A 55841-nucleotide genomic window follows, 5' to 3' on the forward strand; every position below is an offset into this window, starting at 1 on the left:
GTGAAACGGGGGAGGGGGACCATGCGAAGCATGGTGGAGGGGGCGCCCCGCGACATCCGCGAATGAGCGGAACGTTACGTCCCGCTCAGTTCCGTCACGTCCTCGAAGCTTCGCAGGCCGGGTTTCTGCGCGTTGACCAGCACCGCCATGTTGCCGGGCAGGTGCTGGTTCTTCCACATCTTGGTGTGCGCGAGCGGGATCTCCTTCCAGGGCAGGACCTCGCTCATGCAGGGATCGATGCGCCGGTCGAGGACGAAGCGGTTCGCCATGGTCGCCTGTTTGAGATGCGCGAAATGCGAGCCCTGGATGCGCTTCTGCCGCATCCAGACGTAGCGGGCGTCGAAGGTGATGTTGAAGCCGGAGGTGCCGGCGCAGAACACCACCATGCCGCCGCGCTTGGCGACGAGGCAGGAGACCGGGAAGGTCGCCTCGCCCGGGTGCTCGAAGACGATGTCGACGTCCTTCTTGCCGGTGATGTCCCAGATCGCCTTGCCGAACTTGCGGGCTTCCTTGGTCCATTCGGCATATTCCGGCGAGTTGACCTTCGGGAGCTGGCCCCAGCAGTTGAAGTCCTTGCGGTTGATGACGCCCTTGGCGCCGAGGCCGAGCACGTAGTCCTTCTTGGTCGGGTCCGAGATGACGCCGATGGCGTTGGCCCCGGCCGCCGCGCAGATCTGCACGCCGAAGACGCCGAGCCCGCCCGAGGCACCCCAGACGAGGACGTTCTGGCCCGGCTGGAGGCGGTGGCCCTGGTGGCCGTAGAGCATGCGGAAGGCGGTCGCGAGGGTCAGCGTGTAGCAGGCGCTCTCCTCCCAGGTGAGATGCTTCGGGCGCTCCAGGAGCTGGCGCGACTGCACCCGGCAGAACTGGCCGAAGGAGCCGTCCGGCGTCTCGTAGCCCCAGATGCGCTGGGACGGCGACAGCATCGGGTCGCCCCCGTTGCATTCCTCGTCGTCGCCGTCGTCCTGGTTGCAATGGACGACCACCTGGTCGCCGACCTTCCAGCGCTTCACCTTGGAGCCGACCGCCCAGACGATGCCGGAGGCGTCCGAGCCGGCCACGTGATAGGGCGCCTTGTGCACGTCGAAGGGGGAGATGGGCTCGCCGAGCCCGGCCCAGACGCCGTTATAGTTCACGCCAGCCGCCATCACGAGGAGCAGGACCTCGTCGTCGCCGATGGTCCAGGTGGGGACCACTTCGAGCTGCATCGACTGCTCCGGCGGCCCGTGCCGTTCCCGGCGGATGGCCCAGGCATGCATCTTCTCGGGGACATGGCCGAGGGGCGGAATCTCGCCGATCGCGTAGAGATCCTTCGGTTCGCTCGTCTTCGCCTTGCTGGACACTGGTCGATCCCCCGGGATTTGTCTTGGATGCGGCGATACCTAGCCTGTTTTCTCGCGATGCAGCAATGCGCCGAAAGATGACGGGCCGGACTTCCTTGTCACGCGCGTTTTCCGCTCGACCTTCCGGCTCCCGCAATGCACAATGGCATTGCCCCCATCCGACCGGAGCCCCTGATGGACCCCGTTCAGCGCGAGCGTGACAAGCCCTGGCTGTTCCGCACCTATGCCGGCCACTCGACGGCGGCGGAATCGAACGCCCTCTACCGCTCGAACCTCGCGCGGGGGCAGACGGGCCTGTCGGTCGCCTTCGACCTGCCGACCCAGACGGGCTACGACCCGGACCACGAGCTGGCGCGCGGGGAGGTCGGCAAGGTGGGCGTGTCGATCGCGCATCTGGGCGACATGCGGACCCTGTTCGACAAGATCCCGCTCGCCACTATGAACACCTCGATGACGATCAACGCGCCGGCGGCCTGGCTGCTTGCGCTCTACGTCGCGACGGCGGAGGAGCAGGGGGCCGACCGGCGCGTCCTCCAGGGCACGACGCAGAACGACATCATCAAGGAATATCTCTCGCGCGGCACCTACGTCTTCCCGCCCGCGCCCTCGATGCGGCTCATCAAGGACACGATTCTCTTCACGACGGCCGAGATGCCGAAGTGGAACCCGATGAACGTCTGCTCCTACCACCTCCAGGAGGCGGGAGCGACGCCGGTCCAGGAACTGGCCTTCGCCCTCGCGACGGCGGTCGCGGTGCTCGACACGGTGAAGGCGTCGGGCGAAGTGGACGAGAAGGTCTTCGCGGATGCGGTCTCGCGCATCTCGTTCTTCGTCAATGCGGGGCTGCGCTTCGTCACCGAGATCGCCAAGATGCGCGCCTTCAGCGAGCTGTGGGACGAGATCACGCGCGAGCGCTACGGGGTCGCCGACCCGAAGAAGCGCCTCTTCCGCTACGGCGTGCAGGTGAACTCGCTCGGCCTGACCGAGCAGCAGCCCGAAAACAACGTCCATCGCATCCTGATCGAGATGCTGGCCGTGACGCTCTCGAAGAAGGCCCGCGCCCGCGCCGTGCAGCTTCCGGCCTGGAACGAGGCGCTCGGCCTGCCGCGCTCCTGGGACCAGCAATGGTCGCTGCGCATGCAGCAGATCCTCGCCTACGAGACCGATCTCCTCGAGAATGACGACCTCTTCGACGGCTCGGTCGTGATGGAGAGGAAGGTCGAGGCGCTGAAGGACGCCGCGCGCGCGGAACTCGACCGGATCGGGCGCGAGGGCGGGGCGATCGCGGCGGTGGAATCGGGCAGCCTCAAGCGCGCCCTCGTGGAGTCCAACGCCCGGCGCATCTCCAAGGTCGAGACGGGCGAGCAGATCGTCGTCGGCGTGAACCGCTTCACCGAGGCGGAAGCCTCGCCGCTGACGGCGGGGGAGGGCATCTTCCTCTCCGTCCCCGAGACGGTCGAGATGGAGGCGGTGGCCCGGATCAAGGCGTGGCGCTCGGGGCGCGATTCGAAGGCGGTCGAGGCGGCCCTGTCCGATCTCGCCGCGGCCGCCCGCGAGGATCGCAACGTCATGCCCGCCTCGATCGCGGCCGCGAAGGCGGGCGTCACGACCGGCGAATGGGGCGAGACCCTGCGCGAGGTCTTCGGGCAGTACCGGGCGCCGACCGGCGTCACGATCGAGACCCTGACCGCGCCGGGTACCGAGGAGGTCCGCCTCATGGTGGCCGAGCTTGCGGACAAGCTGGAGGCGACGCCCCGCGTCCTGGTCGGCAAGCCCGGTCTCGATGGTCATTCCAACGGCGCCGAGCAGATCGCGCTCCGGGCCCGCGACGTCGGCATGGAGGTCACCTATGACGGCATCCGCCAAACGCCCTCCGAGATCGTCGCCAAGGCGCGCGCCACTGACACGCACCTGATCGGCCTCTCGATCCTGTCGGGCTCGCATGTGCCGCTGGTGCGCGAGGTGATGTCGCGCCTGCGCGTCGAGGGGCTCGACCACATCCCGGTCGTCGTCGGCGGCATCATCTCGGTCGAGGATGAGAACGTGCTGAAGCAGCTCGGCGTGACGGCCGTCTACACGCCGAAGGACTACGTGCTCGACGACATCATGAAAGGCATGGTCGGGGTGATCGACAGGTCGCTCGCGAGACGTCGCGAGGCCGTGCCCCCGGCCCGGCTGGAGGCGCCGATGCGCGCCGCGAGCAACGCGCGCTGAGGCTTGCCGCCGACTCCACCCTCCCCGCCGCTTCGTGGGAGGAGGGTGAGCCCGAGGAGACCTGCTTCATGCGATCGCTGCTTGTCCTGTCCGGCTTCGTGGCCGCATTCTGCCTCGCCGCCGCGACCCTCTCCCCGACTCCCGCGAGCGCGGGACCCGGCGTGGGCGGCGGCTACAAGGATCAGGTCAAGTCCGGGAAGAAGCGCAGGAAGTCGAGCGAGGCGGTCTCCGCCGTGGCCGCGGGCTGAGAAGCGCCCCTGTCGGCGAAGCATGGCTGCCGCGGATGCGTGCACGGTGACGCGGTCCCGCGGCTCCCCTATGGCTCGGACATGATCCAGCCGCTCTCCGCCGGGATTCTCGCCGCCGTCGTCGGCTTCGCCTCGACCTTCGCGGTCGTCCTGAAGGGACTCGAGACCGTCGGCGCGACGCAGGCGCAGGCGGCATCCGGGCTGCTCGCGGTGCTCGTCGTGAAGGGTGGCCTGGCGGTCTGGCTCGGCTGGCGCAGCCGCATCCCGATCTCGATCGCCTGGTCAACCCCCGGCGCTGCTCTCCTCGCGGCGAGTTCCCTGCCCGTGGGCGGCTTCTCCGTGGCCGTGGGCGCCTTCCTGACTTCCGCGGCGCTGATCGTGCTGGCCGGCATCTGGCGGCCCTTCGGCCGGGCGGTCGAGGCGATCCCCACAAGCCTCGCGGCGGCGATGCTGGCGGGCATTCTCTTCTCCCTCTGCACCGCGCCTGTCCGGGCCGCCGCCGCCCTGCCGGCGCTCGCCTTGCCGGTCATCTTCGCCTGGGCATTCGCGCTCCGCTTCGCGCGCCCCTATGCCGTGCCCCTGGCTGTCCTGCTGACGGCGATCGTGGTCGCCCTCGCGACGCCGCTCCCGCCCGGCGCGATGGCGAGCATCGCACCGCATCCGGTCTTCGTCGCCCCGGCCTTCTCCCTCGACGCCACGATCGGAATCGCGCTGCCGCTCTTCATCGTGACCATGGCCTCGCAGAACGTGCCGGGCCTCGCGGTGCTGGCCGCGAACGGCTACCGGCCGGCCGTGGGCGCCACCTTCGTCTGGACGGGCCTCGGCTCCGCGCTCGCCGCCCTGTTCGGGGCGCATGCGATGAACCTCGCCGCGATCACCGCCGCCCTCTGCGCGGGGCCGGAGGCGCATCCGAATCCCGCCCGGCGCTGGATCGCCTCGGTGGCCTGCGGGGCGACCTATATCCTGCTCGGCCTGACCGCGGCGGCGGCGGCGGCCTTCGTCGCGGCCTCGCCGCCGCTCCTCATCGAATCGGTGGCGGGCCTTGCGCTCCTGGGCAGCCTCGCGGGGGCGCTCCAGGGAGCCATGGCGCAGGAGCGGGACCGCATCCCGGCCATCGTCACCTTCGTGACCGCGGCCTCGGGAACCTCGTTCCTGGGCATCGGCGCGGCCTTCTGGGGCCTCGTCGCCGGCGGGGTCCTGCTCGCGATCCTGCGTTTCCCTGCAGCCGGCACGGTCCTTTCCAGTACCGGAACGAACCCCGGCACCCGGCCTTGACGCTCCGAGGGCCCGCCGCGGCCGGAAAACAGGAGCTTCCCTTGAGAAAATTCGTCTTTTCAGCCTTCGCAGCCGGCCTCCTCTTCACGGCGGTGCCCGTCCTGGCGGCTCCGACGGGGGCCGGGCCGATCGCGGCGCCGGCGAGCGGCATCGAGACGATCCGCCATGTCCGCCATCATCACGCCCGGCATTATGATCGGCATCACCGCCGGTCCTATCGGCACGGAAGGCGCTATCACGCGGCGCCGCGGCGCGCCTACGCTCCCTCCCAAGCGGGCAATGCCCGCAACCCGGAGCGGCCCGTCTACCAGCAGAACCAAGGGCAGACCACGGGTGGCCCGCGCTACTGATCCTCAGGCATGCGTAGCGCGGAGCGCTTGGTCGAGGTCGCGATAGAGATCTTCGGCGCTCTCGATCCCGGTCGAGAGGCGCAGCAGGTCTGGGGGGCAGGGCGTGTCCGGTCCCTCGATCGAGGCCCGGTGCTCGATGAGGCTTTCGACTCCTCCGAGCGAGGTGGCGCGCTTCCACAGCCCGACGCGGGCGGCGGTGCCGATCGCCGCCGCCTCGCCGCCCCGGACCTGGACCGAGAGCATGAAGCCGAAGCCGTTCTCCATCTGGCGCGCGGCGACGGCGTGGCCCGGATGCTGGGGCAGGCCCGGATAGAGCACGCGCACGACGTCGGGATGGCGCGAGAGACGCTCGGCGAGGTCTTGCGCGGCTCGGGCCTGGGCGGGCGCGCGCACGTAGAGCGTCTTCAGGCCGCGCTGGAGCAGATAGGCTTCGAAGGGCCCGATGATCCCGCCCTGGCCCGAGCGGATGGTGAGGAGGCGTTGCCAGAACTCGTCCACTTTCGCGCCCGCGAGGACGCCCCCGATCACGTCCGAATGGCCGTTCAGGATCTTGGTGGCCGAATGCATCACGATGTCGGCCCCGAGCGCGAGGGGCCGCGTATGGTAGGGGGAGGCGCAGGTCGAATCGACCGCGAGGCGGGCGCCCGCGCGATGGGCGATTCCGGCCCCCGCGGCGATGTCCGTGATCGTCCAGAGGGGGTTCGAGGGCGTCTCCAGCCAGACGAGCTTCGTGCGGCCCGGCCTGACGGCGGCTTCGAGCCGGTCGAGCCGGTCCGTCTCGACGAAATCGACCTCGAGCCCGCGCCGCTTTCCCTCCGTCAGGAGCCATTTGCGGAGCGCCCAGTACATCACCGCCGGGGCGACCAGATGGTCGCCGGGATCGAGCGCCAGGAAGCAGGCTGTCGCGGCCGCCGTCCCCGAGGCGAAGAGCAGCGCGCCGGCCGGCGCCTCCTCCAAGGCCGCGATGACCGCCTCGGTGTCGCGCACGGTCGCATTGTCGGGGCGGCCGTAGACGTAGCCGGAGGAATAGGCGTTGTCCGGGTCACGCAGATAGGTGGTGGCGAGATGGAGGGGTGGCACGACCGCCTTCGTGACCGGGTCCGTGCGCCCCAGCGCCTGGGCGGCGAGGGTCGCCTTGGAAAGGCCCGCCGTGGAACTCTCGCTCATGTCCCGATCCGTCAGAAGGAAATTTCGAGGGCGCGCCGGACCGCCGCGCGCAACTCGGCGAGCGAGAAGGGCTTCGTCAGCACGTCGGTCACGACCGCTTCGAGGTCCTTGGCGCGCTCGCGCTGCTCGGCATAGCCGGTCATCAGCACGATGGTGAGGCCGGGATGGTCGCGCTTGGCGGCGAGCGCGAGGGCGATCCCGTCCATGATCGGCATGCGGATATCGGTGAGCATCAGCTCGAAGGCGCCGCCGGCCTCGCTCAGCCGGTCGAGCGCATCCGCGCCGTCGATGGCCGTCGTCACGCCGTGTCCGTCGAGTTCGAGGCCGCGCTTGAGGAAGCCCCGCACGGGCTCCTCGTCGTCGACCAGCAGGATACGCGCCATCAGGAATTGCGATCGAAGAGGTCGGGTTCCGAATCGCCGTGCGCCACCACGCCGACGAAGGGAAGCTGCCGGTAATTATGCGCCACATCCATCCCGTATCCTACCACGAACAGGTCCGGGCAGGGAAAGCCGACGAAATCGGCCTGGATCGAGACGGCGCGCTTGTTGGCCTTCTCCAGCAGGACGACGACGAAGACGCGCCGCGCGCCGCGCGCCATGAGAAGATCCTTGGCGAAGGACAGGGTGCGGCCCGATTCGAGGATGTCGTCGACGAGCAGCACGTCGCGGCCGGCGACGCTGCTCTCGATGTCGCGCAGGATCGCGACCGAGCCGCGCGAGACCGTCCCGGTGCCGTAGCTCGACAGATGGATGAACTCCACCTGCGGGCTGGCATGCTGGCGGTGCAGCGCCCGGAGGAGATCCGCCGCGAACATGAAGGAGCCCTTGAGCACGGCGACGACGAGCAGGTCGGGGGCGGTGGCGGCGACGATGGCCTTGGCGAGTTCCTCGTTGCGGCGCGCGATCGCGGCCTCGTCGAAGAGGGTGCGGACGTGGAGGGATCGATCCATGGCGCGAAACTGGCAGAAGCGTCGCGTAACGCAACCCTGCGCGGCGCCTGTCCAAAGCTCCCTCAACGGCTGGCCGAGCGGATCGCCTTGTCCTCGCGGAACATGACCTCGACCTTCCGGGCCGCGGTCGGCGGCGCCGTCAGCCGGAGACGGAAGGGCGCCGTCTCGCCGGCCTTCAGCTTGCCCTCGGCCGCCTGGGCGGACCATTTGTAGAGCGTCTCGCCGCCCTCGCCCGTGAGGGCGATCTGGAGCCAGGGGACGCTGCGGGCGAGGCGGCCGTCATTGACGATCTCGCCCGTGACTTCGAGGATCGGCGTCGTGTTCTCCAGCGTCAGGGTGGAGCGCACCTGCGCGAAGCTGAGCCCGACGAGGTTCACCGGCAGGCCGATGCCGCGATAGAGCGAGGCGGTGCCCGGCATCGCCGCGACGACGCTCTCGCGGAAGGCGAGGAGCGCCGGCGGCCCGGCGCAGATCGCCGCGAGCGCGGCGGCGCGCGCGAGCGTTCCGGGCCAGCGCCGCCGCGCCGTCCCGTGCGGGCGGCTTTCCGGCCTGCGCCGGGGAGGGGGCGTCCCGATCTTCGGCGCGGAGGGCGGCGGGGCCGGGCGGGTCTCGATCTCGATGGCGCCGGCTTCCGCCCCGCTTTCGGGGCCCGGAGGCCGGTCGAGGGAGGATTCCTCCCCGGGCGAGGCGATGAACCAGCTTTCCCGGCAGGATGCGCAGCGTACCTTACGGCCGGCCGCGCCGATTCGCCCGGCCGGGAGGTCGTAGGTGCTCGAGCAGGACGGACAGGTGATCAGCATGAGGCATTCGGCTCCCGGCGCCCATCGGAAGCCTTGGCGAGTTATGGTTAAGTCGCCGTGAATGATGTTCACTCAACCCCGCCGGTGGTCGAGCTGGAGGGGGTCGGGTTCCAGTACGGCGAAGGCGCTCCGATCCTCTCCGAGGTCTCGGTGTCGCTCGATCCGGGATCCTTTCATTTCCTGTCCGGTCCCTCGGGAGCGGGCAAGACCACGCTGATCCGCCTCGTTCTCCTCGCGGTGAAGCCGACGCGCGGCCGGCTGAGGCTCTTCGGCGAGGAGACCGATTCGCTCGGGGGCGGCGCGCTGACGCGGCTGCGCCGCCGCATGGGGGTCGTGTTCCAGGATTTCCGGCTTCTCGACCACCTGACCACCTACCAGAACGTGGCGCTGCCGCTGGTCGTGCAGGGCTACGAGGAGGCGAGCTTCCGCGGCGAGGTCGTCGAATTGCTGCAATGGGTGGGGCTCGGCGATCGCGTCGGCGTCTATCCGCCGACGCTTTCGGGAGGGGAGAAGCAGCGGGCGGCGATCGCGCGCGCGCTCATCGCGCGTCCCGAGCTGATCCTGGCCGACGAGCCGACGGGCAATGTCGACCCGCCCCTCGCGCGGCGCCTGCTGCATCTCTTCGTCGAGCTGAACCGCCTCGGCACCTCGGTCGTGCTCGCGACGCACGACGTCGCGCTGATGGACCAGGTCGATGCGGGCCGCCTCATCCTCCTCGACGGCCGTCTCTACCGCGATCCATGAGCCCGGTTCTTCCCCCCCGTCCCCCGCCCGACGCCCTGGCGCCGCTCGGCGCGCGCTTTCCGATCGTGCCGCGCGGCGCCGGCGGCGGGGCGCTGGTCGCGGTGATCGCCGCGCTCGCCTTCCTCGCCGCGCTCGCGGCGGGCACGGCCGCGCTCGTCGCGACCGGCTCGGCGCAATGGCGGGCGGCGCTCCTCGGCGAGGCGACCGTCCAGATCCGCCCGATCGGCGGACGAGACATGGAGGCCGATGTCGAGCGGGCCACGGCTCTCGCCCGGGCGACGCCGGGGATCCTGTCCGCCGAGCCCCTGTCCCGGGCCGATGCCGAGCGCCTGCTGGAGCCCTGGCTCGGCGCCGGCCTCGACCTTTCCGAACTGCCGGTGCCGCGCCTCGTGATCCTCAAGCTGGATCCCGAGGCGCGGCCGGATTTGCCCCGCCTCGCCTTGCGCCTGAAGATCGACGTGCCGGGTGCTTCCCTCGACGATCACGCCGCTTGGCTCGCGCGGCTGTCGCAGGTGACGGCCAGCATCGTCGTCCTCGCGCTTCTCGCCGTCGCGCTCGTGCTCGCGGCCTCGGCCGGCGCGATCGCCTTCGCGACGCGTGGCGCCCTTGCCGGCCATCGCGATGTGATCGAAGTGCTGCATTTCGTCGGGGCCGAGCCCGGCTTCGTCGCACGCCTTTATGCGTGGCGTTATGCGCGGATCGGGCTGGCCGGGGGCCTCGTCGGCTCTCTCGCGGCGGCGCTGCTCCTCGCCCTCGCCGTCCGCTTCTCCCTCGGCTCGGCGGGGGAGGGGGCGCTCGGCGAGGCCGATGCGCTGGCCGGCGCCCTGTCGATGGGGCCCGCGACCTATGCGGCCATCGCCGTGATCGCGCTGGCGGATGGGGCCGTCGCGGGCTTCGTGACGGCGCTCACGGTGAAACGCTTTCTCAAGACGGCAGGCTGACCTTGGCGCCCCGTGCCTTTCCGGCGCCTGATTCGCGTGTAAGCTGACGCTCATGAATTCGGGCCACGAGCTACAATGCTCGCCGGCCGGCCAGGAGGGGTCCTCGTCCGGCCGGCGCCGGCGCGTCGGCGTGGTCCTCGCGACGGCCGCCGCCGCGGCCTGCATGCTCTTTCTTTTCGGTTTCGGCGCCTTCCTCCTGTCGCTCGACCGCAAGGAGAGGGATCCCGCGGTCGTCGCGGACGCGATCGTGGCGCTGACGGGCGGGCAGGGGCGCGTCGAGGATGCGCTCGAATTGCTGGCCAAGGGCTACGGACAGCGCCTTCTGATCACCGGCGTCAATGAGCGGACGAGCCTCGAGGCCATCAAGCGGCTGAGCCCGACCTTGCGTGATCTCGTCGAATGCTGCGTCGATCTCGACTACCGGGCCCGCAACACGGTGGGCAATGCGGCGGAGATCAGCCGCTGGGCCCAGGCGAGGGGCTTCCGGTCCCTGATCGTGGTGACCTCGAACTACCACCTGCCGCGCACGCTCGCCGAACTCGACGAGGCCCTCCCGAGCGTCGTCAAGATTCCCTATGCCGTGATCGCAAGCAGGTCCGGCGAGGATTGGGAGACGCGGCTCGCGCGGGGCCGCGTGATCCTGTCCGAATATGTGAAGTTCCTCGCAGTCTCGGTGCGGACGCGGCTCGCGGGCTGGTTCGTGTCAGGCTGGGAATCGGCGAGGATGCGCCGCGACGGGGCGGCGGTGGCGGAGCGGCGGCGCGCAGGCTAAACCGCTTTCGCCTCCCTCCAGCCTCGCATCGTCAATGGTCGCCTTCCGCTCGCATCTCTTCAACGCGCTCTTCTATCTGAATCTGGTTCTCTGGCTGATCCCGGCCATCGTGACCTTCGTCCTGCCGCGCAAGGCCATCATCCGCTATGCCCAGGCATGGGGGCGGTTCAGCCTGTGGCTGCTGCGCCTGGTGGTCGGCACCCGGGTCGAGCTGCGCGGGCTCGACCGCATTCCGCCCGGCGGCCTTCTGATCGCCTCCAAGCACCAGTCGTTCCTGGAAACCTTCACGCTCGTCTTCCTGGTCGACGATCCGGTCTTCATCCTCAAGCGCGAGCTGCAATGGATTCCCATCTTCGGCTGGCTGACGGTGAAGGCGGGGATGATTCCCGTCCGCCGCGGCGGCGCGACCGCCTTCGCCGACATGAACCGCCGGGCCCGCGAGGAGGCTCGCCACGGGCGGCAGTTCATCATCTTCCCGGAAGGGACGCGCCGGGCGCCGGGCGCCCCCCCCGACTACAAGAAGGGCGTGGCCCATCTCTACCGCAATCTCGGCCTTCCCTGCCTGCCGGTCGGGCTGAATTCGGGCGTCTTCTGGCCGCGGCGGCAATATATCCGCCGCCCCGGCACGGTCGTGATCGAGTTCGGCGAGGTCATTCCCGCCGGGCTCGGCCGCGAGGAGTTCCTGGAGGCCATGACGGGCCAGATCGAGTCGATCTCCGACCGCCTCCTGGCCGAGGCGGGAGGGCTTCCGGCGAGCGCGCGGAATCTCGGCGGCGACGGGATCTGAGCAAGGCGACCGGGCGAAGCTCCCTCCCTGTCATCCCCGGCAAGGATCGCCCTGGGAATCTATCTGAGCGCACCGTTGACAAGGCGGGGGCGGATCGCCATGTTGAGAACAAATGGCGAACAGACGTACTTTATCGTGGTCGAATGCGATGCGCGAGGCAAGAGGCGAGCGGATGGCTCGCGGCTCTGTGCGCGAGGAAAGGCTGCGCTCCACCACGGGGTTGCGGCACGCCTCGCCGATGACGAGCTGGCGCGGGATATCGGGCCGGCGCTACGTGGTGGGCGTGCAGCCGCGGATCGATCCCGGCCTCGTCGATATGGACGGGGCCGTCCTGATCGCGGTGCGACGCATGGGGGACGGCACTGCGAGCGTGGTCGACGTCGCCGCGCCGGGCCCCGGGGCGACCCGGCGCTCGCGCCTGCGCTGGCTCGCCCTGATGCGCACGCGCGGCGCCACCGAGATGCATGTCCATCTCCTCGCCGAAGGCGAGGCCGAGCGCGAGGCGGTCCGCCGCGATCTCGTCGAGGGGAGGGGCGCCGGGCCGTGAAGGCGATGCGGATGGTCTCACTCAGCTCAGCTTCGTGGCAATCCCGGCGAGGACCGGGTCGCTGACGCCCAGTTCGATGAGCTGGGCATGGGTCGAGCGGACGTAGTCGGGATTGGCGCCCGAGATGCCGACGCCCTGGTGGACGAGCCGCAGCAACTCCTCCGCGGGCAGGCGGCCGGCATATTGGGGATGGGCCCGGTCGGCCACGTAGGTCACGGCCCGGACGTCGCGTCCGTCGTCGAGCCGCACGCGCAGATGGCGCTCGAGATAGACCGAGGTCGCCTGCTCGCGCTCGCGCAGATAGGCCATGGTGGCCTCGGCCCTGTCCGGTTCGACCCGGAAGGCGAGGCCCCGGCAGCGCCCGCCCCGGTCGAGCCCCAGCACCAGCCCCGGCGCCTCGGGCGTGCCCCGGTGGACATGCGAGAAGATGCAGAGCGAGCGATGATAGCCGTGGAGATTCGCCCGGTGGCTTTCGACGAAGTCGAATCCGGGCCGCCACATCAAAGACCCGTAGCCGAACACCCAAAGATCGCCGTACTCTGCGGCCATCGCACGCCTCATCGTCATGATGTCCGGCCGTCCCGGCGGCTGCGCCGCTAGCAGCCCCGGACGCCGGACTCAACACAAACGCGACAGGATATTTCGTGTCGGCAGACGCTTCCCCCCCACCTCGCCGCGCCAGCCGGCTCGGCCTCTATCTTCCCGTGGGGCTGCTTGCGCTCCTCGTGATCGGCTGGAGCGGCGCCTGGTTCGTCATCCGCGGCAGGGTGGCGTCCGGGCTCGACGAATGGATCGCGCAGGAGGCGGGCGCCGGCCGCCGCTGGACCTGCGCGGACCGGACGATTGGCGGCTATCCGTTCCGAATCGAGATCCGCTGCTCGGACTTCACGGTCGACAAGCCGGACGGGAGGACGTCGCTGGGCCGGCTGCTGGTGGTGTCGCAGGTCTATCGCCCGCGCCACGTCATCGCGGAGGCGTCGGGTCCCCTGCGGGTCACGGGCGGAGACCTGGAGGCGGAAGGAAGCTGGAAGCTTCTCCAGGCGAGCGTCATCATGGCTCCGGGCGGGTTCGACCTCGCATCGCTCGTCGCCGAGGAGCCCGTCGTGAAGATTCGCGACCCCTGGGGAATCACCGTCGACCTGTCGTCGCGCCATTTCGAGGGCCATGTCCGGCCGCAGCCCGGGGACCGCACGGCCGTCGATGTCGCGACAAGCTCGGAGGGCGCGGTGATCCCGGGCCTGGGCGAATTGATCGGCGGCTCGGAGCGGGCCGACATCATCCTGGAGATGTCGGTCACGAAGGCCCACGAGCTTCCGACGCAGCCGCTCCTCAGGAAGCTGGAAGGCTGGCGCGAAGCGGGCGGGAGCGTCGCCCTGACGAAGCTCTCGGTGAAGAAGGGCACGGCCCGCCTCGAAGGGACCGGCACCTTCGCGATCGATGCGGGGCACCGGCCCGAAGGCCAGCTCGACCTGCGGGCCGAGGGGCTCGGCGGGTTCCTCGGGCAGTTCGCGGCCGGGACCGGCGGGCTGCTCGGCGCCATTCTCGGGGGAGGGCGGGCGGAGCCCGCCGCCTCCGAGGGCGCGCTCAGGCGGCTGCCTCCGCTCCGGATGCAGGACGGCCGGGTGCTGGTCGGTCCGGTGCCGGTTCCTGGCCTTCGGCTTCCGCCTCTCTACTGACCGGCGGGCGGCTCGCGAGGAGCCGCTCGACCACCCGCGCCAGGAGTTGCATGCCGCCGTCGCCCCGTGCCGACAGGATCGATTCGGGGTGGAACTGGACGGCCGCGACCGGCAGGCTCGCATGCTCGATGGCCATGACGACGCCGTCGTCGCTGCGGCCGACCACCCGGATTGCCTCGGGAACGGTGGCGTTGCGAGCGTGGAGCGAGTGGTAGCGGCCGACGAGCAGGCGGTCGGGCAGCCCATCGAAGAAGCGGCCGCCGGCGAGCGAGATCTCCGACGCCTTCCCGTGCATCGGGATGGCGAGCTGGTCCAATTCGCCCCCGAAATGCTCGACGAGCCCCTGGAGCCCGAGGCAGACGCCGAAGATCGGCAGGTCCCGCGCGCGCGCTGCGGCGATGACCTTGGACAGGTCGAAATCGCGCGGGCAGCCCGGCCCCGGCGAGAGCACGACGAGATCGGGTGACACGCGGTCGAAGGCCGCGAGGGCTTCCGTGTGCCGGTAGGTCCGCACCTCCGCTCCGGTCTGGCGCAGGTAATCGGCGAGGTTGTGGACGAAGCTGTCCTCGAAATCGACCAGCAGCACGCGCCGGCCTTCGGCCACGCGGCGCGTCTCGGCGGCCATGTGGCCCGGCCGCGCATTCGCCCGCCCGGTGATGCTGGAGAGAAGGGCGGACGCCTTGAGGGCGCATTCCTGGTTCTCGGCCTCCGGGTCGCTGTCGAAAAGCAGCGTCGCGCCCGCCCGCACCTCCGCCGCCCCGTCCTTGAGCCGGGCCGTGCGGATGGTGATGCCGGTATCGAGATTGCCGTCGAAGGTCAGGCGTCCGATCGCCCCCGCATACCAGCGGCGGGAGGATTTTTCGTGGCTTTCGATGAAGTCCATCGCCCACATCTTCGGCGCGCCGGTCACGGTCACGGCCCAGGCATGGGTGAGGAAGGCGTCGAGCGCGTCCATCTCCGGCCGCAGCAGGCCCTCGACATGGTCGACCGTGTGGAAGAGGCGCGAATAGGTCTCGATCTGCCGCCGCGCCAGCACCCGCACCGAGCCCGGCTCGCAGATGCGCGCCTTGTCGTTGCGGTCGACATCGGTGCACATGGTCAGCTCCGCCTCGTCCTTGGCCGAGGCGAGGAGCGTCCTGATCTGGTCGGCATCCTCGAAGGCGTCGCGTCCGCGCGCAATGGTGCCGGAGATCGGGCAGGTCTCGACGCGCGAGCCGCGCACGCGCACGAACATTTCCGGCGAGGCGCCGACTAGGAACTCGCCGTCGCCGAGATTGATGAGGCAGCCATAGGGGGCGGGATTCGCCGCCGTCAGGCGCTCGAACACCGCCGAGGGCTGGTCGGGGCAGGGGGCGCGGAAGACCTGGCCCGGCACGACCTCGAAGAGATCGCCGCGCTTGAAGGCTTCCTTGGCGAGCCTCACCGTCTGCGCATATTCGCCCGGCGCGTGGTCGCAGCCCGATTCGACGCCCCCGCGCACCGTATAGGGCGCCTCGGGCGTCTCGCGCGGCAGGCCGGCCGTCGAGGCGCCGCCATGGGCGAAGTCGTAGGAGCGCCGCTCGGCCGCGCGGCGGGCATGGTCGACGAGGAGAAGCTCGTCGGGCAGGTAGAGCACCAGCTCGCGCGCATCGGCCGGCCGCGCGATCCGGCGCGTCACCGGCTCGAACTGGAAGGCGAGATCGTAGGCGAAGGCGCCGTAGAGGCCCAGATGCTCGTCCTCGCGCGCGCCGAAGAGATCGCGCAAGGCCCGCACGACGGAGAAGATCGAGGGCTGGCGGCTGCGCTCCTCCTCGCTGAATCCTCCCGGAGAGGGACGCACGCTGCCGCGCGCCAGCCTCGCATCGCTTTCGAGGCCGAGGATGTCCGGGGCTTGGCCCAGCGCCTGAGCGATCGCGGGCAGGAGGACTTCGCCGCGTCCGTTCAGCGCCTCGATCGTGAAGTCGCGCCCGATGGCGGTGAAGACGACGGCGGGGTCCGAGAAGCCCATGTCCCAGCGGGTATAGCGGCCGGGCGCCTCCATGCCGGAGGAGAAGAGCACGCCGCGGCGCGTATCGAGGCGGGGGATCAGCTCGTCGCAGGCATGGCCATAGGGCAGGGCGGTCTGCGTCACCGTGACCGTGATGCCGCCCGCGGTTTCATAAAGGTGGGTCTGGGGAGAAGGAAGAGGAGCCATGGAAGCCTCGTGAACGTGCTGCGCTCAGGAGGCGGGCCAGGGGATTCGCGCATGACCTCGACCGCCTCCGCGAGGGGCAGCCGGGTTGCAATGGTCCGGCGCGCCCCTAGACGGGGCGCCACCACCTCGATGCGAATGTGATCTCGCTGCGCATGGCCGACAGATGGCAGGCGGGAGGCGCGGCGTCAATCGGGGCTAGGCTTCCGCCTTTCCACCGCCGGGCTGCTCCGCGTGCCGGCGGCCGAAATCGGGCTCGGCCGCGTCCTGGCCCTGGTCGATGATGCCGCGGCGGATGGCGCGGGTGCGGGTGAAGAGCCGGAACAGCGTCTCCCCGTCGCCCCAGCGAATGGCGCGGGCGAGGATCGCGACGTCCTCGTTGAGGCGGCCGAGCATCTCCAGCACCGCCTCCCTGTTGTGCAGGAAGATGTCGCGCCACATCGTCGGGTCGGAGGCCGCGATGCGCGTGAAGTCCCGGAAGCCGCCGGCCGAGAACTTGATGACCTCCGACTCCGTCACCGTCTCGAGATCGGCCGCGGTGCCGACGATGTTGTAGGCGATCAGATGCGGCACGTGGCTCGTGATGGCGAGGACGCGGTCGTGATGCTCTGCCGTCATGACCTCCACATCCGCGCCCATCGCATGCCAGAAGCGATCGACGAGGCCGGTCGCCGCCGCGTCGGTCCCCTCGGGCGGCGTCAGGATGCACCAGCGGCGCTGGAACAGGGTCGCGAAGCCCGCGTCGGGCCCGGAATATTCGGTCCCCGCGACGGGATGGGCGGGCACGAGATGCACCCCGGCTGGCAGGTGCGGGCTGATCTGGGCGATGATCGAGCCCTTCACCGAGCCGACATCGGAGACGATCGCGCCCGGCTTCAGATGCGGCGCCATGGCGGCGGCCACCTCGGCGAAGGCGCCGACCGGGATGCACAGGACCACGAGATCGCAGCCGGCGATCCCGGCGATGTCGGTCGTCTGCTCGTCCCCCAGGCCGAGGGCGCGGCAGCGCCCGACCACCGCGGGATCGCGGTCGATGGCGACGACGTGGCCGGCGATGCGCCGCGCCCGGCAGGCATGGATGATGGAGGAGCCGATCAGCCCGATTCCGACCACGGCGAGACGCCGCACGATCGGCGCCTCCAGGGGAGGCCCGAGAGGGCCGCTGGCCTCGTTATCCTGGATCACCGTGAACTCCGTTGGCCGGCCCCGGAATGACGAGGCCGGCCTCAGCCTTCCATGAACTCGCGCAAAGCCGCGATGACGAGCAGGTTGGCCTCGGCCGGGCCGACCGTCATGCGCAGGCAGCGGGGCAACTCGTAGGCTTTCACCGCGCGCAGGACGAGGCCGCGCTTCGTGAGGAAGGAATCCGCATCCTGCGCCGTCTTTCCGGGCGTGTCCGGGAAATGGATCAGGAGGAAATTGCCGACGCTCGGCGTGACCTTCAGCCCCGCGGCCTCGATCTCGCGCGTGAGCCTCGGCAGCCACTCGTCGTTATGGGCGAGGGCGGCGGCGAGATGGGCGTCGTCGGCGATGGCCGCCGCGCCCGCCGCGATGGCCGGCGCGCTCACGTTGAAGGGGCCGCGGATGCGGTTCAGGGCGTCGACCACATGGGCCGGCCCCACCATCCAGCCGAGCCGCAGCCCGGCGAGCCCGTAGATCTTCGAGAAGGTGCGGGTCATCACGACGTTCGGCGACGTCAGGGCCAGCTCCAGCCCCGCGGCGTAGTCGTTGGCCCGCACATATTCCGCATAGGCCGCGTCGAGGACGAGCAGGACATGCGGCGGCAGGGCGGCATGCAGCCGCTTCACCTCGTCGAAGGGAAGATAGGTGCCCGTCGGGTTGTTGGGATTGGCCAGGAAGACGATCTTCGTCCGCGGCGAAACCTTGGCGAGGATCTTGTCGACATCGGCCGTGAGGTCCGTCTCGTCGGCGACGACGGGCGTGCCCCCGTTCGCCATGATGCCGATCTTGTAGACCAGGAAGCCGTGGCGGCTGTAGAGCCCCTCGTCGCCGGGGCCGAGATAGGCATGGGTGATCAGCGCCAGCAGCTCGTCCGAGCCCGTGCCGCAGACGATGCGGGCCGGGTCGATCCCGTAGCGCTTGCCGATCGCCGCGCGCAGCCGCGTCGCCCCGCCGTCCGGGTAGATTTCGAGCGAGGCGGCTCCCGCCTCGTAGGCTTCGATCGCCTTCGGGCTCGGGCCGAGCGGCGTCTCGTTGGAGGAGAGCTTGTAGACCTTCTCGACCCCCTCCACATGGTCGCGGCCGGGAACATAGGCGGCGATGTCGAGGATGCCGGGGCGCGGCGTCGGGATGGCTGGGGAGGCTGAGGTCGGCATGGCGTGTCGCGGAAGGAAGGCGCGCCTCCTACCCCAAAGCGCGGCCCGTGACGAGACGTCGGCCCGACTTTGCTTGACCGCCCCGGACGCGCATGCGAGCGCCCCCCGCCGGGGAGAAAGCGATTCTCCCGCGCCGGGAGGGCCGAGGTGAGCATCGCAGTGCCGAGGGGGACGGCAGGCCCCCGGGCTCTCGGGATCGCCGTCGCGGCGCTGACCGTCACGCAGGTCGCCGGCTGGGGCACGAGCTTCCACGTGGCGGCGGTCCTGTCGGACCGCCTCTCCCAGGGGTTCGGTTTCCCGCCCTCCGTCATCTTCGGTGCCGTCACCGCGATGCTCGTCGTGGCGGCCATCGCTTCGCCCCTGGCCGGGCGGCTGATGGACCGGGACGGCGCCCGGCGCTGGATGACGACCGGCTCGCTCCTCGGGGCGGGAGGGCTCCTGGCGCTCGGCTCCGCGCATGGCGCCCTTCTGTTCGGCCTCGCCTGGATCCTGTTCGGCCTCGCCATGCCGCTCGCGCTGACGCAGGGCGCCTCGATCGCCCTGGTGCAGATCGCCCCCGACCGGGCGCGGCGGGCGCTGGGGCTGCTCTACGTGCTGATCGGCTTCTCGCCGGCGATCTCCTGGCCGATCCTGATCGCGCTCGACGCCTGGCTGGGATGGCGCGGGACGCTGCTCGTCCTGGCGGGCTTCCAGGCTTTCGTCACGGCAGGGCTGCACTTCTTCTGCCTGCCGAAGGGGGGCGTGCTGGCCGATCACCCCGTCTCGCAGGGCGGCAACGCGCAGGCGCGGCCCGAGGCGCCCGCCGTTCCGGTCCGAGGGGCCTTCGCGCTGGCTGCGACCTGCTTCTCCGCCGCGGGAGTGCTCAGCTTCGGGCTTCCGCTGCACATGATCGGCATCCTGCAAGCCTATGGCCACAGCGCCACGACGGCCGTCGCCATCGGTTCGCTGATCGGCCCGGGGCAGGTCCTGGCGAGGGCCTTCGACATCCTCGGCGGCTCGCGCTTTCCGATCCTCAATGTCGGGGTCGCGTCAGCCCTCCTGATGCCGCTCGCCCTGATCGTACTTCTCCTTACCGGCGCCTCGCCGAAAGGCGCGATGGTCTTCGTCTTCGCCTACGGAGTTTCGGCCGGGCTGATGTCGGTCGTCCGGGCGGTCGCGCCGATCCGGCTGTTCGGGGCGGCGGCCTATGCCGTCATCACCGGCAAGCTCGGCGTGCCGCAGAACATGGCCTTCGCGGCGGCGCCCCTCGGCTTCTCGCTGCTGAAGGACCGCTGGGGAGCGCCCGCCGTGGCGCTGGCCGCGCTGGCCATTTCCCTTGTCGCCCTCACGAGCATCGCCATCCTGGCCGCCCGTGCGCGCCGGAGCGAGCCGCGCTGACGCTCAGGCCGGCTCCGTGGAGGGGTGGCTGCCGACGACGACGAGAGACCCGGCGCCGAGCTGCCGCCGCAACTCCTCGGCATCCGTCTCGCGAGGCGCGGCGAGGAGCACCTCATCCCCGCGCCGGGCGAGGATGCGGCAGAGGGGCGGATCGCCTTCGCCCGAAAGGCCGCTCGCCGAATAAAGCAGCGTCGAGCCGAGTCCCTCGCCGGAGACCGATTTGGCCAGGACCAGGACGGGATAGGGTGTGGGATGGCCCGGCCGCGCGACGAAGGGCAGATGCGCGATCGCCTTCGGCGCCTCCGCCGGCTCGAGAAGGCGCCACCAGGCGGCGGCGGCCGGGCCGCCGGCCACCGCGACGAGGCCGAGATCTCCTCGCGAGGCCGCGACCGCCGCGATCACCGCCTGCGGGTCCGCCTCGCCGATGAGCGGCACGGTGAAGCCGAAATGGAAGCGGGCGCTGTCGCGCATCGCCGCCGCGTCGCCCGACAGGTCGGCATGGACGGAAAAGGGCGCCTGGAGATGGGTGAAGGTCGAGATGATGATGCGCCAGATGCCCTCGACCGCATCGAAGGGAAGGCCGCCGGCATGGCGCCGCCCCATGGCGCGCATCATCGACGCCTCGCGCTCCGGCCGGAAGGCCGAGCCGGTCGAGGCCGTCCCCCCCTTGACGGCGATGAGCCGATCGATGATCCCGCCACGCGCCATGAGCAGGCCGTGCATTTCGCCGTCGATGCGGTCGATCTCCCGGCGCAGCTCGGCCAAGGCCGCTTCCTGATCCTGCCCCGCCATCGACACCGCTCCCTGCGCCATGCTCAAAAAGCGCGATGCCGGGGCCTTTAGGAGGATGAGGCAGCGATGCCAACCCGGAGGATCTTCCCGGCGCGATCGTTACATCGAACGATTTGTTGACTTTTCCGAACGAATGGCAGCATGATTTTCCCGACATGACCGAGACAGCCCTGCGCGCGGTCAGCCCGCCGACCCACCTCTCCGAGGCCAACGAGCCGACCAGCCCCGTGCAGCGTTTCGGGGCGGACGAGCCGCTCCTGCTGGATGCGGGCGTGGCCCTGGCCCCCTGGCAGATCGCCTACCAGACCTACGGGACCCTGAACGCCGAGCGCTCGAACGCGGTCCTCGTCTGCCATGCGCTGACCGGGGACCAGCATGTGGCCAACCGCAACCCCGTCACCGGCAAGCCGGGCTGGTGGGAGACGCTGGTCGGGCCGGGGCTGCCCCTCGACACGTCGCGCTTCTTCGTGATCTGCGCCAACGTGATCGGCGGCTGCATGGGCACGACGGGTCCCGCCTCGATCCATGCCGAGGGCGGACGGGTCTGGGCTCTCGATTTTCCCCTCGTCACCATCCGCGACATGGTGCGCTCCCAGGCCATGCTGCTCGACCGGCTGGGGATCGCGAGCCTCTTCTGCGTGGTCGGCGGCTCGATGGGCGGCATGCAGGTCCTGCAATGGGCCGCGAGCTATCCCGAGCGCGTCTTCTCGGCCCTGCCGATCGCGACGGGGCCGCGCCATTCGGCCCAGAACATCGCCTTCCACGAGGTCGGCCGGCAGGCCGTCATGGCCGATCCCGACTGGCGCCGCGGGCGCTATCTCGACGAGGGCGTGAGGCCCAGGAAGGGGCTCGCCGTCGCGCGGATGGGCGCGCATATCACCTATCTCTCCGAGACGACCCTGCACCGCAAGTTCGGCCGCGCCCTCCAGAACCGGGACGCGCCGACCTTCACCTTCGACGCCGATTTCCAGATCGAGAGCTATCTGCGCCACCAGGGCTCGAGCTTCGTCGAGCGGTTCGATCCCAATTCCTATCTCTATGTGACGCGGGCGATGGATTACTTCGATCTCGCGGCGGAGCACGGCGGCACGCTCGCCAACGCCTTCCGGGGTTCGCCGACGCGCTTCCTCGTGATGTCCTTCACCTCCGACTGGCTCTTCCCGACGCGGGAATCGCGGGCCATCGTGCATGCGCTCAATGCAGGGGGGGCGCAGGTCGGCTTCGTCGAGATCGAGAGCGACAAGGGGCACGACGCCTTCCTGCTCGACGAGCCGGAAATGTTCGCGGCGGCGCGCGGTTTCCTCGATGCGGCCGCCATCGCACGGGGGATCCGATGACGTCGGCGGCACCGGGAATGCAGAGGATCGCGGCGGCCCCGGCCCGCTCCGGGCCGGCCCCGCTGCTCCTGCCGGGGAGCCGCAAGGACCATCTCCTCGTGGCCGGAATGGTCGAGCCGGGCTCGCGGGTCCTCGATGTCGGCTGCGGGGACGGCACGCTGCTCGCGCTCCTGCGGGATCATCGCGGCGTCGACGGGCGCGGCATCGAATTGTCGCGCGAGGGCGTGAGCCAGTCCCTCGCGCGCGGCCTCGCGGTGATCCAGGGCGATGCCGATACCGACCTCGCCGATTATCCCGACGATGTTTTCGACTATGTGATCCTGTCCCAGACGATCCAGGCCACGCGCCAGCCGCGCCTCGTGCTCGAGCACATGCTGCGCATCGGGCGCCGCGCCATCGTCTCCTTCCCGAATTTCGGCCATTGGCGCGTGCGCTGGGAACTCGCCGGGCGCGGCAGGATGCCGATCACGGACAACCTGCCGCAAAGCTGGTACGACACGCCCAACATCCATTTCTGCACGATGCGCGACTTCGTCGGGCTGTGCCGGGAGCTGGGGGCGACCATCGAGCAGGCCCATGCCCTCGATGCCGGCGGCCACCCGGTGCGCTTCAGCTTGCCCTGGTGGGTCTGGAACCTGTTCGGCCAGCAGGGCGTCTTCCTGCTGCGCCGGAAATCGGGCTGATCGGGGCGGTCCGGCCGGGCCGCCGCGAGGAGAGGCCCCTCAGTGGGTCAGGCGGAGGGAGCCGATCGACTTGGAGATGGTGTCGAAGGCTGAGACGAGCGCGGTGCCGTCGGTGGCCAGGAAGTAGTAGTTGTTTCCCGTGGCGCAGTTTTTCAGCAGGGCTTGTCCCTGCGCGTCGATCGGGTCGCTCTTGGTGCTGAAGCCGACCGTGTAGATGACGACGCCCTTCGCCTTGGCGTTGGTGCAGGAGGTCGAGACCAGCTCGTCGATGGCGGCGCGCCCGTCGCTGTCGGTTTTCAGGTTCGTGCGGCCCGGGATGAAGCGCGAATTGGCGCTCGTCGGATCCGTCCCGTCCGCCTTCTTGAAGTAGCCATAGGCGGAATAATACGAGCCCAGGGCCATGCTGTTGTCCGAGGTCCAGGTATTGGCGCCGTCGGTCATGAGCACGATGATCTTCTTGTAGACGGGCAGCCCCCCCTGCGGAATGGTCTGGGCGTAGGAGACCGGCGGGCTCGCCTGGCTGGAGAACACGCTGGTCGGCGAAATCGTCCGCCAGCCCCACATGAAGCCTTCGTGGATGTCGGTATTGCCGCTCGGCTGCAGCAGGTTGATCTCCGAAAGGAGCGTCGACTGGCTGGTCCCGAGGATCGAGAGGGGCCGGGAGGTGCACATCCAGTTGGGTCCGCCTGCCGACGTCTGGGTGTTCTTCGCCGCCTGGTATTTGCAGGCTTGGGTCATCCTCTTGGACAGGGTGGGATCGTCGCTCCGGCAGGTCGCGCTGCTGCCGGTCGCATATCCGTCATCGAGATAGGTATTGTTGCTGTAGTATTTCGTCTTGCTGACGTCCGTCAGCTCGTCGATCGCGAATGACGGCACGATCAGGCTGGCCGGCACGGAGGAGGAGACCGCGCCGTCATTGACGTTGTACGGATAGGGCGGAGATTCGACGCAGCCGGCCCAGCCCCAGCTCGAGTTTTTCGTCTTCAATTGATCGTAGATCGTGAACCTGCTGGCGAAATTCGTCGTCGGGTTCGTGGTGTTGCTGACGGGGCTCGTGATGTACTGCCAATGGAGGGGAGACAGGCCCTTGCTGTCCATCCAGGCGGCGGTCCTGTAGGAGGTCGGAACGGCGACGGTCGCGGCGAAGGGCACGAGCGACATGCGCACGTGGCCCGGCATCGCGCCGGTGCTGAACATGTAGTTCACGAAGTTGGTGGCGGCGGTCTTGGCCGAGGTGATTTTCCCGGAATTCTGCATCGATCCGGTGGTGTCGAGCACGAGCGCGATCTCGAAATAGGTCTCCGAGGCCGAGCAGGTGGCCGTGGCCGAGATCGGGATGCTCGGCACGTTCGCGAGCTGCATGAACGTCGTCGGGGAGGCGGCCTTCGCCGAAAGCGTGATGGCGCGCGGGATGGATTGAGACTGGAGATCGATGATCGTCACCGGCGCATCGGAGAAGCGCTCGTTCAGCGAGATCTGGGCGCGCGTGCGCAGGTCGGCCACCGTGAGATTGGCCGAGGTCTGGCATAGTTCGAGCGTCGCTGCGTCGACGCTCTTCTGCAGGTTGCTCAGCATGGTGTTCGCGCCGGTATAGTCGATGGCTGTCCCGGCGATCAGCGCGAGCGGGAGCAGGGACAGCCCGAACAGGGTGGCGATGTTTCCCTTCCGGTCCCTCAGGAAGGAGGCGATGGTCCGCGGCATGGTGCGTGGCTCGGAATGTCCGGCGATGTGGCCGATTTCTCCCGAGCATTGCGTCGCAGATGTGCAGAAACGGTTTCTGCACCCGGCGGGAGCACGGAGGCCGGGCGGTTTCTGCCGGCTTGCCGACCGCCGCGTTGAGGCGCTCGGGTCGTTTCGGGCGCCCTGTTTCGCCGGCGGTTAAGGTTGATCCTTCGCGGCTCGGAGCGGCTCAGGACGCGCCGCCCGACATCGGGTGCAGGTCCCGCACCATGCCTTTCAGGCGCTCGTCGAGGACGTGGGTGTAGATCTGGGTGGTGGCGATGTCGGCATGGCCCAGCAGTTCCTGCACGATGCGCAGGTCGGCGCCGTTCTGGAGGAGATGGCTGGCGAAGGCGTGGCGGAGCACGTGCGGGCTGACGAGGTCGCTCCGCAGCCCGGCCGCGGCCGCGGCCGCCTTCAGATCGCGCGCGAAAGCCTGCCGCGTCAGGTGCCCGCTCTCGGAATCCGCCGGGAAGAGCCACGGGCCGGCTGCCCCGTCCAGCTCCTCGAGCCAGCGGCCGGCGGCCGAAAGAGCCGCCTCGTTGAGGGGCACGAGACGGTCCTTGCTCCCCTTGCCGCGCACCATGATGAAGCGCTCCCGCGCCCGCGCGGCGCTGCGCGGGAGCGCGATCAATTCGGATACGCGAAGCCCCGTCGCGTAGAGAAGCTCGATCAGGCAGTGCATGCGGAGCGCCCGGCGTCGGAGCGCCGGGGGCGCCCCGGCATCCTCGGCGCTCTCCCGGGCGACCCGCAGCAGCCGGTCCACCTCGTCCACGGAGAGGACCTTGGGCAAGCCGCGCTGCCGCTTGGGGCCGGAGGTCGCCGCGGTCGGGTCCGTGCCCGCATGGCCCTCCGCATAGAGGAACTTGTGGAACTGGCGCACGGCGGAGAGCCGGCGCGCGGCCGAGGCGGGCTTCAGCCCCCGCTCGTCGAGGCTCGCGAGGAAACCCCGGATCGCGGCCGGCCCGGCCTCCGCCGCCCGCAGGCCCGCCTCGGCGAGATAGGCGAGATAGTCGGCGAGGTCGCGGGAATAGGCGTCCAGCGTGTTGCGCGCCGCGCCGCGCTCGGCCGCCAGCATGTCGAGGAAGAGATCGGCGAGGCGCAGGTCGGTGGCCATGCTGCTCACGATTCGGGTCCTTTCGCGGATGCCCCGACATGATAGAGACGGGCCATGGAGAAAGTCCTGCCGGACGTCTCGGCTCCGCCAGGCGTTCCAGAAATCCCGGCCCGCTTCCGCCAGGGCCTCGTCGCGCGGCTGCGCGATCGCTCGATCGTGCTCGTCGGGCTGATGGGAGCCGGCAAGACGACGATCGGCCGGCGGCTGGCCGCGCGGCTCGGCCTGCCCTTCCGCGACGCGGACCAGGAGATCGAGGCCGCCGCCGCCATGTCGATCCCCGACATCTTCAAGATCTATGGGGAGGCGGCCTTCCGGGACCTGGAAAAGCGCGTGCTCGCCCGGCTCCTTCAGGAGAACGGTCAGATCGTGCTCGCCACGGGCGGGGGCGCCTTCATGAATGCCGACATCCGCGATCACGTCCGCTCCCGCGGGGTGTCGATCTGGCTGCGGGCGGATTTGCCGACGCTGATGAAGCGCGTGCGCCGGCGCAGCAACCGGCCGCTCCTGCGGACGGACGATCCCGAGGGCACCATGCGCCGCCTCATGGACGAGCGCTATCCGGTCTATGCGCTCGCCGACGTCACCGTCGATTCGCTTGATGCCTCTCACGACAAGGTCACCCAGGACGTGATGGACCATCTCACCTCCCATCTCCTCGTCGAGCGTCCTCCTGCGGAGCGCGCGCCGGCCCGGGCGAACCCCGCCTCGCAGGTCGTCCACGTGCCGCTCGGTGACCGCGCCTACGACATCCTGGTTGGACGCGGCGTGCTGGAGACCGCCGCCCCGCGTCTGGGCGCGCTCGGGGCCCGTGCCGCGGCCGTCGTGTCGGACGAGCATGTCGCGAAGCTCCACGGAGAGGCGCTCGACGCCGTCCTCGCGGCGGCGGGATTGCGTGTCGCGCATGTGACGGTGCCGGCGGGAGAGGGGTCGAAGAGCTTCGCCCAGCTCGAGCGCGTCTCCAATGCGCTGCTGGAGGCGAAGATCGAGCGCGGCGATCTCGTCGTCGCCCTCGGGGGCGGGGTGGTCGGCGACCTCGCCGGCTTCGCCGCCGCGATCCTGCGGCGCGGGGTCCGCCTCGTGCAGGCGCCGACTTCCCTTCTCGCCCAGGTCGATTCCTCGGTCGGCGGCAAGACGGGCATCAACGCGCCGGCGGGCAAGAACCTGATCGGCGCTTTCCACCAGCCGTCCCTGGTCCTCGCCGATACGGCGCTTCTCGACACGCTGCCCGTGCGCGAGTTGCGTGCGGGCTACGCGGAGGTGGTGAAATACGGCCTCATCGACGATGCGGACTTCTTCGCCTGGTGCGAGGCCCATGGCGGCGCGATCCTCGCAGGCGGCCCGGAGCGCGATCACGCCGTCGCGGTGAGCTGCCGGGCGAAGGCCGCCGTGGTCGTCGAGGACGAGCGGGAGGAGGGGCGGCGCGCGCTTCTCAATCTCGGCCACACCTTCGCCCATGCGCTGGAGCGCATCGTCGCCTATGACGGCGCGCGGCTCGTCCACGGGGAGGCGGTCGCGATCGGGCTCGCCCTCGCCTTCCGCTTCTCGGCGGCGCTCGGCCTGTGCGCGGAGGCGGAGGCCGAGCGGGTGCGCCGGCATCTCGCGGCCATGGGCATGCCGGCGAGCCTCGCCGAGGTGCCGGGGGGCTTCGGCACGCCGGAGGCGATCCTGGATGCGATGGGGCAGGACAAGAAGGTGAAGGCCGGCCGGCTGACCTTCATCCTCGCCCGCGGCATCGGGCGCGCCTTCATCGCCGAGGGCGTGCCCTCGGGCGACGTGCTCGACTTCCTCCGGCGCGAGGCCGCCTCGGGCTGAGACCCGCCCCGGCTCAGCCGTGGGAGAGGGCGAGACGCGGCGGGGGCGCGAGGGTCCGATCCTCGTCGGCGCTCGCCATGAACTGCGCCTTGGCGAGTTCCGCGAAGCGCCCGCCCTGGGCGACCAGCTCGTCGAAGGTGCCGCTCTCGACGACGCGCCCGGCATCGAAGACGAGGATGCGGTCGGCGTTGCGGATGGTGGCGAGGCGGTGGGCGATCACGAAGGTCGTGCGGCCCTTCATGACCTCCTCGAGCGCCGCCTGGAGCTTCTTCTCGGTCGCCGCGTCGAGGGCGCTGGTGGCTTCGTCGAGGATCAGGACGGGCGGGTTCTTCAGGAGCGCGCGTGCGATCGAGAGGCGCTGGCGCTCCCCGCCCGACAGCGAGCGGCCCCGCTCGCCGATCACCGAATCGAGGCCGTCCGCCTGGCGCTGGATGAATTCGGACGCCTGGGCGCGCTCCAGCGCCTCGCGCATCTCCGCTTCCGTCGCGTCGGGGCGGCCGACCTGGAGGTTTTCGCGGATCGAGCGGGCGAAGAGCATCGGCTCCTGAAAGACGACGCCGATATTGCGCCGCAGCGAGGCCAGCGTGATGTCGCGGATATCCACCCCGTCGATTCGGATGATGCCCGATTGCGGATCGAAGGCCCGGTGCAGCAGGCCGAGGGTCGTCGACTTGCCCGAGCCCGTCGAGCCGACCAGCGCCACGTTCTCCCCCGGCTGCACGCCGAAGCTGAGATCGGCGATGGCGGTGCGCTTGCCGTCATAGGAGAAGGAGACGTCCTCGAACTCGACCGCCCCCTTGAAGCGCTCGATGTTCTGGGCGCCCGGCTTGTCGTGGACGCTCGGCGCCGTGTCGAGGATCTCGAAGAACTGGCGCATCTTCGGCGCCTGCATGAACAGCGAGTTCACGAAGGAGACGACGTGCTCCAGCTTGGCGATCAGCATCTGCGCGATCGACATGAACATCACGACCTCGCCGATCGTGGCGTAGCCCGTGAGGTTGAGGAAGGTGCCGAAGAGGAAGATCGAGGTGACGGTCAGGGTGGCCGAGGCGCGGGTGCCGATATTGGCGATCGCCCACCAGGAGAGGACCGGCGTCTGCGCGGCGAGAAGCTGGGTGATCGTCTTGCGGAGCTGGGTCGTCTCGGCCTTGACGCGGGTGAAGGACTGGATGACCGGCACGTTGCCGAGCGCGTCGGACGCCTGCTCGGCGAGGAGCGAATGGTAATCCTCGACCTGGCCTTGCAGCTGCTCGGTCTTCCTCAGGACGTAGGTGGTCATGATCGCGAAGACGATGATGAGCGCGACGAGAAGAGAGGCGAGCCGCCAGTTCAGGAACAGCGTCAGCGGCAGGAGCACGCAGAGCGAGACGAGCGCGGCGAAATGCTCCCGGAAGAAGCCGAGCCAGAGCCAGGACATCCCGGTCGAGCCCTCCAGCATCACCTTCAGGACGCGGCCCGAATGGGTCGAGGTGTGGAAGGCGAGGGGCAGTTCGAGGACATGCTCGAAATAGGTCGCCATGACCGCGAGGCGCCGGCGATGCGAGAGGCGGTCGGCATGAAGGCCGATCAGGACGCCGGCCGCGATCGTGAACAGGCCGAAGCCGACCCAGGCCAGGATGTAGGGCAGGACCGTGCCGAAGCTGATCGGCGCAGGCGCGCTCGCCGATTGCGACAGAAGGTCGATGATCTTGCCGAACAGGATCGGCTCGGCGAAGGTCGCCACGGCGAGCGCGATATTGGCCAGGGCGAGCACCGCTCCGATCCGAAGATCGGAGCCCAGTTGCCACAGCACCCGGCTGTAGAGACGGATCATCCACATCTTGCTTCGCACCCCCTTCTTTTGACCATGCCGTCCGCGGCCGGCCCCGGCAAGGCAGCCTGTCTTCCGCAGGATGAACGAATCCGCAATGAGGGCACGCCTTGCGACAGCGCAGCGGAGCCGTGGGTCCGGCGGCATCGCGGCCGATTGCGCAGGCGACCCTCCCTCCCACATTCTGAGCAAATGACCACCAGACCGCCCCGGACGCTTCCAGAAGCGCCCTCGCATTCCCGCGAGATCGATGCATTCCTGAACACGGTGCGCGAGGTCGCGGCACCCGCTTCAGGGGCGGCGCGGCTCGTCTTCGCCCTCGACGCCACGATGAGCCGGCAGCCGAGCTGGGACATGGCCTCGCGGGTGCAGGTCGGCATGTTCGACGCGGCGGCGGGAATCGGCGGGCTCGCGGTCCAACTCGTCTATTTCCGCGGTTTCCGCGAATGCCGCGCCTCCCGCTGGGTCGCCGATCCGAGGCGCCTCGCCGAGTTGATGGGGAAGATTCGCTGCGAGGCCGGCGAGACGCAGATCGGCCGCGTTCTCGGCCACGTCCTGGACGAGACCGCGCGCGAGCCTGTCCGCGCCCTCGTCTATGTGGGCGATGCGGTGGAGGAGAGCCTGGATTCGCTTTGCGAGAAGGCGGGCCGGCTCGGCCTCCTGGGCGTGAAGACCTTCATGTTCCACGAGGGCGGATCGGAGCGGGTCGCGGCCGCCTATGGCGAGATCGCGCGGCTGACGGGCGGGGCGGCGATGGCTTTCGATTCGCGCGCTCCCGCCCCCCTCGCGGCCCTGGTGCGGGCGGTCGCGGCCTATGCGGGGGGAGGCCGCGCGGCGCTCGACCGGCTCGCGGCGCGTGAGGAAGGCGCCCGCCGGCTTCTCGCCGCGATTCCCGCGCTGACGGGGCCGGGGAGCGCCAGGCGATGATGCTGCTCGCGGCCCTCTGCACGGCCATTCTCGCCTGGTGGATGGTCAAGTATCTCGTCGGCCCGAGCCGCGCGCGGATCGCGAGGCTCGGCCGGCTCGCGGGCGGCGTGGCCGCGCTCGCGGCGGCGGCCTTGCTCGCCCTGCGCGGGCGCATCGACATGGCGATGCTGCTCGGGACGGGCGGCGGCTGGCTCCTTGGCTGGAACTCGCTGCCCGCGCCCTTCGGCGGCTCCCCCTCGGCGAGGTCGGCGGGCACCTCCTCGCGCGTCAGGTCTCGGAGCGTCGAGATGGAACTTGACCACGACAGCGGCCGGATCGCCGGGACGGTGCTGTCCGGCCCCTTCGCCGGGCGGCCCCTCGAGTCCCTCTCAGAGGCGGACCTGCTCGGCCTGCACCGGGACTGGGTCGTTGGCGACCCGGACGGCGCGCGCCTCCTCGAAGCTTATCTCGACCGCCGCCTTCCCCGCTGGCGTGAACACGCTGAGGCGCACGCGCACGACGGGCGCCGGGCCGAGCCGCAATTCGGCGCGATGACGCAGGAGGAGGCCTACCAGATCCTGGGGCTTGAGCCAGGAGCGGGCGAAGCTGCCGTTCGGCAGGCGCACCGGACGCTGATGAAGAAGCTTCATCCCGACCAGGGCGGGTCGACCTACCTCGCGAGCCGCGTCAATCAGGCCAAGGACGTGCTGCTGAACCGACATCGCTGATGCTCCACGCGCGCCGGCCGTGCCGGTGTCGGATTCGGGGAAGAGCCGTTCAGCTCCGGGTGGCGAAGCAGGCGAAGCCGCGGCTCTTGAGGGACCGGCAGGCTTCCTGGGCGGCATCCGCCTCGGCGAAGCCGGAGAAGCGGGCGCGGTAGAGGGTGGTCCCGCCGCGGCTGATCTTCTCGGTGAAGGGGGCGGCGCGGGCGAGGAGGCGGCCGGAGGCCGATTTCGCCTCGGCGAGGAGAGAGCGGGCCTTGTCCTCGTCGTTCTCGGCGGCGAGCTGGATCACCCAGGGCGTGACGGCGATGGGACGGCTGACGGTCTCGCGGGGCGCTCCCTGCGCCCGGACGGGCGCGGCCGGCGCGGAGGCGACCGGGACAAAGGCCGCCGCGATGGCCTTGGGCCGCGCGGGGGGCTCGGCCGGGGCGGGCTCGCGATCCGCGGGGACAGCCGAGGAGAGGGGAAGGCGCCCGTCGAATTTCTGGCCCGGAAGGAGAGGCTTGGCCGGCGGCAGCGGCGCGCGCTCGGTCTGGAGGTCGATCGAGGTGCGTGCGGAGATGGAGCCGGTCGATTCGACGTCGTCGGCCGCGGCGACCTGGGTGCGGGCCATCACCGGCGCATCGTCGTCGTCGTCCTGCGCATTCGCGAAGACCGAGTTGTGGCCGCCCGTCGCGGCCTTGGCGAGATTGGTGCGGATCAGGTTCGCCATGATGTCGTCGCGGCTGCGCCCCGAGCGCCCGCCCAGCACCACGCCGACGATGTGGCGGCCCTCCAGGCGCGCATTGGTCATCAGGTTGAAGCCGGAGGCGTTGGTGAAGCCGGTCTTGATGCCGTCGACGCCCTCGACCCGGCCCAGAAGCCGGTTGTGGTTGCCGATGGTCTGCCCCTTCCAGGCGAAGGACCTCGTCTGGAAGTACTTGTAGTATTTCGGGAATTTCTCCTGCACGGCGCGGGCCAGGATGGTCAGGTCGCGCGCCGTCGTCACCTGCTCGGGATTGGGCAGGCCGGAGGCGTTGCGGTAGACGGTGCGCGTCATGCCGAGCGCGCGGGCCTTCTTCGTCATCCGCGCCGCGAAGGCTTCCTCGCTGCCGCCGAGATTCTCCGCGATCGTGGCCGCGACGTCGTTGGCCGAGCGGGTCACGATGGCCTTGATCGCGTCCTCCACCTCGATCTTGCTGCCGGGGGGGAGGCCCAGCTTGGAGGGGGCCATGGCGGAGGCCCGGCGCGACACGGTCAGTTCCGAATCGAGGCGGAGCCTGCCGCTCTGGAGCTGCTCGAAGAGCAGATAGAGCGTCATCACCTTGGTGACGGAGGCGGGATGGCGCAGCGCATCCTCGTTGACCGCATGCATGGTGCGCCCCGTATTGGCGTCGACGACCATGGCCGCATAGGGAGGCGCGTAGACCTGCGCGGCATGCGCCCGGGCCGGCCGCTTGGCGCGGCGCGCCTCCGCCTCGCCTGAGGCCCCGATCGAGGCCGTGAAACCGACAAGGCCCGCCAGAACGGCAATGCGGACCCGACCAACGCCAACGCAACCCAACATGACGCTCGCCCCCGAGGCACCACAACCGAGGCAGTCCGGGCCGGGGCGCCAGAAAAGCGTCACCGGCCCGCCACGATCAATGACGCTACGGAGACGCCGTTACGGATGGGTTAAATGGCGTTTCGAGGACGGGTCCGATTTTATGTTGCGACGCACAAAAATGCCTTGACTTCTCATTGTGCACCGCACATATAGGGGACGTGGCGGCGAGCTGATCCGGCGAGCGGCCAGTCAACTCAAACCAGGGACGGAGCCCCCAGGGCCCGAATGCACATGATCTCCTTCGATTCCTTCAAGCTCGACACCTTCACCAAGCTCAGCCGCGAGGGCGGCGAGGCCGCTCTCAAGTCCTTCGGCGCCGTCTCCTCGGGCGCGCAGGCCGTTGCCACCGAGAGCGTCGATTTCGTGAAGCGTTCGGTCGAGCAGGGCCAGAAGGCGACCGAGCAGCTCCTCGGCGCCAAGACCTTCGAGGCCGCCCTCCAGATCCAGGGCGACTACGTCCGCTCCAGCTACGAGGGCCTCGTCGCCCAGACCTCGAAGATCAGCCAGCTCGCCGTCAACACGGCCAAGGAAGCGGCTGCTCCCTTCGAGGGCCTGATGAAGAAGGCCGCGTAAGCGCTTCCTCCCAAGTTTCGTTGCGTAACGAACGCCCGGCTTCGCGCCGGGCGTTTTCGTTTGGCCACAATGAAAGGCTACCCGATTCGGGCCGGCATGCGTTGTGCTACGATATGGCCTGGGAACCGCGGGGCGCGCCTCTGGCGAAGCGGCGTCGCGGCCTCTAGATTAGGCAACGTGCGCGCGTGGGCGCGATTGAGGAGTTGAGCGCGGGATGAGGGAGCGGGTCGGCTTTCAGCGCTGGCTTGAGCGTGCTGCCGGGAGCGAATCGGGCGGCGGCGATGACGGCCGCTCCGGCACCGCCATCATCACCAAGCCCAAGGCGAAGACCAAGCGCCCGAATCTCTACCGGGTGCTGCTGCTCAACGACGACTACACGCCGATGGAATTCGTGGTCCTCGTGCTCGAGCGCTTCTTCAACAAGAGCCGCGACGATGCGACCCGCATCATGCTGCACGTGCACCAGAACGGCGTCGGCGAATGCGGCATCTTCACCTACGAGGTCGCCGAGACCAAGGTGACCCAGGTGATGGATTTCGCGCGCAAGCACCAGCATCCGCTGCAATGCGTGATGGAAAAGAAATAGCCGGGATCGGTGCGGCGTTTCGCCTGCGGCGGGGCGCTGGCAAAGGCCGGGACGGTGGCCGATCTTCCCGCAAGGCGCGTCGCGCGGGCCGGGATCGACAGAGCTGAAAGAGAGGGGGCCATGCCGAGCTTCTCACGTAGCCTGGAGCAAGCGCTCCACCGGGCCCTGGCGCTCGCCGGCGAGCGCCGCCACGAATATGCGACGCTGGAGCACTTGCTCCTGGCGCTTGTCGACGACCAGGACGCCGCGGCCGTCATGCGGGCCTGCAACGTCGATCTCGACGTCCTGCGGCGCAATCTCGTCGAATATGTCGATACCGAACTGGCCAATCTCGTCGTCGACAGCCGGCAGGATTCGAAGCCGACCGCGGGCTTCCAGCGCGTCATCCAGCGCGCGGTGATCCACGTGCAGTCCTCGGGGCGCGAGGAGGTGACGGGCGCCAACGTGCTGGTCGCGATCTTCGCCGAGCGGGAGAGCCATGCGGCCTATTTCCTGCAAGAGCAGGAAATGACCCGCTACGACGCGGTCAACTACATCAGCCACGGCATCGCCAAGCGGCCGGGACTCGCCGAGAGCCGGCCGCCGCGCGGGGCCGAGGAGGAATCCCACGAGCGCCCCGCCGGCAACGAGGAAGGGGCGCAGCAGAAGAAGAAGGGCGAAGCGCTGGAGACCTACTGCGTCAACCTCAACAAGAAGGCGAAGGAGGGCAAGATCGACCCTCTGATCGGGCGCGAGGCCGAGGTCCAGCGCACGATCCAGGTCCTCTGCCGCCGGCAGAAGAACAACCCGCTTCTCGTCGGCGATCCGGGCGTCGGCAAGACGGCCATCGCCGAGGGTCTCGCGCGCAAGATCGTGCGCGGCGAAGTGCCGGAGGTGCTGGAGAACTCGACCGTCTTCTCGCTCGACATGGGCACGCTGCTTGCCGGCACGCGCTATCGCGGCGATTTCGAGGAGCGGCTGAAGCAGGTCGTCAAGGAGATCGAGGCGCATCCCAACGCCATCATGTTCATCGACGAGATCCACACCGTCATCGGGGCGGGCGCGACCTCGGGCGGGGCGATGGACGCCTCGAACCTGCTCAAGCCCGCCCTCTCGGCCGGCACTTTGCGCTGCATCGGCTCGACCACCTACAAGGAATACCGCCAGTATTTCGAGAAGGACCGGGCGCTGGTGCGCCGGTTCCAGAAGATCGACGTCAACGAGCCCTCGATCCCGGACACGATCGAGATCGTGAAGGGGCTGAAGCCCTATTACGAGGAGTTCCACAAGCTCCGCTTCACGGGCGAGGCGATCAAGGCCGCCGTCGAATTGTCGGCGCGCTACATCAACGACCGCAAGCTGCCGGACAAGGCGATCGACGTGATCGACGAGACCGGCGCCTCGCAGATGCTGATCCCGGAGCACCGGCGCAAGAAGACGATCGGCATCAAGGAGATCGAGGCGACCATCGCCACCATGGCGCGCATTCCGCCCAAGACCGTCTCCAAGGACGATGCGGAGGTGCTGGCCAATCTCGAGGCGACGCTGAAGCGCGTCGTCTACGGCCAGGACGCGGCCATCTCGGCGCTGACGGCCTCGATCAAGCTCGCCCGCGCGGGCCTGCGCGATCCCGAGAAGCCGATCGGCGCCTATCTTTTCGCCGGGCCGACCGGCGTCGGCAAGACGGAGGTCGCCAAGCAGCTCGCCGCCTCGCTCGGCGTCGAGATGCTGCGCTTCGACATGTCCGAATACATGGAGCGCCACACGGTCTCGCGGCTGATCGGCGCCCCGCCCGGCTATGTCGGCTTCGACCAGGGCGGCCTCCTCACCGACGGCGTCGACCAGCACCCGCATTGCGTGCTGCTGCTCGACGAGGTCGAGAAGGCCCATCCCGACCTGTTCAACATCCTGTTGCAGGTCATGGACCACGGCAAGCTCACCGACCATAACGGCAAGCAGATCGATTTCCGCAACGTCATCATCATCATGACGACGAACGCGGGGGCTTCCGACCTCGCGCGCGCGGCCTACGGCTTCACGCAGAGCAAGCGCGAGGGCGACGACGTCGAGGCCATCAACCGCCTCTTCGCGCCCGAGTTCAGGAACCGGCTCGACGCCATCATCTCCTTCGGCCGCCTGGCCAAGGAGGTGGTCGCGAAGGTGGTGGACAAGTTCGTCCTTCAGCTCGAGGCGCAGCTCGCCGACCGCAACGTCGTCATCGAGCTGTCCGACGAGGCGCGGGACTGGCTCTGCGAGAACGGCTACGACGAGGCGATGGGCGCGCGGCCCATGGCGCGGCTCATCCAGTCCACCATCAAGACCCCGCTCGCGGACGAGGTGCTGTTCGGCCGCCTCAAGGGAGGGGGCGCCGTCCGCGTCGTCCTCGCGACGGACGAGGCCGGCAAGCAGAGCCTCGGCTTCGAATATCCCGAGGGGCCGGTCACGCCCCGCCCCGAGAAGATCGTCGAGAGCGCGGCCAGGAAGGTGAAGCGGAAATCCCGCACCGAGCCGAAAAAGCGGCCGGGATCGCGCGATCCCGGTAGCGGGGAGGGCGGCGGAGGATTACGCACGCCGAGAGTTCCGCTGGTACGTGTGTGATGAGTGACCTCCATGCAGGGCCGCTGAAGGAATCCTCCCCGGAGGATGAGCACCACGCGGGGCCGCTGCCGAAATCGAAGGAGCCCCCGCCTCCGCGCGTGCGGAAAAGCTGGCGGGAGCCGGGGTGGGAGCGGCGGCGGCGCCGCCGCTTCGTGGAGGAGATTCTCGGCTGGATCCTCGTCCCCATCATCCTGATAGCGATCTATTGGGGCGTGAAGGCGGGGCTGGCGGCGCTCGGGACCGACCTGACCTCCCTCATCCAGGGCATCAAGACGGCCATCGGCAGTTCCGGCGGAAGCCGCTGAGCGGCCGGGATTCACACGCTCCCGTCCATCATCCCTTCTCCCCTGTCATCCCCGGTGGCCCGAAGGGCCGGGAAGGGGATCCAGGAGGGCTCGCTTGCGGCTCTGGATCCCCTTCCCCTCCGCTTCGCTCCGGCCGGGGATGATAGGGTGTTCAGTAGCACAAGCGATCTCAGCCCTCGCCGCCGATGGCGCGGCGGATATTGCTGCGGAAGACCTGCACGCCGATCCGCTTTTCCACATCGGCGAGATATTGCGCGAGCAGATCGTCGGTGAGGAGCGTGCGGAGCTGGCGCTCGGCGCCGGCGGCTTCCTGGGTCGTGGTCATGAAGGGCGGCACCGTCGCCCCGGTCACCTTGAACACGATGCGGCTCTCGTCGTCGGGCGCGGCGCTGCCCCCCTTGCCGACCGGCGTCGCGAAGAGAAGCGTGATGGCGACGACGGGCAATCCGTCCCTGGCCTTGCCGCGCTCGATATCGGTGGCCGTCTCGCGCTTGAGGCCGAGTTCGGCGGCGAGCGCTTCCATGCTCTCGCCCTTGTCGATCCGCCCGACGAGAATCTGTGTCTTCTCCGCCAGCAGCCGCGCCACTTCCGCTTTCCGCCATTCCGCAACGACCTGATCGCGGACCTCCGCGAGGGGGCGGTCGCGGGCGGGATCGATTCCCGTCACGTCGAACCAGACATAGCCGCCGTCGGGGGTGTTCACGGCCTCGTTGTCGGCGCCGACATCGCTGCGGAAGATCGCCGCCGCGAGGGCGGCTTGGCCGCCGAGGGCCGCGACCGGCTGGCCGGACTTGTCGCGGCCGCCGCGATCGACCGCGGGCACCTCGACCAGCGGGAGGTTCTTGTCCTTCGCGATCTCGGCCAGGGTCTTGGCGCCGGCCCTCTGGTCCTCGATCGCGTCGTGCAGCGACTGGATCTCGTTCCGGGCGCGCTCGCGGGCGATCTCCGCCTTCACCTCGCCCGCCACCTCCTCGAAGGGCTTGAGGGTGCTCTTCTCGATCTTCGTCACGTGGAGCAGCGCGGTCCCGAACCGCCCCGCGACCGGCTCGCTGACGCCTCCCTCGGGCAGGGCGAAGGCGGCCTCGGCGCTCGCCTCGTCCAGCATCTCGCCCCGCGTGAGCGTGCCGAGGTTGAGGGTCGCGTCGTCGACCTTGTTCTCCCTGGCGATCTCCTCGAAGGTGGCGCCGGCCTTGATCTTCGCCGAGGCCGCCTCGGCCTGCTCCCGGGTCGGGAAGATGATCTGCTGGATGGTGCGCTTCTCGGGCGCGCCGAAGCGCGTGTCCTTCACGCGGGCGTAATAGGCGCGGGCATCCTCGTCCGAGACCGCGTCCGGCTTGGCGAGAATCGCAGGGCTGATCGCGAGCAGCGTCGCGCTGCGATATTCGGGCGAGCGGAAGGAGGATTTCCGCTCGTCGTGAAAGGCCTGCAGCTTCGCCTCGTCGGGCGCCGGCACCTCGCCCGCGGCGCTCGCCGGCAGGCGGACGAACTCGGCCGAGCGTCTCTCGGCCTGGTAGCGATGCACGGCTTCGCGCATCGCGAGCGGGATGCGCAAGGCGCCCGAAACGGCCTCGGCGAGCTGCTGGCGCGCCATGACGAAGCGCTGCTCGCGCACATATTGCGCCTCGCTCATCCCGCTCTGGCGCAGCACGTCGTAGAAGAGGGTCCGGTCGAAGAGGCCGCCCGGCCCCTTGAAGCTGGGATCGGCCTGGATCGCCTTGACGACGGTCTCGTCGGAGATGTGGAGGCCGTAGCGTTGCGTCTCGTGGTCGAAGGCGGTCTCGGAGATCAGGCGCGCCAGCACCCGGTCCTCGAGCCCGAAGGCGCGCGCCTGCTCGGGCGTGATGGAGCGGCCGGTGCGGCGGATCAGCGCCTGGTATTCGAGCTGGTAGGCGTTGCGGAACGCCTCGGCCGGGATGTCGACGCCGCCGACCGTCGCGACCTGCGTCCGCACCCCGCCCCGGAAGATGTCGCCGATGCCCCAGATGGCGAAGCTGATGATCAGGAAGCCGAACATGATCGCCACGATCACGCGGCCGACCCAGCTCTGACCGATCCTGTTGATCCCTCGAAGCATCCTGTCCGTCCCGTTCCGCCGCCCGCCCTACCGTAACCGGGCCCGCCCGGAAAGAGTGGGCGGGCGCGCGCGTTGCCGCGCCGGGCGGCCTCTGCTACGCCCCGCGCGATCTTTGGAGGACCGAATGGCGGGCAGGCGGCCGAAACCCCTCGTGGCGGGCAATTGGAAGATGAACGGCGTCAAGCGCTCGCTCGGCGTCATCGCCGAGATCGGGCTCGGCTATACGGCCGAGCTGCGCTCCCGCGCCGATCTTCTCGTCTGCCCGCCGGCGACGCTTCTCCAGGCCGCCGCCGTTGTCGCTCTCGGCTCGCGCGTGGCGGTGGGCGCGCAGGATTGCCACGCCAAGGCCAGCGGCGCGCATACGGGCGACCTGTCGGCCGAGATGCTGGTCGAATCCGGCGCGACGCATGTCATCGTCGGACATTCCGAGCGCCGCACCGATCACGGCGAGAGCGATGCCGCCGTGAAGGCCAAGGCCGAGGCGGCCCTCGCCGCGGGACTGACCGCCATCGTCTGCGTGGGCGAGACGCGCGAGGAGCGCGAGGCGGGCCGGGCGCTCGCCGTCGTCGGCGCACAGGTCCGGGGCTCGCTGCCCGCGGGGGCGAGCGCCGCGAGCATCGTCGTCGCCTACGAGCCCGTCTGGGCGATCGGCACCGGCCTCGTGCCGACGCTCGCCGATGTCGAGGCGATGCATGCCGATATCCGCCGTGTGCTGGACGAGATGGTAGGAGCCGAAGCCGCCGGCATCCGCATCCTCTATGGCGGCTCGGTGAAGCCGGGCAATGCCCGCGAATTGCTCGGCGTGGCGAATGTCGACGGCGCGCTCGTCGGCGGGGCGAGCCTCGTCGCGAAGGATTTCCTCGGGATCGCGGCGGCATATGCCTGAGATTCCAGGCTCGCGGCTCCGTCTCGGAGACAGCCTGCCTCCTGCGTAACCGCGCCGCCTTTCATTTGCCGCCTGTCACGTGCTAGGGAGCCCGCAATTGCGCCGGCCGGTCCGCCCGCGCTCTCGAGTTCCCTATGCAAACCGTCATCATCGTCATCCATCTTCTCGTCGTTCTCGCGCTCATCGGCGTCGTGCTGTTGCAGCGCTCCGAGGGCGGCCTCGGCCTCGGCGGCGGGGGAGGGGGCGGCGTCGGCGGCTTCATGACCGGGCGCGGACAGGCCAATGCGCTGACGCGCGCCACCGCGATCCTCGCGACGGCTTTCTTCGCGACCAGCCTCATCCTCGGCATCATGGCCCATCGGGGCTCGGCGCCGAAATCGATCTTCGACGGCTCGGGCTCGCCCGCAGGCCAGCCCGCAGCGCCGGACAGCCCCGCCTCCGGCGGCGAGCCGCCGCTTCAGCTCGGCACGCCTCCGGCCGCGCCCGCCGCCCCGGCGACGCCGGCCGCGCCGCCGCCGCCCCAGGTGCCGCAGTCGCGCTGATCCTCGCCCCGGCGCGAATCCTCCCCGCGATCGGCGCGCTTCCGTCCACCCGTGGTGGGCGGAAGGGTGCCGCGCGTTTTGAGCCCTGTTCAAACCCTCCATCGACGGTTAAGCGGAAAACCCCATGACGCGGTATGTCTTCATCACCGGCGGCGTGGTCTCCTCGCTCGGCAAGGGTCTCGCTTCGGCCGCTCTCGGCGCGCTTCTCCAGGCGCGCGGCTTCAAGGTCCGCCTGCGCAAGCTCGACCCCTATCTCAACGTCGATCCGGGCACGATGAGCCCCTATCAGCACGGCGAGGTCTTCGTGACCGACGACGGCGCGGAGACCGACCTCGACCTCGGCCATTACGAGCGCTTCACCGGGCGCCCCTGCACGAAGTCCGACAACATCACGACCGGCCGCATCTACCAGGACATCATCGCCAGGGAGCGGCGCGGCGACTATCTCGGTGCGACCATCCAGGTGATCCCGCACGTCACCAACGCCATCAAGGAATTCATCCTCGACGGCAACGAGGGCTTCGATTTCGTCCTCGTGGAGATCGGCGGCACGGTCGGCGACATCGAGGGCCTGCCCTTCTTCGAGGCGATCCGCCAGCTCGGCCAGGAGCTGGATCGCGGACAGGCCCTCTTCGTCCACCTGACGCTCCTGCCCTTCATCCCTTCGGCGGGTGAATTGAAGACCAAGCCGACGCAGCATTCGGTCAAGGAGCTGCGCTCCATCGGCATCCAGCCCGACATCCTCCTCTGCCGCTGCGACCGCGAGATTCCGGCGGACGAGCGGCGCAAGCTCGCCCTGTTCTGCAACGTCCGCGAGAGCGCGGTGATCGAGGCGCGCGACGTCGGCACCATCTACGAAGTGCCGCTCTCCTACCACCGCTCCGGGCTCGACGAGGAAATCCTGCGGATTTTCGGCGTGCGCCAGTCGAAGAATCCCGATCTGTCGCGCTGGGACACGATCGTCGAGCGCACCCGCAATCCCGAGGGCGAGGTCACGATCGCGATCGTCGGCAAATATACCGGCCTCAAGGACGCCTATAAGTCGCTCATCGAGGCGCTCCACCACGGCGGCATCGCCAACCGGGTGAAGGTCCATCTCGACTGGATCGAGAGCGAGATCTTCGAGAAGGAGGATCCAGCCCCCTTCCTGGAAGGCGTCAACGGCATCCTCGTGCCGGGGGGCTTCGGGCAGCGCGGAGCCGAGGGCAAGATCCGCGCGGCCCGGTTCGCGCGCGAGCGGGCGGTGCCCTATTTCGGCATCTGCTTCGGCATGCAGATGGCGGTGATCGAGGCCACGCGGGCTTTGGCCGGGGTTCCCGAGGCGGGCTCGACGGAATTCGGCCCGACGAGCGAGCCCGTGGTCGGGCTCCTGACCGAATGGCTGCGCGGAAACGAACTCGAGACGCGCCTCGCCTCGGGCGATCTCGGCGGCACGATGCGGCTCGGCGCCTATCCGGCCCGGCTGCGCAAGGGCAGCCGGGTGGCGGAAATCTACGGCACGACCGAGATTTCCGAGCGCCACCGCCATCGCTACGAGGTCAACATGGCCTATCGCGACCGGCTGGAGGAGAAGGGCCTCGTCTTTTCCGGGCTCTCGCCGGACGGCATCGTGCCGGAAATCGTCGAACTGACGGGCCATCCCTGGTTCGTCGGGGTCCAGTTCCACCCGGAGCTGAAATCGCGCCCCTTCGATCCGCACCCGCTCTTCACGAGCTTCGTCGGCGCCGCGCTCGAGAAGTCGCGCCTGATGTAGGGGCGGCCTCCCCAACTCTTTCGTCGAACGGAGCCGGACGTGACAGCGATTGCGGGGCTGGAAAGCTTCCTCACCTATTTCGTCACCGCGACCGCGCTCGTCGCGCTCTATCTCCTCGTCTACACGCAGGCGACCTCGCGCAACGAATTCTCCCTCATCCGCCAGAACGTCCTTTCGGCCGCCCTGGCCCTGGGCTTCAGCCTTGTCGGCTTCGCGCTGCCGCTCTCCAGCGCCGTCGTCTATGCCCAGGGCGTCCTCGATGCGGTGGTCTGGGGCGTCGTCGCGATCGGCGTGCAGATCCTGACCTATTGGCTCGTGCGCCTGATCGTGCCGCGCCTGTCGGACCGCATCGCCGCGGGCGAGATGTCCGCGGCCCTCTTCCTCGGCGCGGCCTCGCTCGCGGCCGGCATCGTCAACGCCGCCGCGATGCGGTAGCCGCGGCGGCGAAACGCTCCCGACATCTTGCGCGGATACATCCCATTCGGGATGCTCCCGTGGCGCGGCGCCGGAGGAATTCGCCATGACGATCACAAGGATGCTCACGGCCTGCGGGATCGCGGCTGCAATCGCGGCCCCGCTGGTCCTCGCGGGCATGCAGGAGGCCCGGGCGCAGGGCGAATGCGAGAGCCTCTGGCAACGGCGCAATTCGATCTATGCCCGCAACGGCTATTGCTTCCGCACCGCCCGGGCGCGCGCGGTCTTCGGCCCCGGCTGCTTCCCGCCCTATGGGGAACTGTCCCGCGCCGAGCGGCGCGAGGTCAACCGGATCCAGGCCGAGGAGGATGCCCTCGGCTGCCCGCGCTGAGGGTCTTGCGATTCGGATAGGGGACGCTGCCGCCGCATGTGAGCCATGTGGATTCATGCAGGGGCGTCCCGCGGCCGCCGGCGCTTTTGCTGCCGTTCCCGGCGGGCTAGTCTCCTGGCCCAGCAGGAGGATGGAGCCGCATGGAATATCTGCACACCATGGTCCGCGTCACCGATCTCGACGCCTCGCTCGATTGGTATTGCAACAAGCTCGGCCTCGTCGAGATTCGCAGGCGCGAGAGCGAGCAGGGGCGGTTCACGCTGGTCTTCCTGGCCGCGCCGGGGGATCTCGAGGCGGCGAAGAGCGCCAGCGCGCCGCTGCTCGAACTGACCTATAACTGGGACCCCGAGACCTATACGGGCGGGCGCAGCTTCGGCCATCTCGCCTACCGCGTCGACGACATCTACGAGACCTGCCGGAAGCTGATGGAGGCGGGGGTGACCATCAACCGTCCGCCTCGGGACGGCCATATGGCGTTCGTGCGCTCGCCCGACAACATCTCCATCGAGCTTTTGCAGAAGGGAGAGCACAAGGCGCCGGCCGAGCCCTGGCTGTCCATGCCCAATACCGGGACCTGGTAGGCCGCGATGAAGGCGGTGCGCACGGACCGGGAACTGGAATGCCCCGCCATCGATGCGGGGCTCCGGGCGCGCGGCGTCGATCTCGTGACCCTTCCCGACGGCATCCCGGAAGCCGATCTGATCAGGGAGGTCGGCGACGCCGACCTCCTCCTGATGTGCTACACGCCGGTCACGGCGCGCGTGATCGAGGGGGCCCCGAACCTGCGGGGGATCGTGAAATACGGCGTCGGGATCGACGCGATCGACATCCCGGCCGCGAGCGCCCGCGGCATCCCCGTCGTCAACGTGCCCGAATATGCGGAGGAGACCGTCGCCGAGGGCGCTTTCGCGCTCCTGATCGCGCTCGCGAAGCGCCTGCCGGCCATCTCGCGGGCGGTCCAGGCGGAGGGCTGGATCTGGCCCGGGCAGGGTTGGCTCGGCCGGGACATTGCCGGGAGAACCCTCGGCCTCGTCGGCTTCGGCAAGATCGGCCGCTCGATGGCTCGTATGGCGGGGCGCGGCTTTCGCGCCCGAATCCTCGCCTATGATCCCCACGTCGATGCGGCGGCCATGGCCGAGCACGGGGTGGAGAAGGCCGGGAGCCTGCACGAGATGCTGCGCGTCAGCGACTTCGTGTCCCTGCATGCGGTCCTGAACGGAGAGACGCGACACGTGATCGGCGAGGCCGAGCTTGCCTGCCTGAAGCCGTCCGCGATCCTGGTCAATGTCGCGCGGGGCGCGCTCATCGACGAGCGGGCGCTGGTCGACGCGGTCCTCGCCGGGCGCCTCGGCGGGCTCGGCCTCGACGTCTATTCCCGCGAGCCCCTGGCCAGGGAGGGGCATCCGCTGAGTCCCCTCTTCGGGCGCGACGAGGTCATCCTCTTCCCGCACCTGACCTTCTTCACGGAGGAGGCGATGCAGCGCCTGTCCGACGACACGCTGGCGCGCTGCTTCGAGATCCTGGAGGGCCGGCCGGTCACGATCCGCTCGCGTGATCCGCGCCTGCGGGCGCAGGAGCGGGGCGTGCGCTTCGCCTGACGGCCTGCCCGGACCCGGTCAGCGAGGCTGGCCCGTGAGGGTGTCCAGGGGAAAGGCGATCTCGATCGTGAGTTCGCCGTCGCTCCAGTTCCGGGAGATCTGCCCCATCATGCCCTGGAGAGCGGCCTGTTCGAGCTTCGTGCCGAATCCCTCCTGCCGGGGCCCGGAGGCGACGACGCCCTCGCTCCGCTCGATCCATCGGACGAGGAGGCGGTCGCCGTCCTTGGCGACCTCGATGTCGAGCCGGCCTTGCGGGGAGGAGAGCGCACCGTATTTGGCGGCGTTCGTCGACAGCTCGTGCAGCAGCAGGGCGGCCGAGGTCAGCGAATTGCGCGCCAGCGGCACGTCGTCTCCCGTGATCGCGATATGCGAGCCATGCTCGTGCCGGTAGGGCGCGAGGATCGCCTCCAGCAGCGTCAGGAAGGTGGCCTCGGTGCCGGGCTGGCTCGCGCCGTCGATGTCGTGCAGCGTCAGGCTGTGGGCGCGGGCGAGGGCGTGCAGGCGCCCGCGCAGATCGGTGGCGAGTTCGGTGGCGGTCGTGGCGCCTCTCGCGCTCAGGGAGACGAGGCCCGAGGCCAGGCTGAACAGGTTCTTGATGCGATGCTGGATTTCCCGCAGCAGGAGGGCCTGCTCGGCGCGGGCGCGCTTCTGCGCGGTCGCATCCTGCGCGATCTTCGAGGCGCCGAGGATGTCGCCCGCCTTGTTGCGGACCGGGGAAATCGTCACGCTGATGTCGATCAGCTCGCCGTCCTTGCGCCGCCGGACGGTCTCGAAATGCTCCACGACCTGCCCGGCCTTGATCCGGCGAAGGATGTCTTCCTCCTCGTGCAGCCGGTTCTCCGGGATGATGATGGTGATGGAGCGTCCGATGGCCTCAGCCGCGGTGAAGCCGAACAGGCGCTCGGCGCTGCGGTTCCAGCTCGTGATCACGCCGTCGAGCGTCTTGCTGAGGATGGCGTCGTTGGAATGCTCGACGATGGCCGCGAGCCAGGGATCCGCCTCCAGGGCCTCCGGGGCGGTCGCGAAGAAATGCGGAGTTTCGAGCGTCTTCGGCGGGCGCCCGGGGGGCCGCGCCGTCTCCGGGAACCTCGCGTCGGCCCGGCCTCGATTCCGGGAATGGCGATCGATCATTTGCCGATCGTGGCACGGCTCGGCGGCCTTCGCCAGATGGCGGGCCGGGCTCGAGCCTTTCGTCTTTCGACAGGAGCGAAAGGATGCGCCGCCGGGCTTGCGCGGCGGAGAGGACGGGCGGAAGGAGAATCCTCGCGGAGGCGCCGCCGCGGCAGGGGCGCCCATCCGCCTGGAGGAGCACCATGAAACTCGTCGTTCTGCCCGGAGACGGGATCGGGCCTGAGATTTCCGAAGCGACGATCCGGGTGCTCCGGCTCCTCGATCGCAGGCTTTCGCTCGGACTGACCTTCGAGACACACGAGATCGGCCTCGCCCGCCTCGCGAGGGACGGCTCGACCTTCCCCGACGAGGTGCTGAAGGCGGCGCGCGCGGCCGACGGCATCATCCTCGGGCCTGTCTCGCATTCCGACTATCCGGCGCGGGACAAGGGCGGCATCAACTGCTCGGCGCATCTGCGCGTCCAGCTCGACCTCTATGCCAATATCCGCCCCGCCCGGTGCCGTGAGGGGATCGCGCATTACGGCCGCACGCCGCTCGACCTCGTCATCGTGCGCGAGAACACGGAAGGCTTCTATGCCGACCGCACGATGTTCATGGGGACCGGCGAGTTCATGCCGACCCCCGACCTCGCCATCGCCATGCGCAAGGTGACGGCGCAAGGCTCGCGGCGCATCGCGAAGGCCGCCTTCGAGATCGCGAAGACGAGGCCCCGGCGCAAGCTGACCTATGTCCACAAGGTCAACGTGCTGAAGGTCTCCGACGCTCTGTTCCTGAAGGAATGCCGCGCGGTCGCGGGCGATTACCCGGATATCGAGGCGGATGACCAGCTCATCGATTCCATGACCGCGATGCTGGTGCGGGACGCGCAGCGCTTCGACGTCGTCGTCACGACCAACATGTTCGGCGACATCCTGTCCGACCTCGCCTCCGAGCTGTCGGGCAGCCTCGGGCTCGGCGGCGCCATCAATGCGGGCGACGCCCATTGCATGGCGCAGGCGCAGCACGGCTCGGCGCCCGACATCCAGGGGCAGGACAAGGCCAATCCCTGCTCGCTCATCCTGTCGGCCGCCATGCTGCTCGAATGGCTCGCCGGGAGGCGTGGCCGGCCGACTTTGCGCCGCGCGGCCGAGACGATCGACGCGGCGATCGACGAACTGGTGAAAAGCCCCGAGACCCGCACCGGCGATCTCGGCGGAGAACTCGGCACCAAAGCTTTCACCGACCGGCTTTGCGCCGAGATCGAGCGCAGGCTGTGAGATGGCGCTCAGGTTCTGCGCCAACCTGAACTTCCTGTTCACGGAGCTGCCGCTGCTCGACCGGTTCGCGGCGGCGGCCGAGGCGGGGTTCGAGGGCGTCGAGCTGCTGGTGCCCTACGAGGTCCCGGCGGCGGAGATCCGCCGGCGTCTCGACGCGGCCGGGCTCCGGCAGGTGCTTTTCAACAGCCCCTCCGGGGATCGGGCGCGCGGCGAGCGCGGCATGGCCTGCATCCCGGGCCGCGAGGCGCAGTTCCGCGATTCCGTGCGGCTCGCGCTCGACTATGCCGATGCCCTCGACTGCCGGCTCGTCCATCTCATGGCCGGAATCGTGCCGGGCGGGGTGCCTTACGATACGGCCGCCGCGCTCTACGCGATCAACCTCGCCTGGGCGGCGGAGCAGGCGCAGGCGGCCGGGGTCAAGCTCGCCATCGAGGCGATCAACGGGCGGGACATTCCGGGTTATTTCCTGCGCAGCCAGGAGCAGGCGGCCGCGATCGCGACCGCCCTCGGGCCCGAAAGGGTCGGCGTGCAATTCGATATCTACCACTGCCAGACCGCGCAGGGCGATGTCGCGCGGCGGCTCGAAGCCCTGATGCCGCTGATCGCGCACATACAGGTTGCCGACGTTCCCAAACGCCATGAGCCGGGCACGGGCGAGATCGGCTGGGACTTCCTCTTCGGCTGGATCGAGCGGCTCGGATATACGGGCTGGATCGGCTGCGAATACCAGCCGCGCGCCGGAACGGCGGCCGGCCTCTCCTGGCTCCGCCGTTTCGCGAGTGGGCGCGGCTGACGCCGCTTTGCGGGGCGGTTATTTCCCGCGCAACGCCTTCAGGACGGCGAAATCGGCATAGCCGTCGGTCACGAGGCCGTGGCGGGCCTGAAAACTGCGCAGCGCCTCGCGCGTCTTCGAGCCGTGCCGCCCGTCGGTTTCCCCCCGATAGAACCCGAGCTGGGCGAGGCGCTTCTGCACCTCGGTGCGCTCGGGATGGGAGAGCGCCTTCGCCGGCCAGGCGCGCGTGAAGGCGCCGCCCCCGGCGATGCGGTTCGCGAGATAGCCCACGCCCATGGCATAGGCATCCGACGAGTTATAGGCGCGGATGACCTCGAAATTGTCGCCGGCGAGGAAGATCGGCCCCTGGATGCCGGCCGGCATGAAGAGATTGGCGTTGCCCGAGCCGGGCAGGGCCTGCCCGTCCACGCGCCGCACCCCCATTGCCGCCCAGTCCCCGAAGCCGCGGCGATAGGTGCCGAGATCCATCCCGGCCGGGAGGCTCACCTCGACCAGCCAGGGGAGGCCGGGCTGCCAGCCCTTCCGGCGGAGGTAATTGGCCGTGGAGGCGAGCGCATCCGGCGCCGAGGTCCAGATATTCGGATGGCCGTCGCCATCGGCATCGACGGCATAGGCGAGATAGCTCGACGGCATGAACTGGGTCTGGCCCATGGCGCCGGCCCAGGAGCCTCTCATGCCCGCCGGCGTCACATGCCCGGCCTGGAGGATTTGCAGCGCCTGGATCAGCTCGTCGCGGAAGAAGGTGCCGCGATAGCGCATATGGGCGAGGGTGGCGAGCGAGCGGATGACGGAGAGCCCGCCCGTGTTGGCGCCGAAGCCGCTCTCCATGCCCCAGACCGCGAGCACGATTTCGCGCGGCACGCCGTAACTGCTCTCGACCCAGTCGAGCGTCGGGGAATAGGCGGCGGCCATGCGGCTCGCCTGGGCGAGGCGCGCGGGCGAGACCGAGCCGTTGACGTAGACCCAGATGGGCTTGGAGAATTCCGCCTGCTTCTTCGTGAGCGCCGCTACCTTCGGATCGGGCGTCACGCCGGACAGGGCCGCCTCGAAGATCTCGCGCGAGACGCCCGCGCGCTGGGCATCCGGCCAGAGGGCGGCGACGAAGGCCGAAAAATCCTCCTTCGGCGCCGTGCTCGCCTGCGGCGCGGCAGCGCCGTGCCTGGCGGCGACGGTCTTCGCCGGCTTGGCCTGGTGGGCGGGCTGAGCCTCGGCGCCGGAAGCGGCGAGGAGAGCGGCGAGGATCGGAGCGGCGAGGCGAAGGGAGGCGAGGGGCGGCATGCTATCGGGTCCGGCGGCGATCCGGTTGTGATCCAGGGCGGTGGCCTGATTAGGGCAGGCGCGAATCGTTCCCGACAGTGAACGCGCCCGGCGTTGACGGAATGTTGAGCATGGCCGGCAGGCATGGCGCATTTCCCGCTCTCGCGCGTTATCCGGGATTCCACACTCGGGAGACGCCGCCATGGACATCAAGCTTCGCCGCAGGGAAGCGCTCGCACTCCTCGCCGCCTCCCTCGTCGCCCCTGGCGCTGCGAGCGCTCAAGCGGAAGGGCTCAAGATCGGGACGGTCGGCTCCGGCCGGCTCGGGAAGGCGCTCGGCACGCTCTGGATCAAGGCGGGCCACAATGTGATGTTTTCCTCCCGCCATCCCGACCAGCTCAAGGACATGGCCGCGGCTCTCGGACCGAAGGCGAGCACGGGAACGCCGGCCGAGGCCGCCGCCTTCGGCGACGCCGTGCTGGTCGCCGTGCCCTATGGCGCGATGGAGCAGGTGGGACGCGATCTCGCCGGAATCTGGCGCGGCAAGCCCGTGCTCGATGCGGGCAACGCGGTCGCCCCGCGCGACGATCCGGCGATCGTGGAGGCGGTCTCCCGGCGCGGCATCGGCGTGGTGGCGCGCGAGATGCTTCCGGGAGCGCATGTCGTGCGGGTCTTCAACACCATGGGGGCGGCGAAATTCGCTGCCCTCGGCTTCCGCGAGCCGCGCATCGGCATGCCGCTCGCCGGCGACGATCCGCAGGCCGTGCAGGTCGCCGAACGGCTCGTGCGCGATATCGGCTTCGAGCCGGTCCTCGTCGGCGGCCTCGACCGGGCGCGCCTCTTCCAGCAGCGCGAGCCGTTCTGGCAGGCGGCGCAGGAGGAGCTGTCCGCGGCGGAATTGCGCAAGCGCCTTCCGCCTTCCTGAGGGGGGGCTATCCCTCTTCGGCCCTCAGCACGATCAGCCGCGCGCCCTCGGCGACCTGCTGCCCGGCTTCGGCCAGGACCTCCGCGACCTCGCCGTCAGAGGGGGCGAGGAGGGCGTGCTCCATCTTCATCGCCTCCAGGACGGCGAGGCGGTGGCCCCTGGTGACGCGCTCGCCCGGGGCCACGAAGACGGCGACGACCTTGCCGTGCATCGGCGCCTTGACCGTGCCGCCCTCGTCGAGATGTTCGAGATCGACATCGAAGGGATCGAAGAAGGCGACTCGGGTCTGGCGCCCCTCGTGGACGGCGAGCACGGCGTCCCCCGCGACGACCAACTCGCCACGCCCCTTGTCGAAGGTGTCGCGATGCGTGGCGTCGCTCCAGCCGAGTTCAGGGCATGCGTCATACCCGGAGGAGGGAATGGCCACGCGGACGCGTTCCTGCTCGTCCCAGGCGAGATCGACCGCGACCTTCTCCCCCTCGACGCTCAGGAGGACCGGACTGCGCCGCGGCCCGGAGAACTGGAAGGCGTCGCGCCGCCGCCACGGGTCTCGCCCCCAGGTGACATGCCCCTGTCCGGCGACCTTCAGGGCAGGGGGATTGAGGGCCCGGTCGTGAAGTTCGAGCAGCTTCACGGCCGCGGCGGCGACGGCCGCGCGGCGGTCGCCGGGGGCCACGAGCGCGCCGAGATTGCGGTCGATGAAGCCCGTATCGAAGGTGCCGGACCGGAAGCCCGGCGCGTCGCACAGGGTCCGCAGGAACGCGACATTCGTCTTCGGCCCCGCGACGACGGTTCGGCCGAGTGCCGTTGAGAGGCGGTCCAGCGCCTCGTCGCGCGTCTCGCCGCGCGCGATGACCTTGGCGATCATCGGATCGTAGAACGGGGTCACGGCGTCGCCCTCGCGCACCCCCGTATCGACCCGCACGCCCTCGCCTCCCGGAAGGCCGAGCGCCCAGAGCCTGCCCGTCGAGGGCAGGAATCCGGAGGCCGGGTCCTCGGCATAGAGCCGCGCCTCAACCGCATGGCCGCGAATGACGAGGTCGTCCTGGGAGAAGGGGAGGGGATGGCCGGCGGCGACGTGGAATTGCAGCTCGACGAGGTCGAGCCCCGTGATCGCCTCCGTGACCGGATGCTCGACCTGGAGACGCGTATTCATCTCCATGAAATAGAAGCGGTCGGGCCGCAGGCCCTCGCGCCCGTCGGCGATGAACTCGACGGTGCCCGCGCCGCGATAGCCCACGGCCTTCGCGGCCTCGGTCGCGGCGCGGCCCATGATCGCGCGCATCTCTTCCGGCATGCCGGGGGCGGGCGCCTCCTCGATCACCTTCTGGTGCCGGCGCTGGAGCGAGCAGTCGCGCTCGAAGAGGGAGACGGCGTTGCCGTGCCCGTCCGCGAAGACCTGGATCTCGACATGGCGCGGCGAGAGCACGTATTTCTCGACGAGGACGCGCGGATCGCCGAATGCGCTCGCGGCCTCGCGCTGCGCGCTTTCGAGCGCAGCCTCGAACTCCATCTGCTTGTCGACGCGGCGCATGCCCTTGCCGCCGCCGCCCGCCACCGCCTTGATCAGCACCGGATAGCCGATCTCGTAGGCTTTCCGGCGCAGGAAGTCCGGCTCCTGGCGCTCGCCGTGATAGCCCGGCACGATCGGGACGCCCGCCTTCTCGGCGAGCGCCTTGGCGGCGTCCTTGAGCCCCATTGCCCGAATGGCCGAGGCGGGCGGTCCGACGAAGACGATGCCAGCCGCCTCGCAAGCCTCGGCGAATTCCGCACGCTCCGAGAGGAAGCCGTAGCCCGGATGGATGCAGTCGGCCCTGGCCTTCCGCGCGGCCTCGACGATGGCCTCGATCCGCAGATAGCTTTCGGCCGCGGGAGCCGGGCCGATGCGGTGGGCCTCGTCGGCCTCCGCGACATGCATCGCGTCCCTGTCGGCATCCGAATAGACCGCGACGGTCCGCAGGCCGAGACGCCTTGCGGTGCGGAACACCCGGCAGGCGATCTCGCCCCGGTTGGCGACGAGGACGGAGGTGAGGGTCTTCATCCTGGCATCCCTTCCCCTCGGTCATGGCCGGGCTCGATCCGGCCGTCCCGGTCGGGGCGCGAGAGTTTCGGGATGGCCGGGACGAGCCCGGCCATGACGGCGATCGGAGCTACATCCGGAACACGCCGAACCTCGTCTCCGGGATCGGCGCGTTGAGGGTGGCGGAAAGGGCGAGGCCGAGGACGCGGCGGGTCTCGGAGGGCAGGATGATGCCGTCGTCCCAGAGCCGCGCGGTCGCGAAATAGGGCGAGCCTTCCGCCTCGATCTGGCTTCGGATCGGGGCCTTGAAGGCGTCCTCCTCCTCGGCCGACCATGCCTTGCCCTCGGCCTCGATATTGTCGCGCCGCACCGTGGCGAGGACCGAGGACGCCTGCTCGGCCCCCATCACCGAGATGCGCGAATTGGGCCAGGTGAAGAGGAAGCGCGGTCCGTAGGCGCGCCCGCACATGCCGTAATTGCCCGCGCCGTAGGAGCCGCCGACGAGCACGGTGATCTTCGGCACGGCGGCGGTCGCGACGGCGGTGACGAGCTTCGCCCCGTTCCTGGCAATGCCGCCGGCCTCGTAGTCGCGCCCGATCATGAAGCCGGTGATGTTCTGGAGGAACAGGAGCGGGATGCGGCGCTGGCAGCACAGCTCGATGAAATGTGCCCCCTTCAGCGCGCTCTCCGAATAGAGGATGCCGTTATTGCCGAGGATGCCGACCGGCATGCCCCAGAGCCGGGCGAAGCCGGTGACGAGCGTCGTCGCGTAGAGGCGCTTGAACTCGTCGAATTCGGACCCGTCCACGAGCCGGGCGATCACCTCGCGGATGTCGTATTGCTTCTTGAGGTCGGTCGGCACGATCGCCTCGAGGTCGTCGGCCGCATAGCGGGGCTCGGCCGGCTCGGCGAGGTCGAGCCCGGGCGCCTTGACGGTGTTCAGCGTGCCGACGATCCGGCGCAGGATGGCGAGGGCATGGATGTCGTCGGTCGCGTAGTGATCGGCGACGCCCGAGAGGCGCGCATGGACGTCGGCGCCGCCGAGATCCTCCGCGCTCACGATCTCGCCCGTCGCCGCCTTCACGAGGGGCGGCCCGCCGAGGAAGATGGTGCCCTGCCGGCGCACGATGATGGATTCGTCCGACATGGCCGGCACATAGGCGCCGCCTGCCGTGCAGGAACCCATCACGCAGGCGATCTGCGGAATGCCGAGAGCGGAGAGGGTCGCCTGGTTGTAGAAGATGCGGCCGAAATGCTCCCGGTCCGGGAAGACCTCCGTCTGCTGGGGCAGGTTCGCCCCGCCCGAATCGACGAGATAGAGGCAGGGCAGCCGGTTCTCGCGCGCGATCTCCTGGGCGCGCAGATGCTTCTTCACCGTCATCGGATAATAGGTGCCGCCTTTGATCGTCGCGTCGTTGCAGACGATCATGACCTCGCGGCCGCAGACGCGCCCGATCCCCGCGATCATGCCGGCGGCGTGGATGTCCCCTCCATACATGTCGCAGGCCGCGAGGGACCCGATCTCCAGGAAGGGCGAGCCCGGATCGAGCAGCCGCAGCACCCGCTCGCGCGGGAGCAGCTTGCCGCGCGCCACATGACGGTCGCGCGCTCGCTTGCTGCCGCCTTCCGCGGCGGCCTCGCGTCTCGCGATCAGCTCCTCGCGAAGCCCTGCCCAGGCCGCGCGATTCGCCCGGGCCTCCTCCGATCCCAATTCGCTCGCTGACTGAATGACGGGCACGGTCGCTTCCTGGCCGGGGGAGGGGCGATAAAATCAGGTCGCGGCCGGCAAGCAAAGAGGGAGCGGCCGGGGGATGCAGCCCCCGATTCAGGGACGCGGCCAGATAGCCCCGAGCGGTGTCGCCGCCTTGGCACGAGGGCTGCGAAGCCGGTAGCGATGGGCTGGGATGACCGGAGACGCCTCATGAAAGGGATCGTTCCGCTGGTTGCGATAGCTCTCGGCGCCTGGAGCGGCGATGCCGCTGCGGCGGTAGTCTGGACGTGCGAGGTGCTTCATTCCTACGGCCTCGCTGCTGCCGGCGCGCACGAGCCGGATGCTGCAGGCAGCTATGTCGGCGACCGCTTCACGGTCAACGACGACACGGGCGCAGTCGCGGGCCCGCATCTCGGGATGATGCAGGAGTGGACAGGCGTGAAGCGACGCTTCGGAGCGGATATGGACGGCCTCCAGTCGATCCGTTCCGCGGACGGCCGGCCGCTTCAGCATCTTTATGTGGAGACCTTTACGCGCCGCGCCGCCAAGCCCTTCGTGATCGCCGACCTGGATATCGGCGCGACGCGCACGGGGACGTGTCGGGCGGGCGGCTGAGAGAAAGGCCGGGACCCGACGCCTCCATGGAGGAAATCCGATCGGCCTTGGGACGACGGAAGCGAAGATGAGGATTGCAAGAGGCTGGCTGGGGGACGAGGATTCGAACCTCGACTAACGGAGTCAGAGTCCTAAAAATGGTTATCTCTCTCCGTCATTCTGTGTAATCTGGCGTGTGTAAGCCGCTGATATAGCTACGATGAAAGGGAAGGGTACGTAACGTCGTGTCACTTGAAATCACGTCGCATCGGTGACATGGACGTGACACGAGACCAAATTTCGGGACGGAGTAAAATCCGTGTCACAAGCTTCTCGCACCAAGAAGCTGACGCAGCGGATCGTGGACGGCATCAAGCCGGGCGGACGCCGTTTCCTGTGGGATGAAAGCTTGGCTGGCTTCGGCGTCCGCGTCACCGAGGGCGCTACCTCCTACATCGTGGACTTCAAGATCGGGCAGCGTCGTCGCCGTGTCGCGCTCGGTTCGACCCGGCTGCTCTCCTATGCTCAGGCACGTGATCAAGCCGCCGAGACGCTTGTTGCTGCTCGGAAGGGTGTAGACCTGACCGTGGACATCCACCGCGACATGCCGACGTTTCAGGCGGTCTGGAACGAGATGATCGAATTGGACAAGCTCCGGTGCTCGCCAGCGACGATCACGGATTATGAGGATCGGGCGAAGCGTCTGTTTCTTCCGAGTCTCGGAAAGAAGCTGGTCGGGGACATCACTCCGGCCGATGTCGAGAAGGCGGTTGGCGGTGTGCCCGGCGCCCGTAACAAGGCGTATGCCAACACGCTCATCAAGAAGACGATCAACTTCGCGAGGAACAAGAAGCATTATCTCCCCGAGACCCATCGGAACCCTGCCGATTCCCTCAAGCTCAAGCCCGCTGTGCGCCGTCCGCCTCGTGCGCTCGAGCTTGAGGAGATCCGCAAGTTCGGCGAGGCGCTCGCTGCGATGGAGGCGGAGAACGAAATCTCGCCCTGGCTCGCCAACCTGATCCGGCTCTCGCTGATATGTGGCCTGCGGCCCGGCGAGGTGCGCACGATGACATGGGAGCGGATCAATCTGCCGCGCCAACGGATGACCGTCGTCGGCAAGACGGGCGAGCGGGAAATCCACCTGACTGACGCCGCAATGCAGGTGCTGGATGCGACGCCGAAGGTCCAGGGCTGTCCCTATGTGTTCGCGGGCCGCCGCTACGGCCAGCCGATCGCGTCCGTCCACAAGCAGCTCAAAGCCGTTCAGGATAGGGCAGGGGTGGAGCGCTTCCGTCCGTACGATCTTCGGCACAGCGCCGCGACGGGCGCACTGGCGAGCGGTGCCGATGTGGTGTCCGTTCAGGCGCTCCTCGGTCACACGGATCTGAAAACGACGCAAGGCTACTTGCATGCGAGCGAGGGGCGTCGCCGGACGGCTGCGGAGCGGGCGGCTGCGTTCGGGCGGGGGGTGCTGCGGTGACAAAGCATCCCAGTCGCTATTTCGGAACGGCATTTACGGCGCGGGACGTTAGCCGGCTGCAAGAGATGTTGGGGCTTGAGAAGAAGTCCTACGCCGCCGATATCGCAATCCGGATTCAGTCTTGGGTCTGGACATGTGAAGAGGAAGAGGCCGCGCGGGCCGTGATACCCGATATCAAGGTGGAGAGAAAACGTCTTGAGCGTATTGCCACGACGGCCGCGATTCTTGCTCGTCTCCTCGAAGACGAACCGCTTGCGGAAGAGTTGATGCGCGAACCGGGTGCGATGAGCGACCGACAAGATGCAATGGAAGATGGTGTCTTGGACATGACCAAGCTTCACGACATCGATCAACGAAAATTAATGGTTTTTATCCAGACCGCGAAGCAGGTTCGGCGGAACGCCGAATTCGCTCTCTCAGACGATAGGCGTCTTCGGCTCCATCTCGGGCTGCCGAAGAGGGAGAATGCGGGTAAGTCGCCGATTACGAGCAGGCTTTGGCCGAACCTATTTCAGACGTGGACGTGGGCGGGGAAGCGCGTAGCGAAGACGAATGGAGGGCCCCTCCATCGCTTCGTCGCATTCGTTCATAGCGTCTATGATCTTGGTGAGGTGAAGGCGAGCACCCTCAAGGATAGTATTGCAGAATGGCAACAGGACGGATGGTGGCAGAATATGCAACCTGATCCGCCATGGCGGGATGCGGAGGAAGATTAGACTTCGCCCGCAATATCCAACACGCGAAACCTGGTGTGAATGAGAGACCTCCCGTTCCTAGGAGGTATTCTTGT

The 55841-nt window shown here is 69.2% G+C and carries 53 protein-coding genes (1 of these 53 running past the window's edge); 34 read left to right on the forward strand and 19 right to left on the reverse strand.

What is annotated here, in order from left to right; all coding sequences use genetic code 11:
- Positions 1–74: 74 nt before the first annotated feature.
- Entirely contained in the window at positions 75–1343 is a 1269-nt protein-coding gene (gene ccrA / locus PKD06_RS03510) for a crotonyl-CoA carboxylase/reductase (protein WP_324377646.1), read from the reverse strand.
- Positions 1344–1517: 174 nt separating this feature from the next.
- Here ccrA and PKD06_RS03515 point away from each other — a divergent pair, with 174 nt between their 5' ends.
- The 4 genes from PKD06_RS03515 (at position 1518) to PKD06_RS03530 (ending at position 5430) form a co-directional block, all read left to right on the forward strand.
- A complete protein-coding gene (locus PKD06_RS03515) occupies positions 1518–3557 on the forward strand; it encodes a protein meaA (protein ID WP_324377648.1) in 2040 nt (679 codons plus the stop codon).
- A gap of 68 nt (positions 3558–3625) precedes the next feature.
- Positions 3626–3805 carry a hypothetical protein gene (locus PKD06_RS03520; protein ID WP_324377650.1) on the forward strand — a complete coding sequence of 60 codons (180 nt, stop codon included), beginning with the start codon at positions 3626–3628 and terminating at the stop codon, positions 3803–3805.
- An 81-nt stretch (positions 3806–3886) separates the two neighbouring features.
- Positions 3887–5080: a benzoate/H(+) symporter BenE family transporter gene (locus PKD06_RS03525; RefSeq protein WP_324377652.1), complete on the forward strand. Its 1194-nt coding sequence runs from the start codon at positions 3887–3889 to the stop codon at positions 5078–5080.
- 41 nt (positions 5081–5121) lie between these two features.
- Positions 5122–5430, forward strand: a complete 309-nt coding sequence (locus PKD06_RS03530; RefSeq protein WP_324377654.1) for a hypothetical protein — start codon at positions 5122–5124, stop codon at positions 5428–5430.
- 3 nt (positions 5431–5433) lie between these two features.
- Here the strand turns inward: PKD06_RS03530 and PKD06_RS03535 are convergent, their stop codons facing one another.
- From PKD06_RS03535 to PKD06_RS03550, 4 genes are all read right to left on the reverse strand, one after another.
- Positions 5434–6597: an aminotransferase class V-fold PLP-dependent enzyme gene (locus PKD06_RS03535; protein WP_324377656.1), complete on the reverse strand. Its 1164-nt coding sequence runs from the start codon at positions 6595–6597 to the stop codon at positions 5434–5436.
- 11 nt (positions 6598–6608) lie between these two features.
- Positions 6609–6980: a response regulator gene (locus tag PKD06_RS03540; RefSeq protein ID WP_324377657.1), complete on the reverse strand. Its 372-nt coding sequence runs from the start codon at positions 6978–6980 to the stop codon at positions 6609–6611.
- Positions 6980–7549, reverse strand: coding sequence for a hypoxanthine phosphoribosyltransferase (hpt, locus tag PKD06_RS03545; RefSeq protein ID WP_324377659.1), 570 nt, complete (start codon positions 7547–7549; stop codon positions 6980–6982). The genes PKD06_RS03540 and hpt overlap by 1 nt, the downstream gene beginning before the upstream one ends.
- Positions 7550–7611: 62 nt before the next feature.
- On the reverse strand, positions 7612–8349 hold the full coding sequence (locus tag PKD06_RS03550; protein WP_324377661.1) for a zinc-ribbon domain-containing protein: 738 nt from the start codon (positions 8347–8349) through the stop codon (positions 7612–7614).
- Positions 8350–8406: 57 nt separating this feature from the next.
- Between PKD06_RS03550 and PKD06_RS03555 the strand changes: the two genes are divergently transcribed.
- From PKD06_RS03555 to PKD06_RS03575, 5 genes are all read left to right on the forward strand, one after another.
- A complete protein-coding gene (locus PKD06_RS03555; protein WP_324377663.1) occupies positions 8407–9093 on the forward strand; it encodes an ATP-binding cassette domain-containing protein in 687 nt (228 codons plus the stop codon).
- Positions 9090–10034 carry an ABC transporter permease gene (locus PKD06_RS03560; protein WP_324377665.1) on the forward strand — a complete coding sequence of 315 codons (945 nt, stop codon included), beginning with the start codon at positions 9090–9092 and terminating at the stop codon, positions 10032–10034. Before PKD06_RS03555 ends, PKD06_RS03560 begins: the two co-directional genes overlap by 4 nt.
- 52 nt (positions 10035–10086) lie before the next feature.
- Complete coding sequence (locus PKD06_RS03565) at positions 10087–10806, forward strand: YdcF family protein (protein WP_324377667.1); 720 nt, start codon at positions 10087–10089, stop codon at positions 10804–10806.
- 34 nt (positions 10807–10840) lie between these two features.
- Positions 10841–11593: a lysophospholipid acyltransferase family protein gene (locus PKD06_RS03570; protein WP_324377669.1), complete on the forward strand. Its 753-nt coding sequence runs from the start codon at positions 10841–10843 to the stop codon at positions 11591–11593.
- Positions 11594–11765: 172 nt separating this feature from the next.
- The gene (locus PKD06_RS03575) at positions 11766–12140 is read left to right on the forward strand and encodes a hypothetical protein (protein ID WP_324377671.1); all 375 of its coding nucleotides are present in this window, start codon (positions 11766–11768) and stop codon (positions 12138–12140) included.
- A 21-nt stretch (positions 12141–12161) separates the two neighbouring features.
- Here the strand turns inward: PKD06_RS03575 and PKD06_RS03580 are convergent, their stop codons facing one another.
- Positions 12162–12689 (reverse strand): gamma-glutamylcyclotransferase, encoded by a 528-nt coding sequence (locus tag PKD06_RS03580; protein ID WP_324377673.1) that lies wholly within the window; start codon positions 12687–12689, stop codon positions 12162–12164.
- Positions 12690–12784: 95 nt separating this feature from the next.
- On the opposite strand from PKD06_RS03580, the gene PKD06_RS03585 reads away from it, so the two are divergent.
- Positions 12785–13816, forward strand: coding sequence for a DUF2125 domain-containing protein (locus tag PKD06_RS03585; RefSeq protein ID WP_324377675.1), 1032 nt, complete (start codon positions 12785–12787; stop codon positions 13814–13816).
- Here PKD06_RS03585 and PKD06_RS03590 read toward each other — a convergent pair.
- From PKD06_RS03590 to PKD06_RS03600, 3 genes are all read right to left on the reverse strand, one after another.
- Positions 13725–15989 carry an anthranilate synthase component I gene (locus PKD06_RS03590; protein WP_324377677.1) on the reverse strand — a complete coding sequence of 755 codons (2265 nt, stop codon included), beginning with the start codon at positions 15987–15989 and terminating at the stop codon, positions 13725–13727. The two genes, PKD06_RS03585 and PKD06_RS03590, sit on opposite strands and share 92 nt — an antisense overlap.
- A gap of 195 nt (positions 15990–16184) precedes the next feature.
- Entirely contained in the window at positions 16185–17171 is a 987-nt protein-coding gene (locus PKD06_RS03595) for a prephenate/arogenate dehydrogenase family protein (protein WP_324377679.1), read from the reverse strand.
- A gap of 41 nt (positions 17172–17212) precedes the next feature.
- Positions 17213–18322 carry a histidinol-phosphate transaminase gene (locus PKD06_RS03600; RefSeq protein WP_324377680.1) on the reverse strand — a complete coding sequence of 370 codons (1110 nt, stop codon included), beginning with the start codon at positions 18320–18322 and terminating at the stop codon, positions 17213–17215.
- 147 nt (positions 18323–18469) lie between these two features.
- Here PKD06_RS03600 and PKD06_RS03605 point away from each other — a divergent pair, with 147 nt between their 5' ends.
- The gene (locus PKD06_RS03605; RefSeq protein ID WP_324377682.1) at positions 18470–19699 is read left to right on the forward strand and encodes an MFS transporter; all 1230 of its coding nucleotides are present in this window, start codon (positions 18470–18472) and stop codon (positions 19697–19699) included.
- Positions 19700–19702: 3 nt separating this feature from the next.
- On the opposite strand, the gene PKD06_RS03610 is transcribed toward PKD06_RS03605, so the two are convergent.
- The gene (locus PKD06_RS03610; protein WP_324377684.1) at positions 19703–20491 is read right to left on the reverse strand and encodes a chorismate mutase; all 789 of its coding nucleotides are present in this window, start codon (positions 20489–20491) and stop codon (positions 19703–19705) included.
- A 155-nt stretch (positions 20492–20646) separates the two neighbouring features.
- Here PKD06_RS03610 and PKD06_RS03615 point away from each other — a divergent pair, with 155 nt between their 5' ends.
- Both PKD06_RS03615 and metW read left to right on the forward strand, forming a co-directional pair.
- Positions 20647–21828 (forward strand): homoserine O-acetyltransferase, encoded by a 1182-nt coding sequence (locus PKD06_RS03615; RefSeq protein WP_324377686.1) that lies wholly within the window; start codon positions 20647–20649, stop codon positions 21826–21828.
- A gap of 17 nt (positions 21829–21845) precedes the next feature.
- On the forward strand, positions 21846–22511 hold the full coding sequence (metW, locus tag PKD06_RS03620; protein ID WP_324377747.1) for a methionine biosynthesis protein MetW: 666 nt from the start codon (positions 21846–21848) through the stop codon (positions 22509–22511).
- 39 nt (positions 22512–22550) lie between these two features.
- Here the strand turns inward: metW and PKD06_RS03625 are convergent, their stop codons facing one another.
- Both PKD06_RS03625 and PKD06_RS03630 read right to left on the reverse strand, forming a co-directional pair.
- A complete protein-coding gene (locus tag PKD06_RS03625) occupies positions 22551–24212 on the reverse strand; it encodes a TadE/TadG family type IV pilus assembly protein (RefSeq protein ID WP_324377687.1) in 1662 nt (553 codons plus the stop codon).
- Positions 24213–24420: 208 nt separating this feature from the next.
- Positions 24421–25347, reverse strand: coding sequence for a site-specific tyrosine recombinase XerD (locus tag PKD06_RS03630; protein WP_324377748.1), 927 nt, complete (start codon positions 25345–25347; stop codon positions 24421–24423).
- A 54-nt stretch (positions 25348–25401) separates the two neighbouring features.
- Between PKD06_RS03630 and aroB the strand changes: the two genes are divergently transcribed.
- Positions 25402–27159, forward strand: a complete 1758-nt coding sequence (gene aroB, locus PKD06_RS03635; RefSeq protein WP_324377690.1) for a 3-dehydroquinate synthase — start codon at positions 25402–25404, stop codon at positions 27157–27159.
- Between the two features lie 13 nt (positions 27160–27172).
- Here the strand turns inward: aroB and PKD06_RS03640 are convergent, their stop codons facing one another.
- Positions 27173–28978 carry a glucan ABC transporter ATP-binding protein/ permease gene (locus PKD06_RS03640; protein WP_324377692.1) on the reverse strand — a complete coding sequence of 602 codons (1806 nt, stop codon included), beginning with the start codon at positions 28976–28978 and terminating at the stop codon, positions 27173–27175.
- A gap of 183 nt (positions 28979–29161) precedes the next feature.
- Here PKD06_RS03640 and PKD06_RS03645 point away from each other — a divergent pair, with 183 nt between their 5' ends.
- Together PKD06_RS03645 and PKD06_RS03650 are read left to right on the forward strand one after the other, a co-directional pair.
- Positions 29162–29896 carry a VWA domain-containing protein gene (locus PKD06_RS03645; protein WP_324377694.1) on the forward strand — a complete coding sequence of 245 codons (735 nt, stop codon included), beginning with the start codon at positions 29162–29164 and terminating at the stop codon, positions 29894–29896.
- A complete protein-coding gene (locus PKD06_RS03650) occupies positions 29893–30603 on the forward strand; it encodes a DnaJ domain-containing protein (RefSeq protein WP_324377696.1) in 711 nt (236 codons plus the stop codon). Before PKD06_RS03645 ends, PKD06_RS03650 begins: the two co-directional genes overlap by 4 nt.
- A 49-nt stretch (positions 30604–30652) precedes the next feature.
- Here PKD06_RS03650 and PKD06_RS03655 read toward each other — a convergent pair whose 3' ends face one another.
- Positions 30653–32143 (reverse strand): D-alanyl-D-alanine carboxypeptidase, encoded by a 1491-nt coding sequence (locus PKD06_RS03655; protein WP_324377698.1) that lies wholly within the window; start codon positions 32141–32143, stop codon positions 30653–30655.
- Positions 32144–32416: 273 nt separating this feature from the next.
- Between PKD06_RS03655 and PKD06_RS03660 the strand changes: the two genes are divergently transcribed.
- The 4 genes from PKD06_RS03660 to PKD06_RS03675 all read left to right on the forward strand — a co-directional run bounded on the left by PKD06_RS03660 (position 32417) and on the right by PKD06_RS03675 (position 36226).
- Positions 32417–32758: a phasin family protein gene (locus PKD06_RS03660; protein ID WP_324377700.1), complete on the forward strand. Its 342-nt coding sequence runs from the start codon at positions 32417–32419 to the stop codon at positions 32756–32758.
- A gap of 214 nt (positions 32759–32972) precedes the next feature.
- The gene (clpS, locus tag PKD06_RS03665; protein ID WP_324377701.1) at positions 32973–33344 is read left to right on the forward strand and encodes an ATP-dependent Clp protease adapter ClpS; all 372 of its coding nucleotides are present in this window, start codon (positions 32973–32975) and stop codon (positions 33342–33344) included.
- 120 nt (positions 33345–33464) lie between these two features.
- Positions 33465–35921 (forward strand): ATP-dependent Clp protease ATP-binding subunit ClpA, encoded by a 2457-nt coding sequence (clpA, locus tag PKD06_RS03670; protein ID WP_324377750.1) that lies wholly within the window; start codon positions 33465–33467, stop codon positions 35919–35921.
- The gene (locus PKD06_RS03675; protein ID WP_324377703.1) at positions 35921–36226 is read left to right on the forward strand and encodes a hypothetical protein; all 306 of its coding nucleotides are present in this window, start codon (positions 35921–35923) and stop codon (positions 36224–36226) included. Before clpA ends, PKD06_RS03675 begins: the two co-directional genes overlap by 1 nt.
- A gap of 169 nt (positions 36227–36395) precedes the next feature.
- On the opposite strand, the gene PKD06_RS03680 is transcribed toward PKD06_RS03675, so the two are convergent.
- Positions 36396–38300: a SurA N-terminal domain-containing protein gene (locus PKD06_RS03680; protein ID WP_324377705.1), complete on the reverse strand. Its 1905-nt coding sequence runs from the start codon at positions 38298–38300 to the stop codon at positions 36396–36398.
- Between the two features lie 124 nt (positions 38301–38424).
- Between PKD06_RS03680 and tpiA the strand changes: the two genes are divergently transcribed.
- The 7 genes from tpiA (at position 38425) to PKD06_RS03715 (ending at position 43884) form a co-directional block, all read left to right on the forward strand.
- Positions 38425–39186 (forward strand): triose-phosphate isomerase, encoded by a 762-nt coding sequence (gene tpiA, locus PKD06_RS03685; protein WP_324377707.1) that lies wholly within the window; start codon positions 38425–38427, stop codon positions 39184–39186.
- Positions 39187–39320: 134 nt separating this feature from the next.
- Positions 39321–39728 carry a preprotein translocase subunit SecG gene (secG, locus tag PKD06_RS03690; protein WP_324377709.1) on the forward strand — a complete coding sequence of 136 codons (408 nt, stop codon included), beginning with the start codon at positions 39321–39323 and terminating at the stop codon, positions 39726–39728.
- A 124-nt stretch (positions 39729–39852) separates the two neighbouring features.
- Entirely contained in the window at positions 39853–41481 is a 1629-nt protein-coding gene (locus tag PKD06_RS03695) for a CTP synthase (RefSeq protein ID WP_324377711.1), read from the forward strand.
- Between the two features lie 39 nt (positions 41482–41520).
- Positions 41521–41916 (forward strand): DUF350 domain-containing protein, encoded by a 396-nt coding sequence (locus PKD06_RS03700; RefSeq protein WP_324377713.1) that lies wholly within the window; start codon positions 41521–41523, stop codon positions 41914–41916.
- 85 nt (positions 41917–42001) lie between these two features.
- Positions 42002–42286, forward strand: coding sequence for a YARHG domain-containing protein (locus tag PKD06_RS03705; protein WP_324377715.1), 285 nt, complete (start codon positions 42002–42004; stop codon positions 42284–42286).
- 140 nt (positions 42287–42426) lie between these two features.
- Complete coding sequence (locus PKD06_RS03710) at positions 42427–42867, forward strand: VOC family protein (RefSeq protein ID WP_324377717.1); 441 nt, start codon at positions 42427–42429, stop codon at positions 42865–42867.
- A gap of 6 nt (positions 42868–42873) precedes the next feature.
- Positions 42874–43884: an NAD(P)-dependent oxidoreductase gene (locus PKD06_RS03715; RefSeq protein WP_324377719.1), complete on the forward strand. Its 1011-nt coding sequence runs from the start codon at positions 42874–42876 to the stop codon at positions 43882–43884.
- An 18-nt stretch (positions 43885–43902) separates the two neighbouring features.
- On the opposite strand, the gene PKD06_RS03720 is transcribed toward PKD06_RS03715, so the two are convergent.
- Positions 43903–45015, reverse strand: coding sequence for a PAS domain S-box protein (locus tag PKD06_RS03720; protein ID WP_324377721.1), 1113 nt, complete (start codon positions 45013–45015; stop codon positions 43903–43905).
- 182 nt (positions 45016–45197) lie between these two features.
- On the opposite strand from PKD06_RS03720, the gene PKD06_RS03725 reads away from it, so the two are divergent.
- Positions 45198–46271, forward strand: coding sequence for an isocitrate/isopropylmalate dehydrogenase family protein (locus tag PKD06_RS03725; RefSeq protein ID WP_324377723.1), 1074 nt, complete (start codon positions 45198–45200; stop codon positions 46269–46271).
- 1 nt (position 46272) lies between these two features.
- The gene (gene otnI, locus PKD06_RS03730) at positions 46273–47064 is read left to right on the forward strand and encodes a 2-oxo-tetronate isomerase (protein ID WP_324377725.1); all 792 of its coding nucleotides are present in this window, start codon (positions 46273–46275) and stop codon (positions 47062–47064) included.
- Between the two features lie 18 nt (positions 47065–47082).
- Here otnI and PKD06_RS03735 read toward each other — a convergent pair whose 3' ends face one another.
- Entirely contained in the window at positions 47083–48342 is a 1260-nt protein-coding gene (locus tag PKD06_RS03735; protein ID WP_324377727.1) for a lytic murein transglycosylase, read from the reverse strand.
- Between the two features lie 181 nt (positions 48343–48523).
- On the opposite strand from PKD06_RS03735, the gene PKD06_RS03740 reads away from it, so the two are divergent.
- Positions 48524–49246: an NAD(P)-binding domain-containing protein gene (locus PKD06_RS03740; protein WP_324377729.1), complete on the forward strand. Its 723-nt coding sequence runs from the start codon at positions 48524–48526 to the stop codon at positions 49244–49246.
- A gap of 7 nt (positions 49247–49253) precedes the next feature.
- Here the strand turns inward: PKD06_RS03740 and PKD06_RS03745 are convergent, their stop codons facing one another.
- Positions 49254–51287, reverse strand: coding sequence for an acetyl/propionyl/methylcrotonyl-CoA carboxylase subunit alpha (locus tag PKD06_RS03745; RefSeq protein ID WP_324377731.1), 2034 nt, complete (start codon positions 51285–51287; stop codon positions 49254–49256).
- A 109-nt stretch (positions 51288–51396) separates the two neighbouring features.
- Positions 51397–53004 (reverse strand): carboxyl transferase domain-containing protein, encoded by a 1608-nt coding sequence (locus PKD06_RS03750; RefSeq protein ID WP_324377733.1) that lies wholly within the window; start codon positions 53002–53004, stop codon positions 51397–51399.
- A gap of 183 nt (positions 53005–53187) precedes the next feature.
- Between PKD06_RS03750 and PKD06_RS03755 the strand changes: the two genes are divergently transcribed.
- The 4 genes from PKD06_RS03755 to PKD06_RS03770 all read left to right on the forward strand — a co-directional run.
- The gene (locus PKD06_RS03755) at positions 53188–53592 is read left to right on the forward strand and encodes a hypothetical protein (protein WP_324377735.1); all 405 of its coding nucleotides are present in this window, start codon (positions 53188–53190) and stop codon (positions 53590–53592) included.
- A 298-nt stretch (positions 53593–53890) separates the two neighbouring features.
- On the forward strand, positions 53891–55051 hold the full coding sequence (locus tag PKD06_RS03760; protein WP_324377737.1) for a tyrosine-type recombinase/integrase: 1161 nt from the start codon (positions 53891–53893) through the stop codon (positions 55049–55051).
- Positions 55048–55767, forward strand: coding sequence for a hypothetical protein (locus PKD06_RS03765; protein ID WP_324377739.1), 720 nt, complete (start codon positions 55048–55050; stop codon positions 55765–55767). Before PKD06_RS03760 ends, PKD06_RS03765 begins: the two co-directional genes overlap by 4 nt.
- 70 nt (positions 55768–55837) lie before the next feature.
- Positions 55838–55841: the 5' end (the start) of a helix-turn-helix domain-containing protein gene (locus PKD06_RS03770; protein WP_324377741.1), read on the forward strand. The gene runs 203 nt beyond the window's last position; 4 of the gene's 207 nt are visible here — the first part of the coding sequence; the start codon lies at positions 55838–55840; its stop codon lies off the right edge, out of view.

Origin of the sequence: Enterovirga sp. (assembly GCF_035325185.1) — a bacterium.
GTDB lineage: Bacteria > Pseudomonadota > Alphaproteobacteria > Rhizobiales > Beijerinckiaceae > Enterovirga.

Coding starts and splice junctions, on each gene's coding strand:
- PKD06_RS03515 (WP_324377648.1), top strand. CDS start 1,518: ATGGACCCCGTTCAGCGCGAGCGTGACAAGCCCTGGCTGTTCCGCACC.
- PKD06_RS03520 (WP_324377650.1), top strand. CDS start 3,626: ATGCGATCGCTGCTTGTCCTGTCCGGCTTCGTGGCCGCATTCTGCCTC.
- PKD06_RS03525 (WP_324377652.1), top strand. CDS start 3,887: ATGATCCAGCCGCTCTCCGCCGGGATTCTCGCCGCCGTCGTCGGCTTC.
- PKD06_RS03535 (WP_324377656.1), bottom strand. CDS start 6,597: ATGAGCGAGAGTTCCACGGCGGGCCTTTCCAAGGCGACCCTCGCCGCC.
- PKD06_RS03540 (WP_324377657.1), bottom strand. CDS start 6,980: ATGGCGCGTATCCTGCTGGTCGACGACGAGGAGCCCGTGCGGGGCTTC.
- hpt (WP_324377659.1), bottom strand. CDS start 7,549: ATGGATCGATCCCTCCACGTCCGCACCCTCTTCGACGAGGCCGCGATC.
- PKD06_RS03550 (WP_324377661.1), bottom strand. CDS start 8,349: ATGCTGATCACCTGTCCGTCCTGCTCGAGCACCTACGACCTCCCGGCC.
- PKD06_RS03560 (WP_324377665.1), top strand. CDS start 9,090: ATGAGCCCGGTTCTTCCCCCCCGTCCCCCGCCCGACGCCCTGGCGCCG.
- PKD06_RS03565 (WP_324377667.1), top strand. CDS start 10,087: ATGAATTCGGGCCACGAGCTACAATGCTCGCCGGCCGGCCAGGAGGGG.
- PKD06_RS03570 (WP_324377669.1), top strand. CDS start 10,841: ATGGTCGCCTTCCGCTCGCATCTCTTCAACGCGCTCTTCTATCTGAAT.
- PKD06_RS03575 (WP_324377671.1), top strand. CDS start 11,766: ATGGCTCGCGGCTCTGTGCGCGAGGAAAGGCTGCGCTCCACCACGGGG.
- PKD06_RS03580 (WP_324377673.1), bottom strand. CDS start 12,689: ATGGCCGCAGAGTACGGCGATCTTTGGGTGTTCGGCTACGGGTCTTTG.
- PKD06_RS03590 (WP_324377677.1), bottom strand. CDS start 15,989: ATGGCTCCTCTTCCTTCTCCCCAGACCCACCTTTATGAAACCGCGGGC.
- PKD06_RS03600 (WP_324377680.1), bottom strand. CDS start 18,322: ATGCCGACCTCAGCCTCCCCAGCCATCCCGACGCCGCGCCCCGGCATC.
- PKD06_RS03610 (WP_324377684.1), bottom strand. CDS start 20,491: ATGGCGGGGCAGGATCAGGAAGCGGCCTTGGCCGAGCTGCGCCGGGAG.
- PKD06_RS03615 (WP_324377686.1), top strand. CDS start 20,647: ATGACCGAGACAGCCCTGCGCGCGGTCAGCCCGCCGACCCACCTCTCC.
- metW (WP_324377747.1), top strand. CDS start 21,846: ATGCAGAGGATCGCGGCGGCCCCGGCCCGCTCCGGGCCGGCCCCGCTG.
- PKD06_RS03625 (WP_324377687.1), bottom strand. CDS start 24,212: ATGCCGCGGACCATCGCCTCCTTCCTGAGGGACCGGAAGGGAAACATC.
- PKD06_RS03630 (WP_324377748.1), bottom strand. CDS start 25,347: ATGGCCACCGACCTGCGCCTCGCCGATCTCTTCCTCGACATGCTGGCG.
- aroB (WP_324377690.1), top strand. CDS start 25,402: ATGGAGAAAGTCCTGCCGGACGTCTCGGCTCCGCCAGGCGTTCCAGAA.
- PKD06_RS03640 (WP_324377692.1), bottom strand. CDS start 28,978: ATGTGGATGATCCGTCTCTACAGCCGGGTGCTGTGGCAACTGGGCTCC.
- PKD06_RS03645 (WP_324377694.1), top strand. CDS start 29,162: ATGACCACCAGACCGCCCCGGACGCTTCCAGAAGCGCCCTCGCATTCC.
- PKD06_RS03650 (WP_324377696.1), top strand. CDS start 29,893: ATGATGCTGCTCGCGGCCCTCTGCACGGCCATTCTCGCCTGGTGGATG.
- PKD06_RS03655 (WP_324377698.1), bottom strand. CDS start 32,143: ATGTTGGGTTGCGTTGGCGTTGGTCGGGTCCGCATTGCCGTTCTGGCG.
- PKD06_RS03660 (WP_324377700.1), top strand. CDS start 32,417: ATGATCTCCTTCGATTCCTTCAAGCTCGACACCTTCACCAAGCTCAGC.
- clpS (WP_324377701.1), top strand. CDS start 32,973: ATGAGGGAGCGGGTCGGCTTTCAGCGCTGGCTTGAGCGTGCTGCCGGG.
- clpA (WP_324377750.1), top strand. CDS start 33,465: ATGCCGAGCTTCTCACGTAGCCTGGAGCAAGCGCTCCACCGGGCCCTG.
- PKD06_RS03675 (WP_324377703.1), top strand. CDS start 35,921: ATGAGTGACCTCCATGCAGGGCCGCTGAAGGAATCCTCCCCGGAGGAT.
- PKD06_RS03680 (WP_324377705.1), bottom strand. CDS start 38,300: ATGCTTCGAGGGATCAACAGGATCGGTCAGAGCTGGGTCGGCCGCGTG.
- tpiA (WP_324377707.1), top strand. CDS start 38,425: ATGGCGGGCAGGCGGCCGAAACCCCTCGTGGCGGGCAATTGGAAGATG.
- secG (WP_324377709.1), top strand. CDS start 39,321: ATGCAAACCGTCATCATCGTCATCCATCTTCTCGTCGTTCTCGCGCTC.
- PKD06_RS03695 (WP_324377711.1), top strand. CDS start 39,853: ATGACGCGGTATGTCTTCATCACCGGCGGCGTGGTCTCCTCGCTCGGC.
- PKD06_RS03705 (WP_324377715.1), top strand. CDS start 42,002: ATGACGATCACAAGGATGCTCACGGCCTGCGGGATCGCGGCTGCAATC.
- PKD06_RS03710 (WP_324377717.1), top strand. CDS start 42,427: ATGGAATATCTGCACACCATGGTCCGCGTCACCGATCTCGACGCCTCG.
- PKD06_RS03715 (WP_324377719.1), top strand. CDS start 42,874: ATGAAGGCGGTGCGCACGGACCGGGAACTGGAATGCCCCGCCATCGAT.
- PKD06_RS03720 (WP_324377721.1), bottom strand. CDS start 45,015: ATGATCGATCGCCATTCCCGGAATCGAGGCCGGGCCGACGCGAGGTTC.
- PKD06_RS03725 (WP_324377723.1), top strand. CDS start 45,198: ATGAAACTCGTCGTTCTGCCCGGAGACGGGATCGGGCCTGAGATTTCC.
- otnI (WP_324377725.1), top strand. CDS start 46,273: ATGGCGCTCAGGTTCTGCGCCAACCTGAACTTCCTGTTCACGGAGCTG.
- PKD06_RS03735 (WP_324377727.1), bottom strand. CDS start 48,342: ATGCCGCCCCTCGCCTCCCTTCGCCTCGCCGCTCCGATCCTCGCCGCT.
- PKD06_RS03740 (WP_324377729.1), top strand. CDS start 48,524: ATGGACATCAAGCTTCGCCGCAGGGAAGCGCTCGCACTCCTCGCCGCC.
- PKD06_RS03745 (WP_324377731.1), bottom strand. CDS start 51,287: ATGAAGACCCTCACCTCCGTCCTCGTCGCCAACCGGGGCGAGATCGCC.
- PKD06_RS03755 (WP_324377735.1), top strand. CDS start 53,188: ATGAAAGGGATCGTTCCGCTGGTTGCGATAGCTCTCGGCGCCTGGAGC.